Annotated in this window: 34 protein-coding genes and 1 tRNA gene; 16 read left to right on the top strand and 19 right to left on the bottom strand. The window is 34.9% G+C overall.

The window, feature by feature from the left end; translation table 11 throughout:
• Both WKT13_RS12520 and WKT13_RS12515 read left to right on the top strand, forming a co-directional pair.
• The coding region (locus WKT13_RS12520) for a hypothetical protein (protein ID WP_340324129.1) at nucleotides 1-965 on the top strand (965 nt) is incomplete at its 5' end.
• A 330-nt stretch (nucleotides 966-1,295) separates the two neighbouring features.
• Nucleotides 1,296-1,481 carry a hypothetical protein gene (locus WKT13_RS12515; RefSeq protein WP_298620870.1) on the top strand — a complete coding sequence of 62 codons (186 nt, stop codon included), beginning with the start codon at nucleotides 1,296-1,298 and terminating at the stop codon, nucleotides 1,479-1,481.
• A 792-nt stretch (nucleotides 1,482-2,273) separates the two neighbouring features.
• On the opposite strand, the gene WKT13_RS12510 is transcribed toward WKT13_RS12515, so the two are convergent.
• Nucleotides 2,274-2,687 (bottom strand): DUF3127 domain-containing protein, encoded by a 414-nt coding sequence (locus WKT13_RS12510; protein ID WP_340324128.1) that lies wholly within the window; start codon nucleotides 2,685-2,687, stop codon nucleotides 2,274-2,276.
• 158 nt (nucleotides 2,688-2,845) lie between these two features.
• On the opposite strand from WKT13_RS12510, the gene dnaN reads away from it, so the two are divergent.
• The 7 genes from dnaN to WKT13_RS12475 all read left to right on the top strand — a co-directional run bounded on the left by dnaN (nucleotide 2,846) and on the right by WKT13_RS12475 (nucleotide 10,641).
• Nucleotides 2,846-3,970 (top strand): DNA polymerase III subunit beta, encoded by a 1,125-nt coding sequence (gene dnaN, locus WKT13_RS12505; protein WP_340324127.1) that lies wholly within the window; start codon nucleotides 2,846-2,848, stop codon nucleotides 3,968-3,970.
• A gap of 6 nt (nucleotides 3,971-3,976) precedes the next feature.
• A complete protein-coding gene (locus tag WKT13_RS12500; protein WP_340324126.1) occupies nucleotides 3,977-4,804 on the top strand; it encodes a 3'-5' exonuclease in 828 nt (275 codons plus the stop codon).
• Nucleotides 4,805-4,815: 11 nt separating this feature from the next.
• Nucleotides 4,816-6,027 (top strand): bifunctional phosphopantothenoylcysteine decarboxylase/phosphopantothenate--cysteine ligase CoaBC, encoded by a 1,212-nt coding sequence (coaBC, locus tag WKT13_RS12495; protein ID WP_340324125.1) that lies wholly within the window; start codon nucleotides 4,816-4,818, stop codon nucleotides 6,025-6,027.
• 6 nt (nucleotides 6,028-6,033) lie between these two features.
• Complete coding sequence (gene porD, locus WKT13_RS12490) at nucleotides 6,034-6,942, top strand: type IX secretion system protein PorD (protein ID WP_298620860.1); 909 nt, start codon at nucleotides 6,034-6,036, stop codon at nucleotides 6,940-6,942.
• A gap of 3 nt (nucleotides 6,943-6,945) precedes the next feature.
• Entirely contained in the window at nucleotides 6,946-8,619 is a 1,674-nt protein-coding gene (gene recN / locus WKT13_RS12485) for a DNA repair protein RecN (protein WP_340324124.1), read from the top strand.
• A 19-nt stretch (nucleotides 8,620-8,638) separates the two neighbouring features.
• Complete coding sequence (locus WKT13_RS12480) at nucleotides 8,639-10,306, top strand: tetratricopeptide repeat protein (protein WP_340324123.1); 1,668 nt, start codon at nucleotides 8,639-8,641, stop codon at nucleotides 10,304-10,306.
• A 260-nt stretch (nucleotides 10,307-10,566) separates the two neighbouring features.
• A tRNA-Arg gene (locus tag WKT13_RS12475) sits at nucleotides 10,567-10,641 on the top strand.
• A 348-nt stretch (nucleotides 10,642-10,989) separates the two neighbouring features.
• Here WKT13_RS12475 and WKT13_RS12470 read toward each other — a convergent pair.
• The 14 genes from WKT13_RS12470 to WKT13_RS12405 form a co-directional block, all read right to left on the bottom strand.
• Nucleotides 10,990-11,727, bottom strand: a complete 738-nt coding sequence (locus tag WKT13_RS12470; protein WP_340324122.1) for a hypothetical protein — start codon at nucleotides 11,725-11,727, stop codon at nucleotides 10,990-10,992.
• A 12-nt stretch (nucleotides 11,728-11,739) separates the two neighbouring features.
• Entirely contained in the window at nucleotides 11,740-12,309 is a 570-nt protein-coding gene (locus tag WKT13_RS12465) for a hypothetical protein (RefSeq protein WP_340324121.1), read from the bottom strand.
• Nucleotides 12,302-15,781: a hypothetical protein gene (locus WKT13_RS12460; protein WP_340324120.1), complete on the bottom strand. Its 3,480-nt coding sequence runs from the start codon at nucleotides 15,779-15,781 to the stop codon at nucleotides 12,302-12,304. The genes WKT13_RS12465 and WKT13_RS12460 overlap by 8 nt, the downstream gene beginning before the upstream one ends.
• Nucleotides 15,782-15,794: 13 nt before the next feature.
• The gene (locus tag WKT13_RS12455) at nucleotides 15,795-17,276 is read right to left on the bottom strand and encodes a hypothetical protein (RefSeq protein ID WP_340324132.1); all 1,482 of its coding nucleotides are present in this window, start codon (nucleotides 17,274-17,276) and stop codon (nucleotides 15,795-15,797) included.
• Between the two features lie 104 nt (nucleotides 17,277-17,380).
• On the bottom strand, nucleotides 17,381-17,824 hold the full coding sequence (locus WKT13_RS12450; RefSeq protein ID WP_298620850.1) for a hypothetical protein: 444 nt from the start codon (nucleotides 17,822-17,824) through the stop codon (nucleotides 17,381-17,383).
• Nucleotides 17,825-17,826: 2 nt separating this feature from the next.
• A complete protein-coding gene (locus WKT13_RS12445; protein ID WP_340324119.1) occupies nucleotides 17,827-19,329 on the bottom strand; it encodes a hypothetical protein in 1,503 nt (500 codons plus the stop codon).
• Nucleotides 19,330-20,517: 1,188 nt separating this feature from the next.
• Nucleotides 20,518-22,944, bottom strand: a complete 2,427-nt coding sequence (locus WKT13_RS12440) for a TonB-dependent receptor (RefSeq protein WP_340324118.1) — start codon at nucleotides 22,942-22,944, stop codon at nucleotides 20,518-20,520.
• Nucleotides 22,945-23,010: 66 nt separating this feature from the next.
• Nucleotides 23,011-24,003, bottom strand: a complete 993-nt coding sequence (locus tag WKT13_RS12435; protein ID WP_340324117.1) for a zinc ribbon domain-containing protein — start codon at nucleotides 24,001-24,003, stop codon at nucleotides 23,011-23,013.
• Nucleotides 23,990-25,843: a peptidase U32 family protein gene (locus tag WKT13_RS12430; RefSeq protein ID WP_340324116.1), complete on the bottom strand. Its 1,854-nt coding sequence runs from the start codon at nucleotides 25,841-25,843 to the stop codon at nucleotides 23,990-23,992. Before WKT13_RS12430 ends, WKT13_RS12435 begins: the two co-directional genes overlap by 14 nt.
• 12 nt (nucleotides 25,844-25,855) lie before the next feature.
• Complete coding sequence (metA, locus tag WKT13_RS12425; RefSeq protein ID WP_340324115.1) at nucleotides 25,856-26,773, bottom strand: homoserine O-acetyltransferase MetA; 918 nt, start codon at nucleotides 26,771-26,773, stop codon at nucleotides 25,856-25,858.
• A 142-nt stretch (nucleotides 26,774-26,915) separates the two neighbouring features.
• On the bottom strand, nucleotides 26,916-29,435 hold the full coding sequence (locus WKT13_RS12420) for an ATP-dependent Clp protease ATP-binding subunit (protein ID WP_340324114.1): 2,520 nt from the start codon (nucleotides 29,433-29,435) through the stop codon (nucleotides 26,916-26,918).
• 44 nt (nucleotides 29,436-29,479) lie between these two features.
• Nucleotides 29,480-29,971, bottom strand: a complete 492-nt coding sequence (locus tag WKT13_RS12415; RefSeq protein WP_340324113.1) for a tetratricopeptide repeat protein — start codon at nucleotides 29,969-29,971, stop codon at nucleotides 29,480-29,482.
• 101 nt (nucleotides 29,972-30,072) lie between these two features.
• Entirely contained in the window at nucleotides 30,073-31,353 is a 1,281-nt protein-coding gene (locus WKT13_RS12410) for a M64 family metallopeptidase (protein WP_340324112.1), read from the bottom strand.
• 11 nt (nucleotides 31,354-31,364) lie between these two features.
• A complete protein-coding gene (locus WKT13_RS12405; RefSeq protein WP_340324111.1) occupies nucleotides 31,365-31,748 on the bottom strand; it encodes a 2-amino-4-hydroxy-6-hydroxymethyldihydropteridine diphosphokinase in 384 nt (127 codons plus the stop codon).
• A 236-nt stretch (nucleotides 31,749-31,984) separates the two neighbouring features.
• Between WKT13_RS12405 and WKT13_RS12400 the strand changes: the two genes are divergently transcribed.
• Nucleotides 31,985-32,899, top strand: a complete 915-nt coding sequence (locus tag WKT13_RS12400; RefSeq protein ID WP_340324110.1) for a glucosaminidase domain-containing protein — start codon at nucleotides 31,985-31,987, stop codon at nucleotides 32,897-32,899.
• A gap of 467 nt (nucleotides 32,900-33,366) precedes the next feature.
• Here WKT13_RS12400 and WKT13_RS12395 read toward each other — a convergent pair whose 3' ends face one another.
• The 3 genes from WKT13_RS12395 to WKT13_RS12385 form a co-directional block, all read right to left on the bottom strand.
• Nucleotides 33,367-35,625, bottom strand: coding sequence for an ATP-dependent helicase (locus WKT13_RS12395; protein ID WP_340324109.1), 2,259 nt, complete (start codon nucleotides 35,623-35,625; stop codon nucleotides 33,367-33,369).
• 13 nt (nucleotides 35,626-35,638) lie between these two features.
• A complete protein-coding gene (gene mtgA / locus WKT13_RS12390; RefSeq protein WP_340324131.1) occupies nucleotides 35,639-36,373 on the bottom strand; it encodes a monofunctional biosynthetic peptidoglycan transglycosylase in 735 nt (244 codons plus the stop codon).
• Nucleotides 36,374-36,475: 102 nt separating this feature from the next.
• Complete coding sequence (locus WKT13_RS12385) at nucleotides 36,476-37,153, bottom strand: OmpA family protein (protein ID WP_298620827.1); 678 nt, start codon at nucleotides 37,151-37,153, stop codon at nucleotides 36,476-36,478.
• A 138-nt stretch (nucleotides 37,154-37,291) separates the two neighbouring features.
• Here WKT13_RS12385 and proS point away from each other — a divergent pair, with 138 nt between their 5' ends.
• A complete protein-coding gene (proS, locus tag WKT13_RS12380) occupies nucleotides 37,292-38,773 on the top strand; it encodes a proline--tRNA ligase (RefSeq protein ID WP_340324130.1) in 1,482 nt (493 codons plus the stop codon).
• A 23-nt stretch (nucleotides 38,774-38,796) separates the two neighbouring features.
• Nucleotides 38,797-40,485 carry a putative transporter gene (locus WKT13_RS12375; protein WP_340324108.1) on the top strand — a complete coding sequence of 563 codons (1,689 nt, stop codon included), beginning with the start codon at nucleotides 38,797-38,799 and terminating at the stop codon, nucleotides 40,483-40,485.
• 75 nt (nucleotides 40,486-40,560) lie between these two features.
• On the opposite strand, the gene WKT13_RS12370 is transcribed toward WKT13_RS12375, so the two are convergent.
• A complete protein-coding gene (locus WKT13_RS12370; RefSeq protein ID WP_298620823.1) occupies nucleotides 40,561-41,235 on the bottom strand; it encodes a DnaJ domain-containing protein in 675 nt (224 codons plus the stop codon).
• Between the two features lie 215 nt (nucleotides 41,236-41,450).
• On the opposite strand from WKT13_RS12370, the gene nudC reads away from it, so the two are divergent.
• Genes nudC through WKT13_RS12350 form a run of 4 tightly spaced genes read left to right on the top strand, consistent with a single transcriptional unit; the run spans nucleotide 41,451 to nucleotide 45,165 of the window.
• Nucleotides 41,451-42,224 carry an NAD(+) diphosphatase gene (gene nudC, locus WKT13_RS12365; RefSeq protein WP_340324106.1) on the top strand — a complete coding sequence of 258 codons (774 nt, stop codon included), beginning with the start codon at nucleotides 41,451-41,453 and terminating at the stop codon, nucleotides 42,222-42,224.
• A gap of 16 nt (nucleotides 42,225-42,240) precedes the next feature.
• Nucleotides 42,241-43,224, top strand: a complete 984-nt coding sequence (locus WKT13_RS12360; protein WP_340324105.1) for a Gfo/Idh/MocA family protein — start codon at nucleotides 42,241-42,243, stop codon at nucleotides 43,222-43,224.
• A 1-nt stretch (nucleotide 43,225) separates the two neighbouring features.
• Entirely contained in the window at nucleotides 43,226-44,305 is a 1,080-nt protein-coding gene (locus WKT13_RS12355) for a DUF4421 domain-containing protein (protein ID WP_340324104.1), read from the top strand.
• Between the two features lie 5 nt (nucleotides 44,306-44,310).
• Nucleotides 44,311-45,165 (top strand): N-acetylmuramoyl-L-alanine amidase-like domain-containing protein, encoded by an 855-nt coding sequence (locus WKT13_RS12350; RefSeq protein ID WP_340324103.1) that lies wholly within the window; start codon nucleotides 44,311-44,313, stop codon nucleotides 45,163-45,165.
• Nucleotides 45,166-45,518: the final 353 nt, after the last annotated feature.

Here is a 45,518-nt window from a genome sequence, read left to right as displayed (position 1 = left end):
ACAATTCATATGGTGAAGAAGATAATGGATGGGAATTAATAAAAATGAGTTCAAATCTTGATTCAAAAGGAAACTGGATGTTTGTTAAACAATGGCTTTTCCCTTATGCTGTTGGATATAAAAAAGCAGGCCAATCATTATTTGGCTATGATTTTGCACCTTCTGTAGAAAGTGCAGTATATGATGCATTTAATTCTTTTACTTCTAATTCCAATTCAAATAAATATAATAAATTTGAAAAAGGTTCATTTGATAGAATTCATCATGAGATATTCGAAGCTAGAAACGAATATTACATCATGTCAGAAGATTCTATTCCTAGGATTGATTTTACAGGTGAAACGCTTTGGGGGAAACCTAAAAAGTACGATAGAGAACGAGTAGTGTCCAATTTATTATATACTTATATGCACAATGGTATTTATAGAGTCTTTATAGGAACAACCCAGCCTACTACTTGGTCGTTAGTAAGGTTAGATAAAGTTATAAATAAGGACAAAAATAACATCTTAATGTGGTGGTTGATTTCAACTGGAAGCTTTTTTATTATTATCATCACAATATTATCAATATTATTACAAAGAAAAAATAAAAGAATTAATGAATCAGATTACGAAAAATTAATCCGATTATCACATCCTAAGAATTTTATGAATCCTTATGATAAAGAAAAAGTGGAAAAAGCTAATCTGATATATAAGGAAGTGGAAACCGTTGATAAAAATAATACAGAGGCTGTAAATGTTTTAATTCTGCGATGTATTGATGAACTTGGCATTACATTTATTGATAAAACACAGCTGTCTGAGCTTAAAAAGTTTGTAAGTCCAAATCGATTTATGAAACCATATGACGCACAAAAAATTCAGTTGGCAAATCAATTATTCTCTAAACTCAATTCAGATAATCTCTCGTACATGGACTTCAAAGAGATATGTGAAAAAGCTAAAGAACTAAACTCATAAATATAATATTATTTCTAGCAGCATTTTATAGAACAAGTATTTCAGCCAACAACAGTTGACAGTTAGAAAAATTTATTAGACATATTATATTTTACTAGTGTCCTCTAATTTTAAGTGAACACTATATATAATCATTTCCTGGGAAACCATGTCCTATCCCGGTCGATAGCATGACTTCGTTTACGGAAAAAGAGGATACCAATTTGAGAAAGAGTTACATCTGATACGATTTCATAAGGGTGCCGTTAATGCTGGAGTGGCCTAATTACGGTCTGTATGCGGCAGGCGGAGTATCACTGAACTAGCACGGACGAGTATTCCCGTTACCGTATGAACAAATACACGTATACAGCGACCAGAAGATATAAACATGATCCGCTCGGAGTGAACCTTGAAATGCGTCTGGGTAACGATTTTCTTATGCTTTATGGCTGGGTCGGGCTAACTCCTGTACTCACGACCAACAGTGCGCTGAAGTGTCACGCAGTGTCGTTGGGTATGGGAGTAAGATTATGATGTATTATCAGAAATTAAGGTGGGGAATAGATTTCAAAAGAAAGACAGAGGTTTCGCTCATGAGTAAGCGTTCTTTCAACACAGCCGGAGTAGAAACAATATGGGCTACTTACAGATTGTAAGCAGATTCGGGTTCTCTAGCTAGAGTTTTCAGTTCTGTCCATTTTATTTTTCGCGTATCTGCAAGGCAGACTCTCATTCGCCCGCATATATGTGAAAATGAGATGATTGCACAAATAGTTGAATATCAACAGATTGCGATGATCGCTGATTTTCTGCTGTGCCGCAAGCACCGTTTTATACTCCGGTTAAGCCCGTTTGAGGGTGCAATATAGGCCGTTTTACAACCTAAAACGGCCTTAATCAGGATGCAAAACGGCCTTTGTCAGAAGTTGAAAGACCGTTACCGCATACTTTTAACAGTAGTTAACTTCTCTTTTGCAGTTTTCATTTGTAAAAAATCAAAATGAATATGTAAGTTCGTCATCTGAATTTTCTTAAAAACAGATTCTCAAATATCATTTCTCATCATACTAACTATGCAATTATAATAATCGTATTACTTTCTGAAAATAGAATAATACAGGGATTTTGGAATCCTAGGATTTTTCGAATATGACAAAAATCAACTTAACGAAAGCTTCACATAAGGACAAAACATAAATATCAGATCCTCCTAATTAAGAAGATACGAAATATACAACAACTGGTAATAAAAAAGGATGAGATGCTTATTAAAAGCAGGCTCATCCATATTTTCTTAAAACAATTTCTTACTGCATATTTTGTACATCAGAACGGCAGATCATCGGCATCGTCCTTTGTTTCAGTAAACTGGTTACCTGCAGGCGAAACTGGTGATTCACCAAACGGTGAACTAGACATGGCAGAAACACCACTTGAGACATATGGTGCCTGAACTTGTGGTTGAACAGCCTGTGCTGCAGGTCTAACATCAAATGCTCTAATGCTATTAAACCATCTTCCATTATATTCATGTGCATCTATATCAAATGAAACTGAAACTTCCTGTCCTATCTGAATGTTAAATCGATCGAGTCTGTCGGCACCAAATACAGAAAAGACCATCTTGCGTGGATATGTATCATGTGTCTCTATTACAAAATCCTGCGCCTTCCACGGGCCTCTTGCAGACTCACCGCTTCTAGGTTCAAGCGCAGCAATAATTTTTCCTTGTAATTCCATTTTACTATTTACTTTATATACTATTTACAAAAATTTTATCCGTTTGCGAAATTAATAAAATAGTTCTAAAAGGGGGAAACTTTTTTATCTTTTTTTTGCTACGCACAAAGCTTTTTTGTATTTTTGTACCTAAGTTAAATTATAAAGAAGGAATATCAATGAGATTTACTTTATCAAGCAGCACCCTTAACAACAGGCTGCAAATTCTTGCACGAACCATAAACAATAAAAGTTCTATTACAATACTGGATTGTTTCCTTTTTGAGGTAAAAAACGGTATGCTTTCCATAACGGCAAGCGATAGCGAGAACATTATGCAGACAACCTTTCAGCTGGAAGAAAGCAACGAAGATGGCAGTTTCGCAGTACCAAGCCGTACTATTCTTGAAGCTGTAAAGGAGTTGCCTGATCAGCCATTGGTATTCGATGTAAACATAACCAATCTTACAGTTGAAATTACTTATCAGAACGGAAAATACAACTTCACCGCCCAAAATGCAAGCGAATATCCAACAATACAGTCTGTACCCGAAGATGCGAATATAATCACCATAGACAGCAAACTTCTGTACAACAGCATATCAAGATCGTTGTTTGCAACCGCTCAGGATGAGTTGCGCCCCGTCATGAATGGCATATACTTCGATCTCACTACAGACAATCTTACTGTTGTTGCCAGCGACGGCCATAAGCTCGTACGCAGTCAGATAACATCAGTAAACAACAATATACCCGCATCATTCATACTTCCGAAAAAACCCGCATCTCTCCTCAAAAACATTCTTGGTCATACAGAAGAGGAAATCGTGATTAAATTCCACGAAAAAAGCGCAGAAATAAAATATGCAGACGGATTCCTCATATGTCGTTTGATAGAAGGAAGATATCCTAATTACAACTCTGTAATTCCACAAAATAATCCAAACGAACTCACAATAGACCGAAAATCACTCATTGGTGCCTTAAGACGTGTACTGCCGTTTGCTAGCGAAAGCAGTCAACTCATCAGATTTCACATAGATAGCGGTAACCTTGAACTCACTTCAGAAGACATGGACTTCGCAACAAGTGCTAAAGAAAATGTGATATGCGATTATAACGGCCGTACAATGGATATTGGTTTCAAAGGAGGTTCATTATACGAGATTCTTACAAATCTTGACAGCGATGACATAATAATGCATCTTGCTGATCCTAGTAGAGCCGGAGTTATCGAACCTGCTACCCAGCCAGAAAATGAAAATATATTGATGCTTATCATGCCAATGTTACTAAATGATTAATTCACAATGAAACTAAATATATCAAAGCCCTTGATTGTCTTCGACCTGGAGACAACGGGGCTTGATCTGGTAAATGATAGAATCATACAGATTTCATACATCAAAATATATCCAGACGGCAAAGAAGAACGTAATAATATTTATGTTAATCCGGGAAAAACAATACCACAAGATGTCACAACTCTGACAGGTATAAGTAACGATGACATAAAATACAGTCCGTCTTTCAAAGATATCGCTTCGCAGTTGAGCGAAAATTTCCGAAACTGCGATTTTGCAGGTTTCAATTCCAATCATTTTGATATACCGATGTTGGCAGAGGAGTTTCTCAGAGCCGGTATTGATTTTGATTTTTCACGTTGTCGCCTTATTGACGCACAAACAATATTCCATAAAATGGAACGTCGCAACCTTGCGGCAGCCTATAAATTCTATTGTGGAAGAAAGATGGAGGACGACTTTAATGCCCATCGAGCCGATCAGGACACAGAAGCTACTTATCGTATATTGATGGGTGAACTTGACAAATACAATCCGGAAACCCAAGAAGACCCGGAAAAACATCTTCCTAACAACATGGATGTACTTGCCGATTTTTCCAAACTCAACGACAATGTTGATTTTGCCGGTCGCATAGTATGGAAAGAACAAGCCGACAAAAATGGTAATATAATCCGACAGGAAGTATTTAATTTTGGAAAATACAAAGGACAACCTGTTTCTGACGTCTTGAAAAGAGATCCTGGATATTTCAGTTGGATCTTAAACGGAGACTTCACATATAATACAAAACAGGTCCTTACAAGAATTCGTCTTAAAGATTTAAGTAAATAATTATATCATATATGCTGACTGGTAAGAAAATTGTATTAGGCATAACAGGTTCTATCGCTGCTTATAAAGCATGCTATATCATACGCGGACTCATAAAGCAAGGGGCTGAGGTTCAGGTAGTGATAACACCGGCAGGAAAGGAATTTATTACTCCTATAACATTGTCAGCACTTACACATAAACCTGTAATATCAGAGTTTTTTTCACAGCGTGATGGAACTTGGCATTCTCACGTAGATTTGGGATTATGGGCAGATGCAATGCTTATTGCACCATGCACTGCATCAACCATTGGTAAAATGGCTAATGGCATAGCTGATAACATGCTTATAACTACATATTTATCCATGAAAGCGCCGGTATTCATCGCTCCTGCTATGGATCTTGACATGTATGCCCATCCTGTGACACAGGAAAATCTGAAAAAATTAAGCAATATAGGGAACCATATAATAGCCCCCCAAAGCGGTTTTTTGGCAAGTGGACTTGAAGGCAAAGGGAGAATGGAGGAACCAGATGAAATTGTACGAAAATTGTCTGACTTTTTCGAAAATGATGCTTCAAGACTACAGCTTACGGGAAAGCGTGTTATGATAACAGCCGGCCCCACATACGAAAAAATTGATCCAGTACGTTTTATTGGCAATTATTCCAGTGGCAAAATGGGATTTGCAATTGCAGAAGAGTGTCTACGTCGAGGAGCAGATGTAACACTTATTACCGGACCAGTCAGTCTTAAATGTTCTAAGAATATCCATAGAATTGATATTGAAAGTTGCGAGGAAATGTACACAGCTGCCATAAAAACATTCCCTAATACAGATGTTGCTATTTTGGCTGCAGCTGTAGCAGATTTCAAACCCGAGATGCAGGCAGACAGAAAAATAAAACATGAAAGAGGTAATATGGTATTACACCTTCAAACTACAACAGACATTGCAGCATCTTTAGGTAAACTTAAAACAAAAAACCAACACCTTATAGCTTTCGCTTTGGAAACAGACAACGAAGAACAAAACGCTAAGCATAAACTTAAAAGCAAAAATGCAGACTTCATCGTTCTTAACAGTATGAAGAATGAGGGTACGTGTTTCCAGTCAGACAATAATCAGATTACAATAATTGGAGAAGGAAGTAAGAAAACATATCCAAAGAAAAGCAAAGCAGAAACAGCGAAAGATATAGTTGATGAATTGGTTGAAGTGATGTATCACACTAAATAATCACAAATGATAAAAAAAACAATATTATTAATTTTCGCTATATTAATATTCACGAACGAGATACGAGCACAAGAATTACAAGCTCGCGTCACACTTAATTACAGCCAGATCCAAGGAACGGATGCTAGTGTTTTTGAAGACCTAAAACAAACACTCACACAGTTTATCAATGATAGACAATGGACAAATCTACAGTTTCAGAAAAACGAACGTATACCATGTAATTTCAATATAACAGTTACTAAATACGACAATTCTTCAAATCTGTTTACGTGCAAAGCAACAATACAGGCTAATCGGCCGGTATACAATTCTACATATACAAGCACAATATATAATAATACAGACAACGATTTCAATTTTAATTATGCCCAATTTGACCAACTCCAGTTCAATGAGGAAAATGTTGACAATCAACTGACAGCACTCATTGCATACTATGCTTATCTCATAATAGGAATCAATCTTGATACATTTGCTCCAATGGGAGGAGAGGAGGTTTTGCAGCAATGCATGAACCTTGCAAACAACAGTCAGAATCTAAATTTTCCAGGATGGAAAGCATTTGATAATGATCGCAACCGTTTTGCAATAATCAATGATTATCTTGATGGTGGTATGAAGGCATTCAGACAATTACAATACGATTATTATAGAACAGGTCTTGACGAAATGGCCAACAATGTGGAAAGAGGTAGAACTAATATCACAACAGCCATAGAAAACGACTTGAAAAAATGCCATGAAGATAAACCAATGAGCATGCTTCCACAAATATGGACAGACTATAAACGTGATGAACTAGCCAACATATACAAAGGTAAAGGAACACAAAAAGAAAAAGAATCTGTATATAATATACTATTTTCTATCAATGCCAGCCAAAACAGTGCTTGGGAAAAAATAAAAGAATAAACAATGCTTAAACATTTATATATCAGCAATTTCACATTAATAGACGAACTTGACATAGCCTTTAATTCTGGTTTCTCTGTTATAACTGGTGAGACTGGAGCAGGTAAAAGTATTATTATAGGTGCAGTAAGCATGCTTTTGGGAAACAGGGCTGATGTGAAAATGATAAAAAATGGGAAGGATAAATGTATTGTTGAGGCCATATTCTCAATTTCTGATTACGATCATGATTTTATAGATCACTTCCTTGAAAACAATGATCTTGATAGCAACGGAGATGAATGTATTTTAAGAAGAGAAATAAATATAAATGGAAAGAACCGAGCATTCATAAATGATACACCTGTCATACTTTCATCTCTTAAAGAGTTGGGCGAACATCTAATGGATATCCATAGTCAGCATCAAAATCTGATGCTGAACAAAGAAGACTTTCAGTTAAATGTCATAGATATCTTTGCCCAAAATAAGAAAATTCTTACAGAATATCAAGACTTATTCAACACATATAAAAGTGAAGTCTGCAAACTAAATGAACTACACAATACAATCATCAGAATTAAAGAAAATGAGGATTTTCTTCATTTCCAGAACAAAGAGCTATCTGAAGCAAATCTTGAAGATGGTGAACAAAAAATCCTTGAACAACAAAGCGAATTGCTCACACATGCGGAAGAAATCAAAAGTACACTATTCAATACAGATAATATCCTTTCAAATGATGAGCATAATGTTATCAGCGTACTGAAGAATACGGCTGAATCAATGAATAATATACAAACAGTATATCCAAATGCAGAAGTTTTCTCTGATCGATTAAATAATTGCATTATTGAACTGAAAGATATATCCCGAGAAATTATATCACAGATAGAAGACATTGATTATGATCCAAATAAATTGCAAGTGATAAATTCTCGACTTGATACAATATATACACTTGAAAAAAAATACCATACCGATAATATTTCCGACCTAATAAAAAAACATAAGGAAATAAAAGAACAATTGTCCCAAATAGATAATTTTGATGCTGAACTAGCTGCACAACAGCATAAAGTTGAGAAATTAGAGGAATCATGTATTAAAAAGGCAAATTTGCTGACAGAGTCAAGGCAAAAAGCAGCGCGCAAGATGGAAAAAGAGTTGGCGTCAAGACTAATTCCTCTCGGAATACCGAATGCAAGATTTGAAATAGATATTACAAAACAACCAACGCTTACAGCAAAAGGAGGTGATAAGATAACCTATCTGTTCAGTTCTAACTCTGGAACTTTATTAAATCCTATTGCGCAAGTCGCCTCTGGAGGAGAAATTTCACGGGTTATGCTATCAATAAAAGCAATGATGAGTAAGGTCACTGGCCTTCCGACAATCATATTTGACGAAATCGATACTGGCGTAAGTGGTCGTGTAGCGGAACAAATGGCACATATAATGAAAGAATTGGGGGATGATAAACATCAAGTTATATGTATAACTCATTTACCACAGATTGCTGCAATCGGCACTACACACTATAAAGTGACAAAAACAGAGACGTCCAAAAGTACTAATAGTCTAATGAGACCTCTGTCTTCTGAAGAACGAATAAAAGAAATTGCCCAAATGCTTAGTGGTACTGATATATCGAGTGCAGCAATAGAAAATGCAAAAACATTACTGAAATTAAATTAAAAAAATCAATAATAAAAATATGAAAAGATTATATTCTATACTAGCCATACTGATGGTGTTTTTTTCTATCAGTGAGGCGCAGCCATCAGTAAAGAAATTAGGAAAATCTATATTTACTCTCACAACATTCGATAAAGACGGTATTATAAAATCGTCTGACACATACGGAGTTTTTGTGGGTTCTGATGGTGAGGCAATAAGTTTATGGACCCCATTCATTCATGCAGACAGCGCAATTGTTATGAACAGTAATGGGGAAATAATGGAAGTAGTATCTATTATTGGTGCTAATGAATTATACAATGTATGTAAATTCAAAGTAAAAGGTAAGACATCTTCTATTGAAATTTCAAAAGCTCCAAGTACGTCCGGCAACAAAATGTGGGTATTATACAACAAAGAAAATAAATTAACAGCCAATGAATGTGAAATAGAGAAAACGGAACCATTCATGGACAAATATACATACTATATACTTTCAATGGAAAATGCGCCGGAATACTCAGGTTGCCCTATTATCAATAAGGATGGAGAACTTACGGGACTATTCCAAAGATCAGGTTCTTCAAACAGCATAAATGCTATTGATGCAAACTTTGTTGACAGCATTAATACAAAAGGATTGTTCATTGGTAATTCCATGTATCATCAGACAGGTATAAGGTTGAATATGCCTAAAGATAAACAAGAAGCACTGATAATGTTGGTAATGGCTAAAGAGCAATGTGATTCAGCTCAATATGTAAAATATGTAGATGATTTTATTCAAAGTTTCCCGACTGAGGTTAATGGATATTCAACTCGAGCAATGAACCTTATAAATGCCGGACGATATGAAGAAGCTGACAATACAATGAAAACAGCTATTGAGAAAGCAGAAGACAAAGCTGATGCACATGCCGAATATTCATCTGTAATATATCAGAAGCTTATTTATAGCCCTGATACGACATACAAGGCATGGACTTTAGATAAAGCCCTAGACGAAATAAAGAAAGCTTACGAAATATCTCCCAAACCAGTATTCAAACATCGTGAAGCACAGATAGTTTATACACAAGGTAATTATCAGACTGCATATGAAATGTTTTTTAATCTTACAAAAGCAGATCTAAAACGCGAAGAACTTTTTTTTGAAGCCGCTCAATGTAAGATACAGCTCAATGCGCCTGATACAGAAGTTATTGAATTGCTTGACAGTGCCGTATCGGCATGTCCCAAGCCTTTGACAAATATTTCTGCTCCGTATGTTCTTGCCCGCGGTCAAATTTATGATAAAATAAAAGAATATCGAAAAGCCCTTGCAGATTACAATGTATATGACACACTGATGCTGGGAAATGCCAGTGATCAATTCTATTATACAAGATTTAAATGTGAAGTTAACATTAAACAATATAAACAGGCTTTAAACGATATTGCACATGCAGCTTACCTGAATCCTCGCGAGCCAATATATCTGGCAGAGATGGGATCTCTACAGCTAAGACTCAACCAGCTTGACGATGCAATAAAATCAGCAGATCTTTGTATAAAAGTATCTCCTGAATTTCCTGATGCATATCTTATCAAAGGTTTAGCACTGATTCACAAAAAGGAAAAGACCAATGGCTTGGAGGTCTTGCAAAAAGCAAAAGAGCTAGGGGATAATAGAGCACAAGAATTGATTGATAAATATAAGAATTAATTAAACACCGATATATTAAAAATGAGAGATCCCAGAAAACTTTCCTGTATAATATGATCTTATAAGAAAGATAGAGAACATCAATGGCAACATCATAAGTTCAATAAATAATATGGGAATATGGTTTATTTAAACTATATTCCCATATATAATGAACCTATTTTAAACTTTAAATGATAGTAAAATTAAAAAATGTGTAAAACTTTTTATTCTAAATTTTCTTATATCATATATTTTTATTATCTTTGCAGCCGAATTAAGGTTTCGTAGCTCAGTTGGATTAGAGCAACAGCCTTCTAAGCTGTGGGTCCTGGGTTCGAATCCCAGCGAAATCACAAAAGGACGAATTTCTTCATGGAGATTCGTCCTTTTGATTATTATATACCTTCCCCAAGATCTATAATTACCATTATACTGTTGGCTTTCAAACAGGAACGGTGTTTATCATGCTCCAAAACTGGCTTTCTAATGATGCAAAATGAACTTTTTGAGGACATGAAATGGACTATTTCAGGACTTAATTTAGACTGTTTTGTAAGACATTATTGACTTTCTTGTTGCGTACTAGAATCCATACCCCTAATATGTCTAAATTCAAGCCCTCAAAGATTATTTTAATTTTACCAATTTTACAAATGGTATCCACACACAATCATGCTATTATCCTAAATACACACAAAAACTCATTTTGTTTTTTTCATAACAAGTCCGTTACCACAATCAATAGTCATATCAGTAAAATCAAGACGGTAAATAAATATTGAATTGTTACCAAAATCACATATAAGTTTTTCCTTATCATAAGTGAATGTTCCTTCTGATATATGGTCATTTTCACGTTCAATAATCTTATTGCCGTCAATCGTTATAATAATATCGAAAAATTCTGCATGAAACTCCCATTGACCTTGAATCCATTCTGGCTCATGATTCACGTCTTCACTACCATCTGATGCACTATAGTCTACATCTGAAGGAACGAACATTGTATAGTCTTCATCACTATATAAGGCCCGATTGCTACTACAACGTATTGCTATACCAACAATAATTATAGAAATTATAATTATAAAAGATAATATTAAAGGTAAACTTCCTTTTTTGTGTTTTTTTTCTTCTGTATAATTTATAAAGTCTATAGTTGTTTTTACATAATAAGCTTGACTTTTTGCAGAAGAATGCCCTTGTGGATTTTCTGTAATTTCTTTTAAAGAATTATTTATATTTGAATCGTTTGTAGCCTCTTCGTTATATATAGCCTTCTCTTTATTTATATGTGTATCAATTTCTTCACCAACCACCATAGTTCTTGTATACACAAAGGGGGTTCCACAACGTGGACATACACAAGAAGTCTCATTGATGAATTCTGGAATATCTTCCTCAAAACGGAATCTACATTTGGGGCATTTTATTTCCATTTGCAAATTTATTTATGCCTTTTTCTCCAACTTTATGATAGCTTTCTGTTCCACTTTCCAAAATTCTCCATCAAAAACAGCAGTACCTTTTTCAATTGTGACAATTTGGTTGGGTATGCCGTTTGTTGAAGAGACTATCTTACATGCAGGTTTTAAGAACTGTGTTGTTGAAATTATCGCTGTAGCAATTGCATCTTTACTTTCAATAACAGAAAACGTGCCACGTTCTTTAGTTTCCACTACAAGCACATAAATTGATTTCCCTATCTGTATATCTTCTGCAAAGTCACTGAAGACACCGTCTGCTGTTGGAGCCGACATATATAAGATAGTTGGACTATTTTGTATATCCCTCTGTTTAATTTCATCCTTTGGGGATGTATCTTCTGTTCTTATATCTAATTCGTGATGCTTATTTAAAATATCAACCTCCTGTATCGTTTTCTTGATAACTTCGACTTCTGACTCTAATTTTTTTATTCTTTTTAAAAGAATGCGCATTTCCTCAATCAATTCACTATTTGGATCTGGTTTCTCTGCCACATTCTCTTTCCTTAATTGTTGAAACGGATTTTTAATCATACAGATTCTCTATAAGATTATTTCGAATTATACCGATAATAGGATAGAAGAATACAGTATCTTCTATTATATCATCATCATTCTTATCATCTACATTCTTATTCATATAAGTCCACCCATTAACAAGATGGTGTTCAATATTTTTATTCATTACTTCACGGAATGTCTGCATAGACTTATTATCAACAAGAAATATATCATTCACATGTATACGTTCACATAATGAAATAAAGAAATCATTATAGGTTTTAACACTATCTATAATTTCGTTGTGAATGTCAGCATTATTCATATCATCATAGGTAAGACATTCTTTAGATATCATTGAGTAATTATATTTCATCGGTGTGTCAAGATTAGACATAAGTCGGTTTAGTTCGTACACACTTTCACATCCAATGCTATCACGTACCTGCATCAACGCTCCACGACATGTTATCTGCTTTGGTTCATCTTTTTCTATAATTACAGAAAAACCATCACTGTCATATTTTTCGTTATATATCATTTCGAAAATAGTCTGCGTTATAAGATTTAAATCTTCCTTATTACCCAAAATGTCAAGCACCTTAGATCCAGTACCACTGAACATCACACTTCTGGGTTTACACAACTGCCGATGATACATAGTTCTTGCCACATAGTATATTATTGTAGCATAGAAATATATGAATATTATCTTTCGTGTATAATCCTCATTCAATTTCTGATTGTAAGAGAATGTATCATTATTCTTTACAATTCTATTTTGTTCTATAGAGAAGAAGAAGGCATTTATATCCTCTGATTTGCGTTTCTCGATAATATCATCAAGAATCCCATTAAGCTCTCCGTATTTATCATCATCATTATTGAAAAGATCTTTAAAATATTTTGCATATTTGATAACCATAGGATTGGTATCTCCATGTGGTATCTCAGAGAACCCATCTCCAAATAACACATTTGCAGCAAAACGGAAAGAAGACAACATTATTGGATGTTTAGTATTAGGCTCAAATATCGCAATATCACTTGAACCGCCTCCAATATCTATGCTTACCACACTTGATGCAGCTCCATGAAATTTATCAGAGCACTTATAATAGTAATAAGGAGCAACAGATTCTGGCATCTTTATGATATTGTTATTATCCGCCTGTATACCAAATACTTCCAAGAATGTCTTAGACCATATTTCTTCCATCTTACGTATCTTACCAATTTTCATACTTAAAGGGTAAAACCACACAAGACGTGTCTTGCTTAAATCTCCGTTTTCGAGGATTATTTTTGTACGCATGAGTAAAGCAAGCTCTGTTATATATGAACGAATACGTTTACTTGATGAGACATCTGCGGCCCATTTCAGATCGGGTATGATTCTATTACCATATCCCACGGATTCTTTCTCATAAATGAATGGTATATTCACATCGCCAAGAGCAACAATATCATCTGCATTTCTTACATCCAAATGTTCGCTTTCAGAAAGTACCGTACGTTGCGGGAAGCCATAGGTTTCATCAATACATTTTGGCAGAAATTCTTGCCTCATTATTGCATCATAAAGAATACTCTCCCCATTATACAACGTTGCGAGAAATCTCTCATGCGCAATAGAATCTATTTTAAGTGGTTCTGGCATATTATTCTCTCTCATATATTCAATATGAGTATTTGTTGTACCAAGATCTACAGCAAAAGTATATGCCTCGTGTCCTTTTATATTTTGTGCCCATTTAGGACAAATTATACCTTCAATATTAGCGGTTGTACCATTACCTTTTATTTCTACCTTAATATAATCAAACAGATCTGTCACTTTATAGTAACTTGTCCCTACACGTTTTTCTGCTTTAAGACTTCTATTACGAATAATGACATTCTCCGCAGAAAGAATATTATTATACTTGTCTTTATAAAAAGACAAAGATATATTATGTTGTTCGAGTCGTCCTAATGCACGGTCAATAAGTTGCACATTGTACTGCTTCAACAACGGACTCTTAATAAATGGGAATATAGACAAAGCAAAGGGAACCGTTATAAAATGTCCACAATCATTCTGCCTGTCGTAACATAAATCTCCATCATTGGATTTAATATAAGTACGTGTGAGCGTTACAAATTTTGTACCATTACTTACAGGAATTCTCAGTATTGCCTTAACGCTTTCTGAAGTTTTCGTCTTAGTATGACGTAATTCAAATCGCTTATAACCGTTGATTTCCTCCCATAAATCACTTACTTTGAAGAACTTGAAGAATATTGGTTTAATCGGTAATACAAAGTCGTTATTATCCGTTTCTGCCGTTCCTACAGATATATTTCCATCAAAAAAACAATCATGATTTGCCGTATAGTCCAATTTTATCAGAACAGGCTGTAAAAAATCGTCATCAGTAAGCCAAGGATATTGATGACGTGTTGCCGGAAGCATACGTTTTTCCGGAGATAAAGCATAATCTTCCGGTTTTATAGTTATAGTATCATCCCAATCACGTGTAACATATCTGAAACTATCTGATTTTGTTGTATTTAAATTATTTTGTAAAACTAAAGGCAAAGTCTCATTAAGCTCAAATGACGGACTTATCAAAAAATCACTTTTACTTATTTCTTTCTGTACATCAATAGGTCTTGCACAATAGAACGGAACATCAAGAGCCTGTATTCCTTCTTCCATTACATCAAAGTTTGATGTAAGAAATACTTTTGCCCTGTCTTTATTTTCCAAATCCAAAGCCTCAGGATTACCAATTTCTTTGACAATTTCTTCACGTGTCCGATCATCAAGCAAAGAGAAATTACGTATTATATAATTATTAACTTCTCTGCAAAGATGTTTCAGTTCTGGATATGCCGTAAACATTGCATATATGTATTTTACAAATGTCTTTTCTCTTACATGTAGTGGACGACATGTTGTAAATATTTTTATGTTCTCTTCAATGGCAATATCGTAATCATCGTTCCCAGCATTAGGAGTTGCCATAAACAGAGTAATAGGTGAAGTTCCACCTATTACATTATTTCCATATATAACAAAATACAACTTCTCAAGTCTGTCGAAATTAAAGGCTGCAGCATCCTGGTTTAGAAACATTTCTATTGTTTCACCAAGAAGTTTATGCTGGCCATCTGTCTTCAAACGCTCTATCTGAGTATATTTATTCCATTCTATTATATGAAACAAATCACTACTATATTCTTTATAATTGAACAATAATTGAGCAATATCCAACGCGTCTGACACCAATTTCTTATCCATCGCCTCACCATTCAAATCTGTGTGTACAGACAGACGCAGGAATGCATTTTTCACCAATTCCATTTGTGCAAAAGGACTTGGTATGGCTGTACGAGGAGTTTGTAGCATTCCTCCATCTGGATCAGATATCATTTCTATCTCATCAGCATTATACTGATCGTTTAGTTGTATCCAACCTTCGCCAGTTGTTTTACTATTATATGATAATATATTGCTCATTGTATCCTAATTCTTAAATAACAGAAATATATTTTTCTTCTATTAGCTTGTCAAGTGTTTCGTTTAGAAGGCAGAAAAGTTTCTGAGGAACATCATTCGTTCCAAATCGTGATGCCTTTACAGCTTTTTGTGAAGCAGAATTCATTGCTGACAGAATCTTTTTATAATCTAGTGGAGATTTCAAAAATCCACTTTTAGGCTGTATATCTGTTATACAATCCTTCAGATTATCCGTATTGAGATTAAATGGTACAAAGCTACGTTGATTTTCTTTCAATTCTTTCAGCCATTGATTATATGCAACATAAAAGTTAGCTGTAATGGTAGTATAGAATGACGTTGACAGAAAAGCATTGGTGATTTCCGGCTTATCCAATGTATATCCATGTCCAATATCTTTTTTCAAATGATTGGTTATATACATATAGGCAATATGAAATTTTATCATCTGCTTGTTTATAAACAATCGCGACTGCATGCCAAGATCCATCAAACTTATTTGTTTTTTATCATAAGCCAGTCCATATTCCTTATATATAGGATTTATAGCTTTTCCGTCAGACGTTATAAGCTGATCATCTGGTATCTGCAGAAAATCCAGAATGGATAATGCACCTATAAATTCCACAATATGAGCATCATTTCTCTGGCCGTTATTACCCGGATCATTGAAATATGGCGTTGAAGGAATTTCATCACCCAAATAATAACATGCGTTTATTTTTGATTCTTGAACATCATTACTGTCATGTTTTATTCCTGTCAGATTGTCATGATAATAATACAAAGCAGACTTTGTCTTAGAAATGAAATCCGCTCGTGAGATAGGACTGTTTTCATCTTGCTGTACATTGAAGTAGGGCAGAACAGTCAATGCTCCAATCTTTGCATCAGTAAGATCACCCCTGTTGGCCTGATTACTATTTCTGGCATTACGTATGTTGTTGACGATAATAGGATAGCCTGCAGCTCCTGTACCTCCAAAAATAGAACTTACTATAAATATTCTATCATCACGCTGAAACACACTGGCAAACTGTCTGAATTCTTCACTGTCTTTGATTTTGTTCAATGCAACACTGCCAATATTGGGATTTCCCACAAAACCAATATTCATCTTTGTTTCCAATTGTGTTTTGGAAAACATCATAGAGCACAATGCCTGATTTGCGGAATCAAGCGTATTATATGATATAAACTCCTGAAATGTCTTTGAACCTACTGCATCAATATTAAACAAAAAAGTATCAGAAAGGGTAGGGCTGTTTGGGACAATATCTTTCAGTGATGATATCTTTACAGAAAAGAAACCTTGTACATTATCATTATCGTCACCATATAAACTTCTATGTATATGTCTGTACCATTTCAGCAGATTTTCCGTACGTTTTAGATCTTCATTTGACCTGTGTGGATCAATTATGATCGGGACAATCTCAGTTGCTATAGGCAGCCCAGATTCATTTAATGGTGTTATACCGGCTGCAAGCTGCATGATTAACGGACGCATTACGCGCGACCCGGTTCCTCCGACTAAGAAAAGAAAAAGTCTCACTTTCTTTATATAATATTATATTGATTGAATACTGTTAATATGAATTACTCTGGTATAGGTGTATGTCTGCAGTTTGTACTCCACCAACGAATTGAAAACGAAGCGACTATGTAAAGAAAACATTCGATAATAATATTTACTGAAGCAAAAGCCGCAAGTTGCTTTGAGAAGTCAATGCCATTATCAGAAAAGACACTCTCCAGATATGGCACATTTATCGCTACCACCAAAATACATGCAATGAAAAGCATAACGAGCCAATGATACCAACGTGAGAAAGACACAGAATTTATGATGTAATAGAATATCGCAGCACATCCCCATGCTATAACCACAGTGGAAATTGAGGCAATAAAATACAAACCGTTGTTATACATCTCATTTGAGAATTGCATTTCGTAATAGAACATCTCAAATGTTCCTGTTGCAAATATCAGAAATAATACTGTAAGAATTATTCCAAAGAACAATATTGTCAGGTGTCTCATTGTTATTGTTTGAATTTTAATTTAAGTGTAAAATAGTAAGGACCTTCCTCTGTATTTCTACTATATGATTCATATATTCCTTTCATAAGATACTTCAATCCGAAAGTTGTACTAGCAAACGTCTGACTACTAAGATCTGAGTCGTTGTCACTTGAAGATTGTTCAATCCATAACGGCAACTCATTTTTCAATCGTATACGGACATCCTGATCAGTACTTATTTTTTTTGTTTCAAGTACTATCACATGTGTTGCGTTCTTCACATATTTCTTTTCAGCAGGAGTTATATATTGCCGATTTATCTTCTTTATTTCCTTTATCTTAATATCATCGTCAGATTCAACAAGATAATTTCTCTTATCAGCAAGATAATCATCATCTATAAACATCCCGTTTAAGTCAACAGCTACAGCAAGTCGCAAAGAAGAAGTACCGTTTGCCGCCTCAATATCCCCGATCTCTATAATCTGGCTGGTCTGGCCTTTTTCAGGCCTATATCTTGCATTAATATCTGGATAACTCATTAAAAGAGAATAGTGCGGATTATATATTTCAGAAGTTTCGAACAAATACTCGTTCTCATATCCATCCATCTCCTTAAACTTACAAAAAGCAGAATATTTATTATCCTGAGTCAAGCGAACGATGTTCTCCTTATTACTTACAATCACAATATAATATGGACGCTCTCCATCATATTTTTTACCTGCTGGTGAATTATAAGAATAATATAATCCACAGAAACTGCTGTTCATCTTTATAATCAGCATTGACTTTTCTTTTACATTTTTCTTGAAAACAGAATTTATCATTCCCTGCGCCTCTGCAAAAACCTTCTGTGGATTTATCCCAGTCATGTTTTTGGTTGAATATATCATATCTGTCACAAGAATACTTATTTCGTTTGCTGCAGTATTGTCGAGTATATCTCTGAATATAGTTGCAAAATCCGTATAGCTTGCATCGCCGATAGATTTTGTCGCCTCAAAAATATTATTGTCTGAAAGAAACTTTCTGACTCCTTGTGGATATTCATTTATTGAACTATTGACCACATATATTTTGTTACGATCCTCATTCGGCAGATTGTTCAGCATTCTCACAATTGCCGCCTTAAAACGTCCATCCCCGTTTGAGGCGTCATAAGGTACCATACTTCCAGAGCGTTCCAGATAGAATTTCGCTGTAAGATACCCGTCTTTGCCAACACCAACAAATTTCACCTCTGTTGCCGGACGCCTATTCTTAAAAAATTCTGTTATATATGTTTTTACTCTATCTGCGTCAATTTTGTCGTTTTCGTAGAAATCATCAAACTCCTGCTCTTTCGAAGTTATATATGATTCTAATTTTTTCCAGTCATCATTATCTATTGTATGATCACTCTCTGCAAGAGTAAGGAGCAGTCGGTTAAACTCTTTCTTATCACTGTTGCCACACCCTATAATGGACATGATGCACACCGTAAGCAAAAGGCATATAATTGGATATATAATATTTTTCATACCTATTATGACGCTATTATAATAAATATAGTTGCAAAAGTAAGAAAAAACACCGACATTATAGGGATATATTTGCATTTTTAGTGTTAAATGTTGCTCATTTATTACAACATGATGACGGACCTTCTTGCGTGGCATACAGACTGTGCACTTACAAAGTTTATTACAAAACAAAATGAAGATTTCCATATTTAAGTCATACTATCCAAAGACAGTTCTGAATATTGCATAATTCTACAGAATCATGGTTTTACCTTTATCATTCGAAACCACCATAAATGCCACAAAACGTCCTAACTGTGTGAGACTACACGGACTGTAACCGCGCAAACATTACATGATGAAAAATACGTGTTGACGCAAACGCATGACCATTGCCGCGTAACATATGTAGCCTCCAGGTGGTTATCAAAGCGTCTGATGTCAACAGGTTTAAAGAAAACCCGGACAGCGGACTTACAGTTTTTCTTGACTTTTTTGACAAACGAAAATCGCAAAAGATATGTGACGGAATGTAAAAAAAAAACATTTCCATGGCAGGTTCCGCCTTGACAATCTTGTCGTATACCATATTATGGAGTGCAGATTAGTTGATCAGATGCTCCGAATGTGCCCGTTTTAGCCTCCGTTTATGCCCGTATCAGGGTGTGATATTGTGCATATCAGGACACTAAACGGACCATACCGCGTGCTGAAACGATGCATTTCGTATGGCGGAAAATCGTTATCTAATGTAAGTTGATGATATACAGATACTTACACAAATTATTTATTCCCCACGTATTTGCGTTCGAAGGAGAGTTTGCACACAAATACTCTCTTATTTTTGAGGGTAGAACAGAAAACTCAGACGAAAAAACGCAACTTGCTTATAATCAGAAAGAACGCGTATTGGTTTCATCCGAACAGAGGCCGACAACGCTTATCTGGGACAGAAGACACAAGTGTTCATTTTGTATCAATCCCAACCGATTTTTTACAGGGCTAATAATACTATGTTTTTACATATGTAATAAATCATTAATAACGGACAACATGTCTTTCCTGTCTGTTATTAATGATTTATTATTATATATTCAAATACATTATTCTTACAAGAATATTCACTTTACATTTTCTGTTTTATAGATAAACAGAAACATTATTTTCACATATCTCACAGATTCTTTTATTGAGCAATATAGAACATCACAGACTCAATCTGACATCAAAACCTATCTGCACAGGGTATCCACGCTGAGCGAAACAATATCTGGTCCCAGTTGCCGAACTGTCTATAGCAAACGTATTGTATCTTGTATTTGTAATGTTCTTACCCCAGAGGGTCAATATGGCATTGCCAATCTTTCCCTCTACACGTGCTCCAATGAGAGCATAAAATGGTTGTGAATAACTGTTTGCCTCATCCCAATATATCTTTCCCTGAGCAGAAAGATTTGCTCCAAATGTAAGCGATTCAATTTTAGAACCCGCCAGATCAAGTCTGTAAGCAATATCCGCACCAACTGTATGAACCGGTATGTAAGGAATTTTTTTGTCTTTATAATCACACTGTATATTTTTCCCGTCAACCTTTATACTGTCTTTGTATTCTTTGAACACAGCGTGTGTAAAACCATAGTTTACAATCCAAGAAAGATGATTATTAAAAGCCTTTCCTCTGACAGTTGCCTCTATGCCACAACTTTGACTTTTCCCTGCATTTACCATCATCCTTCCAAATCCATAGTTGCCAGCCATGACGGAGAGCTGTTGGTTATTTACCTGCATAAGGTATGCGGAGACATCAAAACTTATCGCGTTGTCAGGAAGGTTTATATGTGTACCCACTTCATAGTTCCAGCTCGTTTCTGGTTTATACGCTATAGTCTTATTTATCTTCTCGTAATCTTCATTCGTGTGTGGAACATCGTAATCACCATTCATGGCATTTGACTGATTGTTCATCAACTCAGTCTGCAGAATATCAGAAAACATCTGTATATTGTACCCTCCAGCCCGATATCCTTTGCTAACAGAAATATATAAATTACTATTATTGTTATCCATGCGATATGTAAGTCCAAATTTGGGAAGCAGCTGGCTAAAATTGTCTTTTGCACTGTTAAGTATATGAGAAGACAATGTATAAGTTGCTTCCGAACCCATCACACTGGCTATCATATCCATCTGAGCTGTTGTGTTATATTTTATTTTTGTCTGGCTGAAATCATAACGGAATCCGATTGTTGCATTAAGACGATCGGTTATATTTATATTCGACTCATGAAACAGTCCAAGATTAAAATGCGGTGTGTGGAATATTCCAGGAACAGTCATCGCCATATCCAAAGAAACCCCTCCAGCCTTATCAACAATACTTTTGGCCATCTCCATCGCAATACTCTCCGGCATACCGCCTGCGATCATTTTCTGCGCGATGGACCCAACAATGGCACTATACATCACATTCTGTATCTTGTCAGATATAGGTTTTGTCATAGCTTCTCCAAAATATACCGGAGCATTTGTCTTAAGCCACATGTATGAACCAAACATACCAAAGGTCCATTTCCAACGTATGTCATTCTTACTTTTAATGGTTATTTCCTCGGTTATTGCATTCTGAAACTGTTTTTGTTTAAGGTGCATATAGTCAGCCGGCATGTAATCTTGGTCCATCAGCATGTAATCCTTCAGATATTGATAGGACGTAGTTGCATTTAAATCAAAATTTTCTTCTTTTAATCTGACAGTCAGTCCGGTATTGAAGATATTCCGTCTATAATTATTCTGATAATTTGATGCCGGATCGGCTGTAACAGCCTTATCGGCATCATATAAACCATACGCAAAACCATTTTGTTTTACATACTGATAATCAGCAACAAAATCTAAAAATAAATGACGCCCTGAATCATATACCAGACGAGTCTTACCTCCTGCTTCATTTATTTTATCAGCACGTTCACCAGTCGTAGTATTGCGCAGGAATCCATTACATCCATTATAGAACCCAGCAACAGAAAAAGCAAATCTGTCGTTTATCTTACTATAATGGGCAATCTCAATATTGCGCAAAAAATGTGAGCCAATACTCAATTTTACATCTGTACCGTTATACGACATTGGATTCGGTGTATACAGCCTTATAAGTCCTCCTTCCGTATTCTGTCCATATAATGTACCTTGCGGTCCACGCAAAACATCTATACGCTCGAGTTGATAAGTGTAGAAATTCAGAGCGCTTTTATTTATTATAGGCATACCATCGACATATAAACCAATAGCAGGACTATTTATTCTCGAACCTATGCCTCTGACATAAATAGAAGAGGTAAGACGCGATCCGTAATCGGGCATCGAAAAAGAAGGTGCATATGTTGACAAATCACAAAGACTGTTGACCTTCAGAGAACTCATATCGTTTCTAGAAAACGAAGAAGAGCTGAGCGCCTGCATCCTTAGACGATAATTTTCTTTTGGTTGTGACACAACAACGATTTCGTCTATATCAAAAATACGTGATGTATCTAATACCTCAGGTTTGTTCTTGATATCAAATACAACTTTTGCATTCACTGAGAAGCCTGTAATGCAGAAAAAAGCCATTACAGATAGTCTGTTTATATTCATCGGTCCCATTTTGTGTGCAAAGTTATGCCTTTTAATACACACTCACAATCCTTATTTATTAGGATGTTATTCATTCATGGTACCGCAATACGGGCATCTTCCTTTCTCATGCAGTCCTGCACCACAATTTCCACAAATATAATAGCGACTACTGTATCTAAAATAACGATATAACGCAAATACCGCATAGACAAGAAACAATATATAACCTACATAATACAAGGTCGTTATACTGAAGATAATATAGTTTATGGCACATACTCCTATAAGTCCGCTCAAATAGTGGGTAGCTTCACCAAATGGCAACTTATGAAAAACCTCGTCAACAGCAGCTAAAGCAATAATAATAATTAACCAAACTGCACAAAGAAATATAGAAAGTGCTGGTGGCTGTACAAACGGATTAAGACTTGGATGAAAATAAAAATGTTTCCACATTTCTGGAGCAAACATCTGTATACTGGAATAGAATGTCGCAGAGAGTGCAACAATCAACGCCAAAAGGGTAGGATAGAACGAAGGAATATCATTGAAATGGACGACCTTCGCATTTATCTTGAATATTAGATGAAAAACATAACTTGCCGCTATTATGCCTATAATTATAAGAAAAATAATCAGATGGGTATCAGAGAATGTTGAGATGAACTGCGAAATAGGATCATCAGGCCCAACTCCTGAAAGAAGAACATGTTCATGAGTCCACCCAAATGTAAACTGATCACGTGCGACCTGAATCCACACAGAATCAATCCTGTCATCTGGTATGGTCTTAGTATCAACAACTACAATATTATCATGTTTGTTTATCACTATTGTGTCATTATTAACAACCATATCAGCAGAAGGAAGTTGTTTGTATAATACAATAGAGTCTGCCTTGACGACAAAATTGTAATTTCTTGAGTAATGATGTGTTTTTAAAAACGATATGGAATCGAGCTGTTTTTCGCTATAGACAGCCGGTGAATCATTTGTTCTGGTCCTATTATGGTAACATCCAGCCATAACAAGACAGAATATGAATATGATTATATCAGTAAATTTATTTTTCAGCATAGATTTTCATTTGACAATTTATGCAATCAAATTTTAAACGGAATTTTCTATCGTCATTAAGAACAAGATAGAGTGGCTCTTTCCATGGGGCTTTTTTGCCTTTTTGTTTGGTACAATATCCCATTTCATATCTAATACAATAACGACATGTCATTATCTGTGTGCAATCTACATCATGTCTTATAGTTTCAAAAGCATCAGGAGCATCCTTAGGTCCTATTTCATCATATAATCGACGCGCAAACTTATTGGCAACATTTGCCGCATTTATATCTTCAGCATTAATATTGGTATCCGTATCCTCATGTAAAATACGGGATAGAGAACCTCTATTCTGTGACAACATAAATTGATTAGAAAATTTATCTAAGGTTCTACGTCTTAATTCAACAAGAATACTTGAAGGAATGAATCGTGTTTCTGTAGCAGAAGTAATAATTATTTCATCAGCAACGTATGGAGTATTTCCAAGTTTACTAAGTTGCCGTTTCATATTCTCCTCCTGTGATTTCTGGGCTTTATCAGAATTATAGCTCATACGTTCTATTACGATGTGTCCGTCATTATCCTTTATCATCAGCTCAACATAGTCTTGTGCCGCAGATAAAATCATATTTATACTTATCTTTCTATTAGCAGTGCTGGCAGACATCATATTCTCGAATAATTGATCATTATTCCTATATAATGCCATATGAGGTTTCAAACTCACAGGCATCTTCAAAGGAAACAGGCGATTATTCAACACCTTATTTACTCTAAAGCCTTCAAGTTGTTGTTTATCATTAATAAAACAAAGTCCATCGCCATTACTAAATGCGTTAGTACCAGATACACTAAACGAATTCTGCCTAACTTCTTTAACCTTACCAACAAATTCACCAATTGCCTTTGGCGTATTGACAGATGCCAGTCCTTCTTTCCGCCCGAAAAGGAAATAGTCAGTAAAACCTCGATTGAATGTTTTATTTAAATCCGATTTGAAAGAGCACACAGACTTTCCGGCAGAAGATCTTTTATATTTATCTGGGTATAATGAGATTATACGGTCAAGTTCCTGACTATATGCCGCAACAACATTCTTCACATAACTTACATTCTTCAGCCGTCCTTCAATCTTTAATGATGTTGCTCCAGCATCAAGCAGTTCTTTCAAACTGTGAATTCTACACATATCTTTAAGAGATAACATATACTTTCCTTTTTGTACAGTTTTATCAGCACTATCTCTAAGATCAAACTTCAATCTGCAGAACTGCGCACAATTACCTCTGTTGGCACTACGATGGAAACAATATTCTGAAGCATAACATGCTCCAGAATAACTCACACAAAGAGCTCCATGAACAAAAACCTCCAACTCGATATCGGGTATAGCTTTATGGATAGCACTGATTTCTTTCAAAGAAAGTTCTCTTGCAAGAACAACTCTGCTGAAACCAAGCTTTTTCAACCATTCTACCTTTTTTATATTCCTATTATCCGTCTGAGTGCTGGCGTGCAATATTATTCTACTTTTGATATTACCGCATATTTTCAATATCGCCATATCCTGCACCAATATTGCATCAACACCAATATCTTGCAATTGTCTTATAAGACTCTCGACACGGTCGATCTCGTCGTCATATATAATTGTATTTATTGTCACATAAACCTTCACATTATATTGATGTGCATAATGGCATAATTGCTCTATATCTTCTATAGAATTTCCAGCAGCGACACGTGCACCAAAACTATTCGCTCCAATATACACAGCATCTGCTCCATGATCAATAGCAGCTATACCACATTCAAGATTCTTTGCGGGTGCCAACAATTCAATCTCTCTTATCATTACAGCGTAATATTATTTGATTTTGCTTATATCGTATGGTGTTTCTTGGTATATATAATAGTTAATCCAATTACTAAATAGCAAATTGGCATGAGCACGCCAAGTCACTAGAGGAGAATTTGCCGGATTATTATTTATATAATAATTTAATGGCATCTCAACATCATCACGCTTACCTAAATCGCGTTTATATTCAGTGTCTAAAGTATTAGGAGCATATTCAAAATGTCCGGTTATGAAAAATTCCCGTCCATTGCGTGCCATAACAATACTGACACCACTTTCTTCTGATTCAGCCAGCAGAGTAAGCTCTTTGTGTGCTATTATATCTTCTCTTCTAATTTCCGTATGTCTACTATGAGGCATAAAAAATAAATCGTCAAATCCCCTGAATATTGGCTGTTTAAGATCAAGCGGATGTTGTTGAAATACTCCGAACATTTTTTTCTGAAGTGGATATTTCGGAATGCCATAATGATAATATAAACCAGCTTGAGCAGCCCAACATATATAAATAGTACTTGTAACATGTGTACGCGCCCATGAGAATATCTTAGTTATTTCTTCCCAATAATAAACATCTTCATATTCCATATGTTCTATTGGTGCTCCTGTTATGATCATTCCGTCAAATTTCTCTTTTTCCAACAAATCAAAATCTTTATAGAACATCATCATGTGTTCGATTGGAGTATTCTTCGGTGTGTGACTTTTGAGCTTCATAAAGAATATCTCCATTTGTAATGGTGTATTTGACAGAAGACGAATAAGATCCGTTTCCGTAGTTATCTTAATGGGCATTAAATTTAATATAATTATCCTCAGTGGACGAATATCCTGTTGGGTTGCCCTCGAATTATCCATTACAAAAATATTCTCTTTCTTGAGGATTTCTATTGCAGGAAGTTTGTCTGGTAATCTTAGAGGCATTGTGTGACTTTTTAATAATAATAGATGCAAAGATACAGAATAAAAATGAAAAGAAGCATGTCTTTTATTATCATTGAACATTTTACAAAAAAAAGCCCGTCTGTATGAAATCCAGGCGGGCTTTTCGCATATATAATAATATTTATTGACAAGTAAAAGTCAGTTCTTCTTTTCTGGTGTCTTTTTCAATAATTATAGTTTCACTATTTTTTATTTCCTCAGAAAGAATCTTTTCACACAACGGATTTTCAATATAATTCTGTATTGCCCGTTTTAAAGGACGTGCTCCAAACTGGCTGTCATAACCTTTTGATGCGATAAAGTCTTTGGCTTCATTTGTAATATCTATCGAATATCCAAGCTCTTTAATTCTTTCAAACAATCTTGTTAATTCTATATCTATAATATTCCGTATTGCATCTCTATTTAACTGGTCGAATGTCACGATTTCATCAATTCTGTTTAAAAATTCAGGAGTAAACTGCTTACTCATATATTTTTTTATTATACTTCTAGAGTGTTCTTTCTGTGCAGTTTCACCTTCGGTACTATTTGGAGAATTGAATCCAATGGATTTTCCAAATTCTCTTAACTGACGAGTTCCAGAGTTAGAAGTCATTATGATTATTGTATTCCTAAAATCAACTGTTCTACCATTACCATCAGTAAGTCGCCCATCGTCAAATACTTGTAAAAGCATATTGAAAACATTACTATGAGCTTTTTCTATTTCATCCAATAACACAATAGAGTAGGGATGACGTCTTACTTTTTCTGTCAACTGACCGCCACTTTCATATCCAACATATCCTGGAGGCGCCCCCACAAGGCGTGATGTGTTGAAACTTTCAGAATACTCACTCATATCTATTCGTATAAGAGACTTCTGTGTTCCAAACATCATCTCGGCCAGTTTTTTTGCAAGATATGTTTTACCAACTCCAGTTGGTCCCAAAAACATAAATACACCGATCGGTTTGTTAGGATCTCTCATACCAATACGATTACGTTTTATGCATTTTACAATCTTATCTACAGCATCATCCTGACCAATAATTTGTTTTTTCAATTCGCTATCCATATCACGCAGCCTACATCCTTCTGACTGTTCAATACGTTGTACAGGAATTCCAGTCATGATAGAAACAACCTCTGCAACGTCTTTTTCTGTAACCGTTTCTCTCTGCAGATTACATGTCTCTGTCCATTTTTCGTTTAATGTTTGGAGTTCTTTTTCTAGTTGTGTCTGCTTATCTCTTAAAGAAGCTGCTTTTTCAAAATTCTGATCAGATACTGCTTGTCTCTTTTCTTCCTCTATAGATTTAATTTCCTTCTCTTTCTCAATAATCGATGGAGGAATCTTAGCATTCTTAATTTGTACCTTAGACCCGACTTCATCAAGAGCATCTATTGCTTTATCTGGAAAAGAACGCTCGGTAACATATCGTTCTGTCAGTTTTACACAAGCTTTGATAGCATCGTCTGTGTAATTCACATTATGATGTTGCTCATAACGATCCTTGATATTTTTTAATATGTCTAAAGTTTGTTCATAAGTTGTCGGCTCAATAAGTACTTTTTGGAAACGTCGTTCTAACGCACCATCTTTCTCTATACTGTTACGATATTCATCAAGCGTAGTAGCTCCAATACATTGTATGACACCTCTAGCAAGAGCCGGCTTCATAATATTGGCAGCGTCCATACTTCCAGGAGTACTTCCAGCTCCAATAAGAGTATGTATCTCATCAATAAATACGATTATATCAGGATTCTCTTCTATTTCTTTTAACAAAGCCTGTATACGTTCTTCAAACTGTCCTCGATATTTTGTACCGGCAACAATGGCTGTCATATTCAGACTTACAATACGTTTATTATATAAAATAGGTGACGTATGCCGCTTCGCTATCATCTGGGCAAGTCCTTCGGCAATTGCACTTTTACCAACGCCAGGTTCACCTATTAGTATAGGATTATTTTTCTTTCTTCGACAAAGAATTTCAACAACTCTCTGTATTTCTTTCTCACGTCCAACAACCATATCCAATTTCCCTTCTTTGGCCGCTTGTGTGAGATCTGTTGAGAAATTATTTAATATTGGAGTTTTGCTATATTTTTTTTGTGCGGTATCAATTGTTTTCCCATCACCCTTTGAATTGATATTCTCTGGAATATCTTCTTCGTCATTAGAGAGTTCAATTCCATTCGTAATATGATTTTTCTGTTGCATATACGTTATCACATCTTTATAGAAAATTTTATTATTTTCTAAAACTTCCTTTGCTCCATTGTTTGAACGGTCATGCAATATAGCCAAAACGATATGATTTGTATCTACTAACATATTATGCTGTAGACGAGCTTCAAGAACTGCTAGTTTCAAAATATTATTAGACATTTCATTTAAATTCAGTTCTTCCGAGTTATTTGTATCTATATTTATAGATTGGTTCATTATAAGTCTTTTCTCCAACTCATTTATTACAGAACTAACCTTTATATTTGTATGTAAAAATAATTCTATCAGGATACTATTATTTTGTTTCAGTATGCCTAATAACAAATGTTCTGGACCGATTTGGCTACTTGATAAGCGAATAGCTTCTTCCTTGCTAATTTCAAGAATCTTGGCAATATCAGTTGAAAATTGGTTCATCATATTTTATACTTTAAATAAATAAAAACAAGCAAAGATCATGCCAATTAATGACGATCTTTATATTCTTGTATCATATTATTAATTTGAATAATACGTTGTATTTTATCATGAGGAATTCCAAAATGTTTATAATAAGCAAGTGAACTTTGAAAATAATCATATGCAATATCCTTGTAATTTTTGTTCATATAACACATAGCTAACTTATATAATATATCTGCTTTTTCGTTATCATAACAAATGTTGATTGTTTTTTCATAAAAAGGAACTGCCTCATTGTATTTATTCTGTATAAAATAACTTTCTGCTAAACAATAATAATATACAGCCTGTTCATGAGGAGCCAAAATATTAAGATCATTAATTATTTCTTCAAGGAACTTACAAGCATTCTTATAATCCCAGTCATAATAATAACAAACACCCAAATATGCCTTGAATCTCGGATTCAAGGCATATTTTTTATTTAAATCTTGTAATAATAATAGCGCCTCGTGATATTTCCTTCCTTGAAAATATTCAATCGCTCTTTCCAATTTCTTTATATCATCATGTTTTATATCCTGAGCAACAATACAAATGTGAAAACAAACTAAAAGAAAAGAGATTACTATATACCGTTTAATTTGCATTATACTTATTCCGTATAGAAATTTATAATATCAGCAATAGATTTTTTGCAGATTTCACAGAATTCTGTAGTTTCGTTTGTACGCATCCGACATTCTTGCTGTCCACGGAACACACCATGCATACTATATCCAGCTCCCTCATATAATCCAATCTTATTAATGTTCTCGGTAGTAGGGGGAGTTGGTACCAAAACCTTCTCACCTATTAGATTTTCCCATTTCCCATGAAAATCAACCATTGTTGTAATATTACGTTCCCATGGTTCTATATCATGTGGATACATTGGAATATCTTCTGTTTCATAAGCATATTCATCTGCAAGCCCAGCAAAACTATGCCCAAACTCATGTACAACAACTGGTTTAAACTTATCATGATGTGTCATGGATAAATTATACGAATTTAAAATACCACCACCTCCATATTTGTTTGTATTCACAAGCACAATAATATGTTCATACGGCGTTCCTGCCAATAAATCATGCATATCTTTTATATTAAGTGTTGTCAAATAGCGATCGCTATAAAACGTATCAAAATGACTGTTTAAGGCAGTACTTTTCCAAATGCCAGACGAAGGTTCACTACATCCACTCTCTTCTGATGGAGACATAACTGCTATTACATTGAACTTCGATTTTAGGCTCTTAAAAGGTTCGTGTTCAAATATAGCATTATTAGCAATCTGAGCATCATTTAAAAACATATGCATTTCGTCTTTTGTATATCCTTCTGCAAGAAATGCAATATGTATGCAATGAGTTGTATCTTCAGCCTGAGATAATGTTGTATATGGAGTAATATTTTTAAATCCGATTTGTTTTATTAAAATATCTTCCGGATCCACAGTATGTGTAAAAGATTTTATTATTTCCCTACGATTATTTCTAAGGTCAATAGTTATATTTACCTTATGTTTGGGCATAGGTACAAGAAAAACATTCTCAAATGAACGTACATTATTTTTCGCATCGTCATACGACAACCATTCCTGAAATAATGTGGAAAATGAATTCTTGTATAATATTTTTCCATTTTTGTAATCCTTAACAGTGATCTGCCCATTTCCTTCGATAGGCAATTCCGTCAATCGAGTTTTCTTACCATACCATTTGGGCATAACATTAAGTCTATCGACAGCAATTGACTGAGAATTAATATTTCCGGAAAAAATATAATCAATTCTTAATGTACTGTCCTTAAAATTTTCAGTAAAACTCTGTGCGCAAAGTTTATTTATTACGCATGTTAATATTATGATAAATATAAAAATCTTCTTTTCCATATATATAAAATTTATAATTCTTTTAACAATTCACGAATATACAATCTTTCCCAATCGAGTATATGAAATTTAGTGTTTCCATACAATAACAGATCCAAATCAATCTTAACAATACCTTGGTTGTGCTCCTCATGAGAAGAACCACATGAAATTTCAATCTGTTTTAATATATCTATAATCTCATCTACTTTTAAATTTGTCTCTGCTATTCCCAAACAGTTTAAAAACTGTTCTGATGTAATATCTATTGGATTTGTCCATATTGCAGATGAATATTTCATATCTTGAAAATAGTCATTCAGTTTTTTTTTTGCGTAATTTATATTTTTGCACTGTTCCGTATTCGATCCAATAGAAACAATTATTCTTACGTTGTCATCTGATCCATTTTTCATTTTCAATACATTTCTGAAATAAATAATCATTGCAAATATATTAAATATTTCTTATATATTTACAAGGTGTGCACAACTATATTAATGCATATAATCCCGATTATGATAAATAGGCAATATTATTTAATTATTTTTGTTATAATAATATAAAAAAGAATGCATTTCGATAATTTTAATTTAGCTTTGTATTAATTTGTCTTTATCTTTGAATATATAATTTATTTAGAACAGCACAAATGAAAAGAATACTTCTATTCATCATAATAATTACAATGCCGTTTATTTCGGTATTGTCACAAACACGTTGGAATTCCGTTTATCAAACATATATAGATCTCTATAAAGATCTTGCCATTGAAGAAATGAAACGGTATAAAATTCCTGCGAGCATAACTTTAGCACAAGGTCTTCTGGAAAGTTCTGCAGGACGTAGTGAATTAGCGCGTAAAGGTAATAATCATTTCGGTATAAAATGTCATGGATGGACCGGTCGTAAAACATATCATGACGATGATGAAAGAAATGAATGCTTCAGGGCATATGAAAATGTTTTTCAAAGTTTCGAAGATCACAGCAAATTTTTAGCCAAGCAAAGTCGTTATTCAAGATTATTTAGACTATCAATAAAAGATTATAAAGGTTGGGCTCGAGGTTTAAAAGCCTGTGGATATGCAACAAACCCCAGATATGCTGACAAATTGATAGAAATTATTGAATTATACAAATTGTATAAGTATGATTACGAAGATCATTATGATAAATTCATATCGAAACATAGTTCAATAAACAATACATCATTAGAAAAATTACATCCAATATATAAATATAATAAAAATTATTATATCATAGCTCGTGCTGGCGATACATTTAAATCAATAGGTAAAGAGATAAATATTTCATATAAAAAGATTGCAAAATACAACGAGCGCGACCGCAATGATAAACTTATTCCTGGTGAAGTAATATTTTTAAAAGAGAAACAAAAGAAAGCAGACAAGGCTTTCAAAAACCGATTCCATATTGTTAAAGCTGGAGAAAGTATGTATTCTATTTCTCAGTATTATGGCATAAGATTAAAATATCTATATAAGAAAAATAATCTTGATGCAGATTATCAGATAAAAGTCGGTGATAAATTACTTGTTTACTGATAGTTAAAAGTGTGCAACAGCTTTCTGTCTGTTGCACACTTTCTTTATTGGACATACAGTTGCAATATAATAATATTTCACATCAAGGGCAACTATTTACAGGATCATAGGGAACATTCATATATGTTATTCATTAACAATAAGTACTGTTTTAGCGTACGATCATGCCTATTTCGTGTCCTAAAACACTCAATACTACACCCCAATATGGACGTAATCAGACCATAAAACAGGCTTAATTATAACATCATCCGTATTGTTCCAAATTTCTACTACACCTACTTCTCACGTCGTAATAACCTTCGAGAATCATGTCAAACCATCTTCTCTTGCATTCCACAGAACATTCGAGAAATCTGTCAGAGAAGATGGTTGTCTGCTGCTTAGCATCATATTTTCTGTAGAAAATATGAAAAATTTTCCAACACCCAATCCCCCTATTCTACTGTCAAAATCCTATCTGATAGCTAAGACTTTATAACTTTATATTTGGCAAATTTCAATAATAATTGCTTAGTTCCTACATTATTAAAATTTACCGTAGCTTTTTTATTATCTCCTTTACCCTCTAACATTACAATAGTTCCAATGCCGAAACGTTGGTGTTCAATGATATCTCCAATCTTTATGCCATAAGCAGAATCGCTTTCTTCATATGTGTCGTTGGATTCTTTTTTTATATCATGCAGCTTTTTTATAACTACTTTTGCGGGAATTCGCTTATTTATGATTGTCATCTTTGATGTTGATGAATGGTTATCATTGATAGCAAAACCCGTATTAAACTTAAGATTGATATCCTCATTGTTGTTAATATAGGCCGGATCTATCTCAGACAGGAATCTACTTGGACGGGTGAATTCCATGACACCATATTTATATCTGCTTTTCGAATATGTAAGACAACAATAATTTTGTGCTCTGGTTATTGCAACATATAAAAGCCTGCGCTCTTCTTCTATTTCTTTAGATGAGGATACATGAACATTCGGAATTATATTTTCTTCGAGACCGACAATAAAAACGAACGGGAACTCAAGACCTTTCGCAGCATGAATTGTCATCAACGATACCGTATTGTCGATATTGTCATCATCTATGTTAGATAGCAGCGATACCTCTTGCAAAAAATCGGAGATATACACATCAGGCATTCCCTCCTCCTTCTTATTTTCCACAAAATCTTGTAATGCATTTACAAATTCCTCAATGTTCTGCAGCCTTGAGACGTTTTCAGGAGAGTCATTAGAATAAAATTCATTTTTCAGACCACTCTGTTCCAGTATCTCTTTTCCCAATTGATGAGCATCGAGTTCTTTACTCTTAATCTTATATTCTTCAATAAAGCCGTGAAATGCAGCAAGTTTATTTTTTGTATTTCGTCTTACATCTAACTCGTAACGATCAGGATCGGATAAGACACTCCATATACTAACATGGTTCTGTCTTGCAGAATCTGTGATTTTTCTCATTGTAGATTCTCCAATACCTCTTACCGGATAATTTATTACTCTCCTTATCGCCTCCTCATCATCAGAATTTACAATCAATCGAAGATATGCAATAATGTCTTTTATTTCTTTTCTTTGATAGAAATTAAGTCCACCGAATATTTTGTAAGGAATCGCCTGCCTGATTAATTCTTCCTCGATAACCCTACTCTGCGTATTGGTACGGTACAGCACACAGAAATCTTTATAATCAGATTTTTCCTTTATAATAAGCCGTTTAATCTCTTTACAAACAATACAAGCTTCTTCACGGTCGGAGTGAGCCACCTTTAATATTACCTTTCCACCTTCGTCATTATTGCTATATACATCTTTGTGAATCTGATTCTCATTATGTTTGATAAGACTATTGGCCGCAGCAACAATATTTTTTGTACTTCTATAATTCCGTTCCAGTTTGAATATCTTAAAATTGTTTTTTTGTGGGAAACTAAGCATGTATTCCAGATTTGCACCACGGAAACTGTAAATGCTTTGTGCATCATCTCCTACCATACAGATACAGACATTCTTCCTATATAATAATTCTATTATTTTTTGCTGTGCATAATTGGTATCTTGGTACTCATCAACAAGAATATACTTGAACAGATCAGCATAATTATTCAGCACATCAAGCTTTTTACTGAATAGCTCATATGTCTTGATTAATAAATCATCAAAGTCCATCACGTTGGCAATATGGCATCTTTGGACATATTCATTGTATATCTTACCAATTACGTTTGTCCTGTCGTTCAACAAAAATTCATCTACTGTAATCAGATGGTTTTTTGCATAACTTATAGTATTTAGAATTTGCCCCGAACTGTATTTTTTATCATCGACACCAAATTCTTTCATAATATTCTTGACAAGAACTTTTGAGTCATTCTCATCATATATTGTGAAATTAGGTCTATAATTTATTTCGTTTACATTAGATCTCAGGATTCTATAGAAGATGGAATGAAATGTTCCCATATTGATTCGCCTGGCAGCATCCTCTTTTAGTAGGATGCCGATACGTTCTTTCATCTCATTCGCAGCCTTGTTTGTAAAAGTAAGTGCAAGTATATTCCATGGCTTTACACCCATGCTGAGGAGATAGGCAATCTTATATGTAAGGACTCTTGTCTTACCGGATCCGGCACCGGCAATAACAAGTTGTGAACCATCGCAATATTTAACCGCAGACAATTGGTCTTGATCCAAATCTTTTAGAAACTCTAGCATACAGAATGTGTGATTATTTGTTTCGATATATTCCTCCACTAACAGTATTATGATTTATGTCTTCTCCCTCTTTTGGAAATGTCGGTATGAATTTCATTTCATGTTCTATCTTCCTTTGTCTTTTTCTTAAATAAGAGTCAGGCTCTTTACTATTATATTTTATTGGATTAGGAAGAGTTGCTGCAATTAGCGCACACTCGGATCTTGACAAATCACATGCATTTTTATCGAAATGAGATTTTGCCACTGCATACGCACCATATATCCCATCTCCCATTTCTATAGAATTAAGATATACCTCCATAATACGTTGTTTACTCCACAATAGTTCAATAAGAGCAGTGAAATATACCTCAAGTCCCTTTCTCACCCAAGTACGTCCCGGCCATAAAAAAACATTTTTTGCCGTTTGCTGTGAGATAGTACTTGCACCCCTCATGCGTTTTTGATTTTTTTTATTATACTTGGCTGCTTTTTCTATTGCGTTGAAATCAAAACCATGATGTAAGAGAAATTTTTGATCTTCACTTGCCATTACAGCTACAGGTAAATGTTGTGAAATGTCTTCTAATGGTATCCATTTATGATGAAGTGTTACATGTTCGTTGTTAAAATACTGTTGACAACATCTTATCACCATAAGTGGTGTAGTATAAATAGGGATAAATCTATAGGCAATAACAACAAGTATCGTACTACTGAAAAACAAAGCCAATCCCCATCGTAAAATCTTACCAATTAAATGCATTGTAAAGTACACAATTAAATTCCTCACAATAAAAATATTAAGTCATCACAACATCAAATTGTGATGACTTAATATATAATATTTATAAATAAAACAAAATGTTTACTTCAGCGTTCCAGCATTTGCAGCATCAATCATTGCCTGACTTGCATACATGTATATTTCAACACGTCTGTTCTGCTGTCGGCCTTCTGCTGTTCCATTATCAGCAACAGGCTCAGAACTTCCTTTTCCCGTAATATTCTGGAACTGTGAATTAGAGACACCACAACTTTTCAGATAATCAGCAACACTTTTGGCTCTACTATTACTCAATGGAATATTGATTCCATCATTTCCCGTAGAATCAGTGTGACCATATATATCTATATGGCAATCTGCGTTATTCTTCAATACTGTTGAGAATTTTGCAAGTTCATTCTTAGAGGTTGAGTTAAGATCAGATTTGTTCGTTGCAAATAATATACCGGAATCAAAGGTTACCTTTACAGCCTTCAAACCGTTTGCATCTGTAACTTCTTCCACCTTAGCATTTTCGACCTGTGCAGCAGCCTCTTCTGCAACTTTATCCATATGTCTTCCAATTAATGCACCAGCTCCGGCACCTACAGCTCCACCAATAGCTGCGCCAACCGCAGTATTTCCTGCTATTTTACCAATTATTGCACCTAATGCAGCGCCACCACCAGTTCCGATCAGTGCGCCTGTACCCTGTTTTGTTTGACATCCTATAATGGCCAGAAAACACATTGTAAGTGTCATAATCTTGATTTTTTTCATAATCTTGTTATTTTATCCGTAATTTGTTTTATACATCTGCAAAGATAGCGTTTTTTATTATTATGATGTTATGTTACAACATTTTTTTGTAATTTTGCATTCAAAATAAATTTATGTAAATTATAATCTTAATATTATATAATGGTAGAATTAAAAGAGCTTACCAAAAGGGCTGATAATTACAGTCAATGGTATAATGATTTGATCGTAAAAGCCGATCTGGCAGAACAGGCTGCAGTACGTGGATGTATGGTTATTAAGCCTTATGGATACGCCATTTGGGAAAAGATGCAGCATCAGTTAGACACTATGTTTAAAGAGACCGGTGTTCAGAATGCCTATTTTCCATTGCTGATACCAAAATCTTTCTTAAGTCGTGAAGCTGAACATGTTGAGGGTTTTGCTAAGGAATGTGCTGTAGTTACACATTATCGTTTACGTTCAAAAGAAGATAAAAGTGGAATAGAAGTTGATCCTACAGCAAAACTGGACGAAGAATTAATTATACGCCCGACATCAGAAACAATAATCTGGAACACATATAAAAACTGGATACATTCATGGCGCGATCTACCATTAATGTGTAATCAATGGTGTAACGTCATGAGATGGGAAATGCGCACTAGACCATTTCTTCGTACATCAGAATTCTTATGGCAAGAGGGACATACTGCACATGCCACAAAAGAAGAAGCAGAAGCAGAAGCACAGAAAATGCTCCATGTATATGCTAATTTTGCAGAAAATTGGATGTCGATGCCTGTTGTACAAGGTGTGAAAAGTGAAACAGAGCGCTTTGCCGGAGCATTAAATACTTATACTATCGAGGCAATGATGCAAGACGGTAAGGCATTACAGAGTGGTACGAGCCATTTCCTTGGACAAAATTTTGCAAAAGCTTTTGATGTAACTTATCTAAACAAGGAAAATAAACCAGAATATGTATGGGCAACATCATGGGGTGTTTCAACAAGACTTATTGGAGCACTTATAATGACTCATTCTGATGACAATGGCCTTGTATTGCCTCCTAAATTGGCACCAATTCAGGTTGTAATAATACCTATTTCAAAAGGCTCTGATGGCTTGGCAAAAATCTCAGAAAAGATAGAACCAATAATTAAACAATTGCGTGATTTCGGTATTTCCGTAAAATATGATGATACAGAAAACAAACGTCCTGGATACAAGTTTGCAGACTACGAATTAAAAGGAGTACCTGTTCGTCTTGTCCTCGGCGCAAGAGATATTGAAAACGGTACGATTGAAGTTATGCGTCGTGACACGTTGGAGAAAGAGACAAAACCAATAAACGGTATTGCAGAATACGTTAGATCATTATTAGATGAAATACAAGTAAATATGTTTAACAAAGCGAAATCGTTCCGCGATGCACATATTTATGAGTGTGATAATTATGAAGAATTTAAAGAACGAGTTAAAGAGGGAGGATTCTTCTTATGCCATTGGGATGGAACTCCTGAAACAGAGGCAAAAATAAAAGAAGATACGCAGGCAACCATTCGCTGTGAGCCTTTTGGCTATGAATCAACAGATGGTATTGATATGGTATCAGGCAAGCCGACCTCAAAAAGGGTAATAATTGCAAGAAGTTATTAATATATCTGGTTATAAGTTATAGTATGAATTGGTTTATTGATTTATTTACAACAACAGACTCTGTTGCTCACATAACATTGCTTTATGCACTTGTTATTGCAGTTGGAGTCTTACTTGGAAAGATCAAGTTCGGCGGAATATCTCTTGGAGTTACTTTCGTGCTGTTCGCAGGTATTGTCGCCGGACATGTTGGATTTACAGCCCCGACCAATATTCTGAATTTTATTCAGGACTTTGGATTGATTTTATTTGTATTCTGCATAGGATTACAAGTAGGTCCGGGATTCTTTGAGAGTTTCAAAAAAGGTGGTATAACATTAAACATGATGTCCGTAACTATAGTTATGTTGAATGTACTTGTCATGTTTGCATGTTATTTTATATTTTTTGATACAAACAATGTCAACAATCTGCCAATGATGGTGGGTACTTTATACGGTGCGGTGACAAACACTCCTGGACTTGGAGCAGCCAATGAAGCACTTGTTTCTGTATTCAAGGGAAGTGTACCTCAGATTGCATCAGGATACGCATGTGCTTATCCACTTGGAGTATTAGGTATTATCGGTGCAACAATCGCAATCAGGTATCTGACCAGAACAAAACTCGCTGATGAAGAAAAGATGCTCGAGGAAGAGGAAGCAGAGAATCCGCATGCAAAACCTCATCAGATGCACTTAAAGGTAAACAACTCATATCTAGCAGGCCGAACACTCAGAGAAATATCTGAGTTTTTAAACAGAGATCTGGTTTGTTCACGTCTACAACATAATGGAAACATATTTATACCTAATAGCAAAACTGTTTTTGAATTAGGTGACGAAGTACTCATCGTATGCGCAGAAGCTGATGCTGAAGCTATAAAGGCATTTATTGGACCAGAAATAGATACCCCGTGGTCAGAAGAGGATCAGAATCAACCACTAGTATCTCGTCGAATAATCATCACTCGTCCATCTATGAATGGAAAAACACTTGGTAAGATGCATTTCTCAAGTGTTTATGGTGTTACAGTTACACGAGTATCAAGACAGGGTATGGATGTATTTGCTAGCAGAAATTATCACTTTCAAGTGGGAGATAAAATTCTCGTTGTTGGCCCGATGGACAATGTTAACCGTGTAGCTGATATGATGGGAAATTCTGTTAAAAGACTTGACTCTCCAAACATTGCAACAATATTTATTGGTATTTTGGTTGGAATTCTGTTTGGAAGCATCCTATTGGCTATACCAGGAATGCCTGTTCCATTGAAATTAGGTTTGGCTGGAGGCCCATTGATTATTGCCATTCTCATTGGAAGATTTGGATACAAGTTCAAGCTTGTTACATATACAACAACATCAGCCAATATGATGTTAAGAGAGATTGGTCTGGTATTATTCCTAGCTAGTGTTGGTATAAAAGCAGGTGCTGGCTTCTGGGAAACTGTTATTCAGGGTGATGGTCTGAAGTATGTATATACAGGATTCTTAATTACAATTATTCCTATTTTATTAGTTGGAGTTATAGCACGCGTATATTTCAAACTGAATTATTTCACAATAATGGGAATGATAGCAGGAACATACACCGACCCACCAGCATTAGCTTATGCAAACTCAAGTTGCTCACGTGAGGCGCCTGCTGTCGGCTATTCAACAGTTTATCCTCTTGCTATGTTCTTAAGAATATTTACGGCACAACTTATTGTGTTATTCTGTTGTGGGTGAAAATATCCAATTAATAATAAAAGGGGATTGCAATATGCAATCCCCTTTTATTATCTTACTCAAAAAAACAAATTCTTATATTTGACCGTCACGCATCTGTCTGATCAACCCTTTCTGATATTCACTAAGTCCCTGAGGTAACACGACATTATATGTAATAATAAGGTCACCGAAAGTACCATCTCCCCTACTATATCCTTTTCCTCTTAAACGAACTTTTGTATTATTCTGAGTTTCTGGTTTCACCTTCAATTTAACTTTACTTCCATCACCAAGATGTATTATTACCTCACCTCCTAAGAGTGCAGTATACAAATCAATATTCACCGTTGCATTCATCTCGCCATTATGTTGCGTACCTTTTGATGTCCTTCTAGTACGCGTACCATGCCCAAATAGATCCTGGAAAAAGTCAGAGAATCCTTGACCATTACCAAAAGAGCCAAAGTTAAAATCACCAAATGGTGAATTTCCGCCATCATCCCAATAGGAACCATTTCCTCCTGCTCTGTTAAATACATCCGCCTCTTTCCATTTTTCACCATACTGATCATATTTTTTCCTTTTTTCAGGGTCTCCTATCACATCATAAGCTTCATTCAAAGCCTGAAATTTTGCTTTTGCTTTAGGATCATTAGGATGAAGATCGGGATGAAATTGTTTTGCTCTTTTCCGATAAGCCTCTCTGACATCATTTTGGGCAATGTTCTTATCAACACCTAATATTTTATAATAATCTATGAATGCCATATGATTCCTCCTTTTTGTTAATTTTCTATTTTAATAAGAATAGCAAATTATATGCCTATTTATATTTATCTTATATGATTATAACAAATAAATTTACATATCATAACCCCACAATCATATTGACATTTGTTTTCGAAAAATTTGCTTTGTCCCCTAAATTATGGTATATTTGCAATATATTGTTTCTTTTTCTAAGATATAAATAACAACATAATATGTCTTATTGGTTTGTATTTTACAACGGAAATATTTTGCTTGAGAAACAAAGCAATGGTTCATATACAATTCCATGTCAGGAACAACCTCCTACGGAAATAAATGATAAAACAAATATTATCAATGTGCCAACATATATAGATGGCATAAATGTCAAAACATATGCAAAATGTGATATTTCCTTACATGATAATAAAAATCTTGAATGGTGTGGTCTTCGTCTGTCATATTATAAAATACCATACTATCTTTACTTGAAAGCTGGTAAATGTGAAGAACTTATCTATTGGGATAATAACACACAATTTTGCAGTACATGCGGAGCACACATGAAGAAACAAACGGAGATATCCAAAGTATGTACAAACTGCGGAAAAGAAGTATGGCCACAGTTGTCTATTGCAATAATTGTACTTGTTAGTCGCGGAGACGAGCTACTACTTGTACACGCACACAATTTCAAGTATGATTTCTATGGTCTTGTGGCAGGTTTTGTTGAAACTGGTGAAACTCTAGAAGAAGCTGTAATAAGAGAAGTAAAAGAGGAGACTGGACTTAAAATAAAAAATATAAGATATCACGCGTCACAACCATGGCCTTATCCCTCTGGGCTAATGGTCGGATTTTATGCAGAATATGAAAGCGGTGAAGTGACATTGCAATACTCAGAACTGAAAAGTGGAGGATGGTTTAATAAGAATAATCTGCCCCGTATCCCTGAAAAATTAAGTATAGCAAGGCAATTAATAGATAATTGGTTAAAACAACACTAAATACCAAATTGTTAAAATGAAAGATGTAAACTGGGGATTCATAGGTTGCGGTGAAGTAACTGAAAAAAAATCAGGACCTGCTTTTAATGAGGTACCAGGTTCACGTGTAGTTGCTGTAATGAGTCGCAGCATGATTAAAGCGCGTTCATATGCAGAAAGACACGATATCCCCAAATGGTATACAGATCCCCTATCACTCATCGAGGATCCTGACATAAATGCCATATATATAGCAACCCCCCCTTCAAGTCATGCTACATTTGCCATTATGGCAATGAGAGCAAGCAAACCTGTATATATAGAAAAACCTCTAGCTGCAAGTTATGAGGACTGCGCACGTATTAACCGCGTAAGCCAGCAAACAGGCGTACCCTGTTTCGTCGCATACTACCGACGTTACCTGCCTTATTTTCAAAAGGTAAAAAAAATAATCAATGATGGTACCATTGGTAGTATATCCAATGTACAAATTAGATTCTCTGTTCCTCCACGCGATCTGGATTTCCAAGGAAACCAGAATCTTCCATGGCGCCTACAACCAGACATCTCCGGCGGAGGATATTTCTACGATCTTGCTCCTCATCAACTCGATATCCTTCAAGATATTTTCGGTATCATAACTCATGCTCATGGGTATTGTGCCAACCGCGCCAATCTATACAACGCAGAAGACAACATAAGCGCATGCTTTTTATTTGAAAACGGCGTACCTGGAAGCGGTTCATGGTGTTTCGTAGGACATCAGAGTGCAAAAGAAGACAAAGTGGAAGTTATTGGAGACAAAGGGATGCTATCATTCTCTATATATAATTATGACCCAATATATCTTGTTACAAGTGAAGGAGCAACAAATATCGTAGTGCCAAATCCTCCCTACGTACAACTTCCTATAATAAAAGCTGTAATTGAAGACCTCCAAGGCATCGGCGTATGTAATTGCACAAGTGTGAGCGCAACTCCTGTCAATTGGGTTTTAGACCGAATATTAGGCAAATTATAGCATGAAAGCGGGATTTATATTGTTAGCTATTATAATTCTATCAACAGACTGCCGGGCAGCAAATGACAGTATTCCAGAAAAACGAACCTTCTGGGGTAAAGTCGTTGATAACCTATATGGTTTTGTCAAAAATTTCAGCAGAGTCGATACGAATTATATTGAGCCACAACATTATAACTACACTCTAATGCTACAGAACACCAACACTTATGAAATATACCGCATATCAACCCCAAAGGGTAATGTATTCACATTTGCCCCACAACCATCAATAAAACTTGGACCTTACGCTGGCTGGAGATGGATTTTCCTTGGCTACACAATTGATCTTACACACTTAAGCGGTGGAAATGCAAAAAAAGAATTTGATCTTAGCCTGTACAGCTCACAGATAGGTATAGATTTATTTTATCGAAAAACTGGAAACGATTACAAAATGCGCTACGTTTATTTGGGAGATAATGTAGATACATCCCCAATGAAAAACATTAGTTACGATGGTCTGACTGCAAGCATAAAAGGTTTTAATATATACTACATATTCAATCATAATCGTTTTTCTTATCCGGCAGCATTCAGTCAAAGTACAGTACAACGACGCAGTTGCGGCTCCCCTATGGTAGGAATAGGTTATACAAAACATACTCTCAGTGTTGACTGGCAAAAATTGAATTCTGTCATCTCCGATATTCTTGGAAGCGATATTGCTGATAAATATGCAGACAAGAATGTCATTTCCGGAAAAATAAAATATACAGACGTATCTTTATCCGGAGGATATGGTTACAACTGGGTGTTTGCCAGAAACTGGCTGTTTGCATCATCACTATCTCTGGCATTAGGATACAAACACACAACAAGCGATGTAGATCATGAAAATTTCTCATTCAGAGATTTTTCTATAAAAAATATGAATATAGATGGCGTCGGACGCTTTGGTATTGTATGGAACAACACAAAATGGTATTTTGGTGCAAGCACCATATTACATTCATATAATTATAGCAAAAAACAGTTTTCTACCAATAATTTTTTTGGAAGTCTGAATATATACATCGGCTTCAACTTTGATAAGAAATGAAATATATGAAACATATTCTGTCATTAATAATTATATTATGTTGGCATATACACGCATATCCAAAATCTAACATCTTATATACTCCAAAGGACAGCATAACAGTAATCGAACTTTTAAGTTCATGTATAAAAGAGAATCAAACACAAAACAAATGTCTGATGTTTTTTGCGAAAAAACTCAAGTCGCATCCATATGTCGGTAAAACGCTGGAGAACGGAAGTCATGAACGATTGGTCATAAACCTTAGACAACTTGACTGTACTACATACATTGAAAATGTGCTAGCACTATATATGTGTATTAAGAGTAAAAAAATATCTTTCAGAGATTTCTGTAATTATCTAAAATATATCAGATATGAGGATAACAAAGTGACATATGCTACCCGACTACATTATTTTTCATATTGGATTGAACAAAATGAACGCAAAGGAATTGTCAAAGAAATTATATCCTCCAACCCATCTATTTTGAAAAGATCTTTATATGAAATATATTATATGAGCCATAATCCGGAAAAATATCCAGCCCTGACAGAAGATAGTTCTCTTGTCAGAAATATAGCTGATATGGAGAGAAAGTTTGATGGGAAATCATATATATATATTCCTAAAGAGAAGTTAAAATATCCAGAACTACTAAAATCCACCATAAAAGATGGAGACATAATTGCTATTGTGACTAACAAAAAAGGGCTGGATATTTCCCACATAGGATTTGCTGTATGGCATAGAGGAAACATACATCTGCTTAATGCATCATCCATACATAAGAAAGTGATAGAAGAACCGATGACCCTCTATCAGTATATGATGCGACACCCTTCTCAAATAGGAATAAGAATAGTACGAGTTGTATAAATAAATCAGAGAATAATTCTGTACAGTCTCTCTTAATTGTATAATTAAACATTATTTCTTTGTACGAACTTACAATACGAATTCTATAAGCACATTAAAATTCCACTATCCAGACAGTATTTTCTTACACCTTAACAAAGCCTTTTTTAGGTCATAATACAGTCCGTTTCAATTTGCAATAACCATCATTTGATAATACAGAAAAGCCTTTTTGAAACAACAATAATGACTAAAAAACAAAAAAAACTATAATACCTCTGAATTTACAAATTCAACAAAATATATAATCTACCAGAAAACCTTCTCTTAACAAGTTGTCAAAAACAATAATACATACTTCCATTTTTCCTAAA

The organism is Prevotella sp. HCN-7019 (genome assembly GCF_037890215.1).
Lineage (GTDB): Bacteria > Bacteroidota > Bacteroidia > Bacteroidales > Bacteroidaceae > Prevotella.
Note: the sequence above shows the minus strand (reverse complement) of the source record. Positions and strands in the feature narration are given on the sequence as shown.

What these genes read in the sequence shown, in the direction of transcription:
- WKT13_RS12515 (WP_298620870.1), top strand. Translation starts at nt 1,296, where the DNA reads ATGAACAAATACACGTATACAGCGACCAGAAGATATAAACATGATCCG.
- WKT13_RS12510 (WP_340324128.1), bottom strand. Translation starts at nt 2,687, where the DNA reads ATGGAATTACAAGGAAAAATTATTGCTGCGCTTGAACCTAGAAGCGGT.
- dnaN (WP_340324127.1), top strand. Translation starts at nt 2,846, where the DNA reads ATGAGATTTACTTTATCAAGCAGCACCCTTAACAACAGGCTGCAAATT.
- WKT13_RS12500 (WP_340324126.1), top strand. Translation starts at nt 3,977, where the DNA reads ATGAAACTAAATATATCAAAGCCCTTGATTGTCTTCGACCTGGAGACA.
- coaBC (WP_340324125.1), top strand. Translation starts at nt 4,816, where the DNA reads ATGCTGACTGGTAAGAAAATTGTATTAGGCATAACAGGTTCTATCGCT.
- porD (WP_298620860.1), top strand. Translation starts at nt 6,034, where the DNA reads ATGATAAAAAAAACAATATTATTAATTTTCGCTATATTAATATTCACG.
- recN (WP_340324124.1), top strand. Translation starts at nt 6,946, where the DNA reads ATGCTTAAACATTTATATATCAGCAATTTCACATTAATAGACGAACTT.
- WKT13_RS12480 (WP_340324123.1), top strand. Translation starts at nt 8,639, where the DNA reads ATGAAAAGATTATATTCTATACTAGCCATACTGATGGTGTTTTTTTCT.
- WKT13_RS12470 (WP_340324122.1), bottom strand. Translation starts at nt 11,727, where the DNA reads ATGGAAATAAAATGCCCCAAATGTAGATTCCGTTTTGAGGAAGATATT.
- WKT13_RS12465 (WP_340324121.1), bottom strand. Translation starts at nt 12,309, where the DNA reads ATGATTAAAAATCCGTTTCAACAATTAAGGAAAGAGAATGTGGCAGAG.
- WKT13_RS12460 (WP_340324120.1), bottom strand. Translation starts at nt 15,781, where the DNA reads ATGAGCAATATATTATCATATAATAGTAAAACAACTGGCGAAGGTTGG.
- WKT13_RS12455 (WP_340324132.1), bottom strand. Translation starts at nt 17,276, where the DNA reads ATGCAGCTTGCAGCCGGTATAACACCATTAAATGAATCTGGGCTGCCT.
- WKT13_RS12450 (WP_298620850.1), bottom strand. Translation starts at nt 17,824, where the DNA reads ATGAGACACCTGACAATATTGTTCTTTGGAATAATTCTTACAGTATTA.
- WKT13_RS12445 (WP_340324119.1), bottom strand. Translation starts at nt 19,329, where the DNA reads ATGAAAAATATTATATATCCAATTATATGCCTTTTGCTTACGGTGTGC.
- WKT13_RS12440 (WP_340324118.1), bottom strand. Translation starts at nt 22,944, where the DNA reads ATGAATATAAACAGACTATCTGTAATGGCTTTTTTCTGCATTACAGGC.
- WKT13_RS12435 (WP_340324117.1), bottom strand. Translation starts at nt 24,003, where the DNA reads ATGCTGAAAAATAAATTTACTGATATAATCATATTCATATTCTGTCTT.
- WKT13_RS12430 (WP_340324116.1), bottom strand. Translation starts at nt 25,843, where the DNA reads ATGATAAGAGAGATTGAATTGTTGGCACCCGCAAAGAATCTTGAATGT.
- metA (WP_340324115.1), bottom strand. Translation starts at nt 26,773, where the DNA reads ATGCCTCTAAGATTACCAGACAAACTTCCTGCAATAGAAATCCTCAAG.
- WKT13_RS12420 (WP_340324114.1), bottom strand. Translation starts at nt 29,435, where the DNA reads ATGATGAACCAATTTTCAACTGATATTGCCAAGATTCTTGAAATTAGC.
- WKT13_RS12410 (WP_340324112.1), bottom strand. Translation starts at nt 31,353, where the DNA reads ATGGAAAAGAAGATTTTTATATTTATCATAATATTAACATGCGTAATA.
- WKT13_RS12405 (WP_340324111.1), bottom strand. Translation starts at nt 31,748, where the DNA reads ATGAAAAATGGATCAGATGACAACGTAAGAATAATTGTTTCTATTGGA.
- WKT13_RS12400 (WP_340324110.1), top strand. Translation starts at nt 31,985, where the DNA reads ATGAAAAGAATACTTCTATTCATCATAATAATTACAATGCCGTTTATT.
- WKT13_RS12395 (WP_340324109.1), bottom strand. Translation starts at nt 35,625, where the DNA reads ATGCTAGAGTTTCTAAAAGATTTGGATCAAGACCAATTGTCTGCGGTT.
- mtgA (WP_340324131.1), bottom strand. Translation starts at nt 36,373, where the DNA reads ATGCATTTAATTGGTAAGATTTTACGATGGGGATTGGCTTTGTTTTTC.
- WKT13_RS12385 (WP_298620827.1), bottom strand. Translation starts at nt 37,153, where the DNA reads ATGAAAAAAATCAAGATTATGACACTTACAATGTGTTTTCTGGCCATT.
- WKT13_RS12375 (WP_340324108.1), top strand. Translation starts at nt 38,797, where the DNA reads ATGAATTGGTTTATTGATTTATTTACAACAACAGACTCTGTTGCTCAC.
- WKT13_RS12370 (WP_298620823.1), bottom strand. Translation starts at nt 41,235, where the DNA reads ATGGCATTCATAGATTATTATAAAATATTAGGTGTTGATAAGAACATT.
- nudC (WP_340324106.1), top strand. Translation starts at nt 41,451, where the DNA reads ATGTCTTATTGGTTTGTATTTTACAACGGAAATATTTTGCTTGAGAAA.
- WKT13_RS12360 (WP_340324105.1), top strand. Translation starts at nt 42,241, where the DNA reads ATGAAAGATGTAAACTGGGGATTCATAGGTTGCGGTGAAGTAACTGAA.
- WKT13_RS12355 (WP_340324104.1), top strand. Translation starts at nt 43,226, where the DNA reads ATGAAAGCGGGATTTATATTGTTAGCTATTATAATTCTATCAACAGAC.
- WKT13_RS12350 (WP_340324103.1), top strand. Translation starts at nt 44,311, where the DNA reads ATGAAACATATTCTGTCATTAATAATTATATTATGTTGGCATATACAC.